At 70.8% G+C, this 55,645-nt stretch carries 55 protein-coding genes and 2 riboswitches (2 of these 57 cut by a window edge); of the genes, 23 read left to right on the forward strand and 32 right to left on the reverse strand.

The genetic code is table 11. The features are described 5' to 3' along the window. Together HLK59_RS02705 and HLK59_RS02710 are read right to left on the reverse strand one after the other, a co-directional pair. Nucleotides 1–675, reverse strand: partial view of an SDR family oxidoreductase gene (locus HLK59_RS02705; protein WP_171139540.1) — the 5' portion only. 96 nt of this gene lie to the left of the window's left edge; only the first 675 of its 771 coding nucleotides appear in the window; the start codon lies at nt 673–675; its stop codon lies off the left edge, out of view. A gap of 3 nt (nt 676–678) precedes the next feature. Next, nucleotides 679–2,211 carry a long-chain fatty acid--CoA ligase gene (locus tag HLK59_RS02710; protein WP_171139541.1) on the reverse strand — a complete coding sequence of 511 codons (1,533 nt, stop codon included), beginning with the start codon at nt 2,209–2,211 and terminating at the stop codon, nt 679–681. A gap of 170 nt (nt 2,212–2,381) precedes the next feature. Here HLK59_RS02710 and HLK59_RS02715 point away from each other — a divergent pair, with 170 nt between their 5' ends. From HLK59_RS02715 to HLK59_RS02725, 3 genes are all read left to right on the forward strand, one after another. After that, complete coding sequence (locus HLK59_RS02715) at nt 2,382–3,170, forward strand: enoyl-CoA hydratase/isomerase family protein (protein ID WP_171139542.1); 789 nt, start codon at nt 2,382–2,384, stop codon at nt 3,168–3,170. 97 nt (nt 3,171–3,267) lie between these two features. Further along, on the forward strand, nt 3,268–4,326 hold the full coding sequence (locus HLK59_RS02720; RefSeq protein ID WP_171139543.1) for an alcohol dehydrogenase catalytic domain-containing protein: 1,059 nt from the start codon (nt 3,268–3,270) through the stop codon (nt 4,324–4,326). Between the two features lies 1 nt (nt 4,327). Beyond that, nucleotides 4,328–5,482 carry an acyl-CoA dehydrogenase family protein gene (locus HLK59_RS02725; RefSeq protein WP_171139544.1) on the forward strand — a complete coding sequence of 385 codons (1,155 nt, stop codon included), beginning with the start codon at nt 4,328–4,330 and terminating at the stop codon, nt 5,480–5,482. A gap of 40 nt (nt 5,483–5,522) precedes the next feature. On the opposite strand, the gene HLK59_RS02730 is transcribed toward HLK59_RS02725, so the two are convergent. Continuing rightward, a complete protein-coding gene (locus tag HLK59_RS02730) occupies nt 5,523–6,230 on the reverse strand; it encodes a TetR/AcrR family transcriptional regulator (RefSeq protein ID WP_171139545.1) in 708 nt (235 codons plus the stop codon). Between the two features lie 208 nt (nt 6,231–6,438). On the opposite strand from HLK59_RS02730, the gene HLK59_RS02735 reads away from it, so the two are divergent. Continuing rightward, the gene (locus tag HLK59_RS02735) at nt 6,439–8,439 is read left to right on the forward strand and encodes a dehydrogenase E1 component subunit alpha/beta (protein WP_171139546.1); all 2,001 of its coding nucleotides are present in this window, start codon (nt 6,439–6,441) and stop codon (nt 8,437–8,439) included. A gap of 167 nt (nt 8,440–8,606) precedes the next feature. Here the strand turns inward: HLK59_RS02735 and HLK59_RS02740 are convergent, their stop codons facing one another. Next, entirely contained in the window at nt 8,607–9,653 is a 1,047-nt protein-coding gene (locus tag HLK59_RS02740; RefSeq protein ID WP_171139547.1) for a cyclase family protein, read from the reverse strand. Nucleotides 9,654–9,817: 164 nt separating this feature from the next. Here HLK59_RS02740 and HLK59_RS02745 point away from each other — a divergent pair, with 164 nt between their 5' ends. Next, complete coding sequence (locus HLK59_RS02745) at nt 9,818–10,216, forward strand: nuclear transport factor 2 family protein (protein WP_171139548.1); 399 nt, start codon at nt 9,818–9,820, stop codon at nt 10,214–10,216. 31 nt (nt 10,217–10,247) lie between these two features. After that, nucleotides 10,248–10,667, forward strand: coding sequence for a nuclear transport factor 2 family protein (locus tag HLK59_RS02750; protein ID WP_171139549.1), 420 nt, complete (start codon nt 10,248–10,250; stop codon nt 10,665–10,667). Nucleotides 10,668–10,726: 59 nt separating this feature from the next. Here the strand turns inward: HLK59_RS02750 and HLK59_RS02755 are convergent, their stop codons facing one another. Beyond that, nucleotides 10,727–12,397, reverse strand: coding sequence for an NAD(P)/FAD-dependent oxidoreductase (locus HLK59_RS02755; RefSeq protein ID WP_171139550.1), 1,671 nt, complete (start codon nt 12,395–12,397; stop codon nt 10,727–10,729). 181 nt (nt 12,398–12,578) lie between these two features. Here HLK59_RS02755 and HLK59_RS02760 point away from each other — a divergent pair, with 181 nt between their 5' ends. The 6 genes from HLK59_RS02760 to HLK59_RS02785 all read left to right on the forward strand — a co-directional run bounded on the left by HLK59_RS02760 (nt 12,579) and on the right by HLK59_RS02785 (nt 17,592). Beyond that, on the forward strand, nt 12,579–12,971 hold the full coding sequence (locus tag HLK59_RS02760; RefSeq protein WP_171139551.1) for a carboxymuconolactone decarboxylase family protein: 393 nt from the start codon (nt 12,579–12,581) through the stop codon (nt 12,969–12,971). A gap of 66 nt (nt 12,972–13,037) precedes the next feature. Beyond that, nucleotides 13,038–13,778, forward strand: a complete 741-nt coding sequence (locus tag HLK59_RS02765) for an SDR family NAD(P)-dependent oxidoreductase (RefSeq protein ID WP_171139552.1) — start codon at nt 13,038–13,040, stop codon at nt 13,776–13,778. 54 nt (nt 13,779–13,832) lie between these two features. Next, entirely contained in the window at nt 13,833–15,029 is a 1,197-nt protein-coding gene (locus tag HLK59_RS02770; protein WP_171139553.1) for an FAD-dependent oxidoreductase, read from the forward strand. A gap of 37 nt (nt 15,030–15,066) precedes the next feature. Beyond that, nucleotides 15,067–15,261: a ferredoxin gene (locus tag HLK59_RS02775; RefSeq protein ID WP_171139554.1), complete on the forward strand. Its 195-nt coding sequence runs from the start codon at nt 15,067–15,069 to the stop codon at nt 15,259–15,261. 52 nt (nt 15,262–15,313) lie between these two features. Continuing rightward, nucleotides 15,314–16,552 carry a cytochrome P450 gene (locus HLK59_RS02780; protein ID WP_171139555.1) on the forward strand — a complete coding sequence of 413 codons (1,239 nt, stop codon included), beginning with the start codon at nt 15,314–15,316 and terminating at the stop codon, nt 16,550–16,552. A 98-nt stretch (nt 16,553–16,650) separates the two neighbouring features. After that, on the forward strand, nt 16,651–17,592 hold the full coding sequence (locus HLK59_RS02785; protein WP_171139556.1) for an SDR family NAD(P)-dependent oxidoreductase: 942 nt from the start codon (nt 16,651–16,653) through the stop codon (nt 17,590–17,592). A 355-nt stretch (nt 17,593–17,947) separates the two neighbouring features. Here HLK59_RS02785 and HLK59_RS02790 read toward each other — a convergent pair whose 3' ends face one another. Next, complete coding sequence (locus tag HLK59_RS02790) at nt 17,948–19,405, reverse strand: MFS transporter (protein ID WP_171139557.1); 1,458 nt, start codon at nt 19,403–19,405, stop codon at nt 17,948–17,950. A 514-nt stretch (nt 19,406–19,919) separates the two neighbouring features. Between HLK59_RS02790 and HLK59_RS02795 the strand changes: the two genes are divergently transcribed. Next, entirely contained in the window at nt 19,920–20,105 is a 186-nt protein-coding gene (locus tag HLK59_RS02795) for a PEP/pyruvate-binding domain-containing protein (RefSeq protein WP_171139558.1), read from the forward strand. Then, nucleotides 20,069–20,692 carry a hypothetical protein gene (locus tag HLK59_RS02800; RefSeq protein ID WP_171139559.1) on the forward strand — a complete coding sequence of 208 codons (624 nt, stop codon included), beginning with the start codon at nt 20,069–20,071 and terminating at the stop codon, nt 20,690–20,692. The genes HLK59_RS02795 and HLK59_RS02800 overlap by 37 nt, the downstream gene beginning before the upstream one ends. A gap of 21 nt (nt 20,693–20,713) precedes the next feature. Here HLK59_RS02800 and HLK59_RS02805 read toward each other — a convergent pair whose 3' ends face one another. Then, the gene (locus tag HLK59_RS02805; RefSeq protein WP_171139560.1) at nt 20,714–21,967 is read right to left on the reverse strand and encodes a serine hydrolase domain-containing protein; all 1,254 of its coding nucleotides are present in this window, start codon (nt 21,965–21,967) and stop codon (nt 20,714–20,716) included. 327 nt (nt 21,968–22,294) lie between these two features. On the opposite strand from HLK59_RS02805, the gene denD reads away from it, so the two are divergent. Continuing rightward, entirely contained in the window at nt 22,295–23,314 is a 1,020-nt protein-coding gene (gene denD / locus HLK59_RS02810) for a D-erythronate dehydrogenase (RefSeq protein ID WP_171139561.1), read from the forward strand. Between the two features lie 29 nt (nt 23,315–23,343). Here denD and HLK59_RS02815 read toward each other — a convergent pair whose 3' ends face one another. Further along, nucleotides 23,344–23,652: a hypothetical protein gene (locus HLK59_RS02815; RefSeq protein WP_171139562.1), complete on the reverse strand. Its 309-nt coding sequence runs from the start codon at nt 23,650–23,652 to the stop codon at nt 23,344–23,346. Beyond that, entirely contained in the window at nt 23,649–24,467 is an 819-nt protein-coding gene (locus HLK59_RS02820; protein WP_171139563.1) for a phytanoyl-CoA dioxygenase family protein, read from the reverse strand. Before HLK59_RS02820 ends, HLK59_RS02815 begins: the two co-directional genes overlap by 4 nt. Nucleotides 24,468–24,537: 70 nt before the next feature. Here HLK59_RS02820 and HLK59_RS02825 point away from each other — a divergent pair, with 70 nt between their 5' ends. After that, on the forward strand, nt 24,538–25,323 hold the full coding sequence (locus tag HLK59_RS02825; RefSeq protein ID WP_171139564.1) for an AraC family transcriptional regulator: 786 nt from the start codon (nt 24,538–24,540) through the stop codon (nt 25,321–25,323). A gap of 74 nt (nt 25,324–25,397) precedes the next feature. Here the strand turns inward: HLK59_RS02825 and HLK59_RS02830 are convergent, their stop codons facing one another. Both HLK59_RS02830 and HLK59_RS02835 read right to left on the reverse strand, forming a co-directional pair. After that, nucleotides 25,398–25,751: a VOC family protein gene (locus HLK59_RS02830; RefSeq protein ID WP_171139565.1), complete on the reverse strand. Its 354-nt coding sequence runs from the start codon at nt 25,749–25,751 to the stop codon at nt 25,398–25,400. A 60-nt stretch (nt 25,752–25,811) separates the two neighbouring features. After that, nucleotides 25,812–26,897 carry a hypothetical protein gene (locus HLK59_RS02835; protein ID WP_240982166.1) on the reverse strand — a complete coding sequence of 362 codons (1,086 nt, stop codon included), beginning with the start codon at nt 26,895–26,897 and terminating at the stop codon, nt 25,812–25,814. A gap of 294 nt (nt 26,898–27,191) precedes the next feature. Here HLK59_RS02835 and HLK59_RS02840 point away from each other — a divergent pair, with 294 nt between their 5' ends. Then, complete coding sequence (locus HLK59_RS02840) at nt 27,192–27,980, forward strand: heparin lyase I family protein (RefSeq protein ID WP_171139567.1); 789 nt, start codon at nt 27,192–27,194, stop codon at nt 27,978–27,980. Here the strand turns inward: HLK59_RS02840 and HLK59_RS50745 are convergent. Then, nucleotides 27,965–28,243: a hypothetical protein gene (locus HLK59_RS50745; protein ID WP_240982157.1), complete on the reverse strand. Its 279-nt coding sequence runs from the start codon at nt 28,241–28,243 to the stop codon at nt 27,965–27,967. The two genes, HLK59_RS02840 and HLK59_RS50745, sit on opposite strands and share 16 nt — an antisense overlap. Before the next feature lie 139 nt (nt 28,244–28,382). Continuing rightward, complete coding sequence (locus tag HLK59_RS50750) at nt 28,383–28,850, reverse strand: hypothetical protein (protein ID WP_240982158.1); 468 nt, start codon at nt 28,848–28,850, stop codon at nt 28,383–28,385. Nucleotides 28,851–28,926: 76 nt separating this feature from the next. Between HLK59_RS50750 and HLK59_RS02850 the strand changes: the two genes are divergently transcribed. Further along, nucleotides 28,927–29,358, forward strand: a complete 432-nt coding sequence (locus tag HLK59_RS02850; RefSeq protein ID WP_171139568.1) for a hypothetical protein — start codon at nt 28,927–28,929, stop codon at nt 29,356–29,358. Between the two features lie 2 nt (nt 29,359–29,360). Here the strand turns inward: HLK59_RS02850 and HLK59_RS02855 are convergent, their stop codons facing one another. Next, the gene (locus HLK59_RS02855; protein WP_171139569.1) at nt 29,361–29,750 is read right to left on the reverse strand and encodes a Dabb family protein; all 390 of its coding nucleotides are present in this window, start codon (nt 29,748–29,750) and stop codon (nt 29,361–29,363) included. Nucleotides 29,751–29,830: 80 nt separating this feature from the next. On the opposite strand from HLK59_RS02855, the gene HLK59_RS02860 reads away from it, so the two are divergent. Then, nucleotides 29,831–30,457 carry a TetR/AcrR family transcriptional regulator gene (locus tag HLK59_RS02860; protein WP_171139570.1) on the forward strand — a complete coding sequence of 209 codons (627 nt, stop codon included), beginning with the start codon at nt 29,831–29,833 and terminating at the stop codon, nt 30,455–30,457. Nucleotides 30,458–30,536: 79 nt separating this feature from the next. On the opposite strand, the gene HLK59_RS02865 is transcribed toward HLK59_RS02860, so the two are convergent. Next, entirely contained in the window at nt 30,537–31,454 is a 918-nt protein-coding gene (locus HLK59_RS02865) for a cobalamin-binding protein (RefSeq protein WP_171139571.1), read from the reverse strand. 206 nt (nt 31,455–31,660) lie between these two features. Continuing rightward, a riboswitch (cobalamin riboswitch) is annotated at nt 31,661–31,735 on the forward strand. Between the two features lie 62 nt (nt 31,736–31,797). Here HLK59_RS02865 and HLK59_RS02870 point away from each other — a divergent pair. Both HLK59_RS02870 and HLK59_RS02875 read left to right on the forward strand, forming a co-directional pair. Further along, nucleotides 31,798–32,019: a CbtB-domain containing protein gene (locus HLK59_RS02870; protein WP_171139572.1), complete on the forward strand. Its 222-nt coding sequence runs from the start codon at nt 31,798–31,800 to the stop codon at nt 32,017–32,019. Between the two features lie 18 nt (nt 32,020–32,037). Then, on the forward strand, nt 32,038–32,799 hold the full coding sequence (locus HLK59_RS02875) for a CbtA family protein (RefSeq protein ID WP_171139573.1): 762 nt from the start codon (nt 32,038–32,040) through the stop codon (nt 32,797–32,799). 148 nt (nt 32,800–32,947) lie between these two features. Here the strand turns inward: HLK59_RS02875 and folP are convergent, their stop codons facing one another. From folP to aceA, 6 genes are all read right to left on the reverse strand, one after another. Next, complete coding sequence (gene folP / locus HLK59_RS02880) at nt 32,948–33,799, reverse strand: dihydropteroate synthase (protein WP_171139574.1); 852 nt, start codon at nt 33,797–33,799, stop codon at nt 32,948–32,950. After that, nucleotides 33,792–34,703 (reverse strand): methylenetetrahydrofolate reductase [NAD(P)H], encoded by a 912-nt coding sequence (metF, locus tag HLK59_RS02885; RefSeq protein WP_171139575.1) that lies wholly within the window; start codon nt 34,701–34,703, stop codon nt 33,792–33,794. Before metF ends, folP begins: the two co-directional genes overlap by 8 nt. Nucleotides 34,704–34,789: 86 nt before the next feature. Continuing rightward, nucleotides 34,790–37,108 carry a 5-methyltetrahydropteroyltriglutamate--homocysteine S-methyltransferase gene (gene metE / locus HLK59_RS02890; protein WP_171139576.1) on the reverse strand — a complete coding sequence of 773 codons (2,319 nt, stop codon included), beginning with the start codon at nt 37,106–37,108 and terminating at the stop codon, nt 34,790–34,792. 155 nt (nt 37,109–37,263) lie between these two features. After that, nucleotides 37,264–37,487: riboswitch (cobalamin riboswitch) on the reverse strand. A gap of 184 nt (nt 37,488–37,671) precedes the next feature. Continuing rightward, nucleotides 37,672–38,541, reverse strand: coding sequence for a 3-hydroxybutyryl-CoA dehydrogenase (locus HLK59_RS02895; protein WP_171139577.1), 870 nt, complete (start codon nt 38,539–38,541; stop codon nt 37,672–37,674). Further along, nucleotides 38,538–40,133 carry a malate synthase A gene (aceB, locus tag HLK59_RS02900; RefSeq protein ID WP_171139578.1) on the reverse strand — a complete coding sequence of 532 codons (1,596 nt, stop codon included), beginning with the start codon at nt 40,131–40,133 and terminating at the stop codon, nt 38,538–38,540. Before aceB ends, HLK59_RS02895 begins: the two co-directional genes overlap by 4 nt. A gap of 82 nt (nt 40,134–40,215) precedes the next feature. Next, nucleotides 40,216–41,499 carry an isocitrate lyase gene (gene aceA / locus HLK59_RS02905; RefSeq protein WP_171139579.1) on the reverse strand — a complete coding sequence of 428 codons (1,284 nt, stop codon included), beginning with the start codon at nt 41,497–41,499 and terminating at the stop codon, nt 40,216–40,218. 300 nt (nt 41,500–41,799) lie between these two features. On the opposite strand from aceA, the gene HLK59_RS02910 reads away from it, so the two are divergent. Beyond that, nucleotides 41,800–43,206 (forward strand): XRE family transcriptional regulator, encoded by a 1,407-nt coding sequence (locus HLK59_RS02910; RefSeq protein ID WP_171139580.1) that lies wholly within the window; start codon nt 41,800–41,802, stop codon nt 43,204–43,206. A gap of 9 nt (nt 43,207–43,215) precedes the next feature. On the opposite strand, the gene HLK59_RS52300 is transcribed toward HLK59_RS02910, so the two are convergent. From HLK59_RS52300 to HLK59_RS02925, 3 genes are all read right to left on the reverse strand, one after another. Beyond that, nucleotides 43,216–43,914 carry a DUF6069 family protein gene (locus HLK59_RS52300; protein WP_171139581.1) on the reverse strand — a complete coding sequence of 233 codons (699 nt, stop codon included), beginning with the start codon at nt 43,912–43,914 and terminating at the stop codon, nt 43,216–43,218. 5 nt (nt 43,915–43,919) lie between these two features. Further along, a complete protein-coding gene (locus HLK59_RS02920; protein ID WP_171139582.1) occupies nt 43,920–44,918 on the reverse strand; it encodes an RNA polymerase subunit sigma-70 in 999 nt (332 codons plus the stop codon). Between the two features lie 102 nt (nt 44,919–45,020). After that, the gene (locus HLK59_RS02925; protein WP_171139583.1) at nt 45,021–45,401 is read right to left on the reverse strand and encodes a helix-turn-helix domain-containing protein; all 381 of its coding nucleotides are present in this window, start codon (nt 45,399–45,401) and stop codon (nt 45,021–45,023) included. A 120-nt stretch (nt 45,402–45,521) separates the two neighbouring features. Between HLK59_RS02925 and HLK59_RS02930 the strand changes: the two genes are divergently transcribed. After that, entirely contained in the window at nt 45,522–45,929 is a 408-nt protein-coding gene (locus HLK59_RS02930; RefSeq protein ID WP_171139584.1) for a RidA family protein, read from the forward strand. Between the two features lie 7 nt (nt 45,930–45,936). On the opposite strand, the gene HLK59_RS02935 is transcribed toward HLK59_RS02930, so the two are convergent. The 8 genes from HLK59_RS02935 to HLK59_RS02970 form a co-directional block, all read right to left on the reverse strand. Next, nucleotides 45,937–46,761, reverse strand: a complete 825-nt coding sequence (locus tag HLK59_RS02935; protein WP_171139585.1) for a DUF1684 domain-containing protein — start codon at nt 46,759–46,761, stop codon at nt 45,937–45,939. 131 nt (nt 46,762–46,892) lie between these two features. Continuing rightward, nucleotides 46,893–48,293: an NtaA/DmoA family FMN-dependent monooxygenase gene (locus HLK59_RS02940; RefSeq protein WP_171139586.1), complete on the reverse strand. Its 1,401-nt coding sequence runs from the start codon at nt 48,291–48,293 to the stop codon at nt 46,893–46,895. Beyond that, nucleotides 48,290–49,390, reverse strand: a complete 1,101-nt coding sequence (locus HLK59_RS02945; protein WP_171139587.1) for an LLM class flavin-dependent oxidoreductase — start codon at nt 49,388–49,390, stop codon at nt 48,290–48,292. Before HLK59_RS02945 ends, HLK59_RS02940 begins: the two co-directional genes overlap by 4 nt. 389 nt (nt 49,391–49,779) lie before the next feature. After that, nucleotides 49,780–50,268, reverse strand: a complete 489-nt coding sequence (locus HLK59_RS02950; RefSeq protein ID WP_171139588.1) for a carboxymuconolactone decarboxylase family protein — start codon at nt 50,266–50,268, stop codon at nt 49,780–49,782. Nucleotides 50,269–50,270: 2 nt separating this feature from the next. Next, entirely contained in the window at nt 50,271–51,347 is a 1,077-nt protein-coding gene (locus HLK59_RS02955) for a dihydrodipicolinate reductase (RefSeq protein ID WP_171139589.1), read from the reverse strand. 73 nt (nt 51,348–51,420) lie between these two features. Beyond that, nucleotides 51,421–52,578: an ABC transporter substrate-binding protein gene (locus tag HLK59_RS02960; protein ID WP_240982159.1), complete on the reverse strand. Its 1,158-nt coding sequence runs from the start codon at nt 52,576–52,578 to the stop codon at nt 51,421–51,423. A 76-nt stretch (nt 52,579–52,654) separates the two neighbouring features. Next, complete coding sequence (locus HLK59_RS02965) at nt 52,655–55,189, reverse strand: ATP-binding cassette domain-containing protein (protein WP_171139591.1); 2,535 nt, start codon at nt 55,187–55,189, stop codon at nt 52,655–52,657. A gap of 12 nt (nt 55,190–55,201) precedes the next feature. Then, nucleotides 55,202–55,645 carry the 3' portion of a branched-chain amino acid ABC transporter permease gene (locus HLK59_RS02970; protein WP_171139592.1) on the reverse strand. The gene runs 426 nt beyond the window's last position, so the window shows 444 of its 870 coding nt (coding positions 427–870); its start codon lies beyond the right edge, outside the window; it ends in the stop codon at nt 55,202–55,204.

The raw sequence follows: 55,645 nt of genomic DNA on the forward strand, positions 1-55,645 counted from the left end.
CTCGGCGTCGCCGATCCGGCCCAGGGGGGTGCCCTTGACGATCCGCTCGCCCCAGCGGCTGTCCAGCAGGCCCGAGCTGAGATCGGTGCGGAAGTAGCCGGGCGCGAGGGAGTTGACCCGTACACCGCGGTCGGCCCACTCGACGGCGAGGGCCTTGGTGAGCGCCTCGACGCCGCCCTTGCTGGCCGCGTACGCCGCGATCCGTTCGAAGCCCGTGCTCGCGTGCACGGACGAGACGTTGACGATCGACCCGGAGCCCTGCTCCAGCATGACCTTGCCGGCTTCGCGGCAGCAGGAGAAGGTGCCCTGGAGATTGACGTCGAGCACCCGCCGGAAGTCCTCGTCGGTGACGTACTCACTGCGGGTGAAGTGCGGGCTGATCCCGGCACAGTTGACGACGGCGTCCAGTCGTCCGGTCGCCCCGGTGATCCGCCCGACCGTCGCGCGGACCGCGTCCGGGTCGGCGACGGAGCACGGCAGCACGAGCACCTTGCCGCCGTGCCCGGCGAGTTCGGACTCCAGGCTCTCCAGGTCGGCGCCCGTGCGGGCGGTCACCGCCACGTCCGCCCCGGCCTGGGACAGCGCGACCGCGATGGCCCGTCCGAGGCCCTTGCCCGCACCGGTCACCCAGGCGGTCCGGCCGTCGAGACGCAGATCGGTGTTGACGTCGGCCATGGTTCAGCCCTCCGCGGGGATGTCGCGCAGGGTCCGCTTGAGGACCTTGCCCGAAGGGGTACGGGGAAGTTCGTCGACGACGTCGAAGCGGACCGGGACCTTGAACTTGGCCAGCCGCTCCAGACAGAACTCCCGCAGCTCCTCGGCTCCGGCGCCGGCTCCGGGCCGGAACACCACGAAGGCGCGCGGGACCTCGCCCCAGCGGGGATGGGTCAGACCGACCACGGCCGCCTCCAGGACGGCGGGGTGTTCGTACAGGACCCGTTCGACCTCGGGGGTGGCGATGTTCTCGCCACCGGAGACGATCATGTCCTTCTTGCGGTCGTCGATGTAGAGGAAGCCGTCCTCGTCGAGGTGCCCGATGTCCCCGGTGTGGAACCAGCCGTCCTTGAGGGCGGCGGCCGTGGCCTTCTCGTCGCGCCAGTAGCCCGCGAAGACCTTCGGGCCGCGCAGCGTGATCTCGCCCAGCTCGCCGGCCGGGACTTCCTGGTCCGAGTCGTCGACGATCCGCACGCGCGTGTGGGGCACGGGGCGGCCGACCGACCCCAGTTTGGACAGCGAGTGCTCCCGGTCGAGGAAGGTGTCGCCGGAGACGGTCTCGGTGAGGCCGTAGGCGTCGGCGAACCAGGCGTTGGGGAAGGCGTTCATGACGCGGCGCAGGACCGGTTCCGGGGTCTTCTCGCCGCCGCCGAGGATGAAGCGGACGGACTTGGTGTCGTAGGACTCCCGGTCCGGGACCTCCAGCACCGCGTTGACCATGGCGGGGGCCAGCCACGCGTTGGTGACGCGGTGCTCCTGGATCGCGCGCAGGGCGCACTCCGGGTCGAACTTGCGCTGGAGCACCACGCTGCCGCCCGTGTACAGGACGCCGAGGGCCGGCATGTCCAGGCCGCCCACGTGGTAGAGCGGTCCGCAGACCAGCGTGGTGTCGGCCGCGGTCAGGCCGAAGTGGACGATGTGGGCCAGGTTCTTGGCCTGCACGTTCCCGTACGTGATGCGCACGCCCTTGGGCCGTGAGGTCGTGCCGGAGGTGTACATCAGGCGCTGGAGGTCGTCGGGGCCGACATCCACCGGTTGGACCCGGGCGCCCGGGTGCCGGTCGAGGAGCGCCTCGTAGCCGGTCCACCCGTCGGACGGGGGCTCGCCATCCACCAGGATCCGGTGCTCCAGACCGGTCAGCTTCGCGGCGATCCGGTCCGTCGGCCGCAGGAACTCCGGCTCGGTGACGATCGCCCTGACCCGCGCGTGATCCAGGATGTACGCCCACTCCTCCTCGGAGAGGCGGTAGTTCAACGGCAGGAAGACCGCCCCGACGCGGTTCACGGCGTAGACGAGTTCCAGGAACTCGGGCCGGTTGTAGAGCAGCAGTCCCACCACGTCACCACGCCCGACACCCAGTTCTGTCAGACCGGCGGCCAGCCGGTTGACCCGTTCATGGAGTGCGCGCACCGTCAGGCGGCGCTCCTCCTGCGTCACGGCCACGGCGTCGGGCCGCTGGGTGAGGTGGTAATCGAGGATGCTCGAGAAATTGTGCACGGCGACTCTCCGGCTCGGCGGCCGGGATTGTCCCGACCGGTCGGTTGCCCGCTACCAAGATTTAGTGTACCTCTTGGTCTATAAAACGTTGAGCCGCACTTTACGACGGAGCCCACTGGCCGACAACCATCCGGACGGGCCGAGTCGCTTCCCCCACCGAGGAGGGCCCCTTGCCTCGCATCCGCCTCGACACCGACGGCCCCGTCGTCACCGTTCGCCTCGACCATCCGCCCATGAACGCCTTCGACACCGCCCAACGCGCCGAACTGGCCGCCGCCGTGCGCGGGCTGGCGGACGACCGCGAGGTGAAGGCTGTCGTCCTCTACGGCGGAGAGCGACTCTTCGCCGCCGGGGCGGACGTCAAGGCGCTGGCCCTGATGGACTCCGAGGAGGTACGGGGCTGGAACCGGGCGCTGCAACGGACCTTCGACGAGGTCGCCCGGCTGCCCGTGCCGGTCATCGCCGCGATCACCGGGTACGCGCTCGGCGGCGGCCTGGAGCTGGCCCTCGCCGCCGACTACCGGGTGGCCGCCGACGACGCGCTCCTCGGCCAGCCGGAGGTGCAGCTCGGCATCATCCCCGGCTCCGGTGGCACCCAGCGGCTGACCCGGCTGATCGGGCCGTCGCGGGCCAAGAACCTGCTGATGACCGGCCGCCGGGTGGGCGCCGAGGAGGCACTGCGCCTCGGCCTCGTGGACGAGGTCGTCCCCCCGGGCGAGGCCTACGACAGCGCGCTGCGGTACGCCCGGCGGCTGGCCGAGGGGCCCGCCGCGGCCCTGGAGGCGATCAAGGAGGCGGTGGACCACGGCGCCGACAGCTCTCTGTCCGCCGGACTGGCGCTCGAACGGTCCCTGTTCACGGGGGTGTTCGGCACGGCAGATGCGGCCGGCGGCATCCGATCCTTCCTCGAACACGGCCCGGGCAAGGCCCGCTTCGAGGGACCCGAGCGAGACAAGTAGGCGGGTTCGGCAGCGCCCCGTAAGGGGCGCGGGGAACTGCGCGATCAGCCACGACGGCGCCGCAGCAAACGAACAACCCATAGAAAGGGGAGGGAAGATGAAGGCCTTGCGCTGGCACGGCGCACGTGATCTGCGGCTGGAAGAGGTGCCGGACCCGCCGGAACCCGGGCCGCACGAAGCCGTGATCGAGGTGGCCTGGTGCGGGGTGTGCGGCACCGACCTGCACGAGTTCCTCGAAGGCCCCCATATGATCCGCAGCGATCCGCACCCGTTCACGGGGGCCAGTCCACCGCTCGCCCTCGGGCACGAACTGAGCGGCACCGTGGTCGCGTTGGGCCGGGCGGTGCCCGGTGTCGCGATCGGCGACCGGGTGACCGCCGACCCCGTCTGGCGGTGCGGCGTCTGCTTCTGGTGTGTGCGCGGCGAGTACCACATCTGCCCCAGGAGCGGCTCGGTGGGCCTCGCCTCGCCCGGTGCCTTCGCCGATCGTGTCACCGTGCCGATCGCGGGGCTCACCCGGTTGCCCGGCAACGTCAGCGACGAGATGGCCGCCGTGGCCGAGCCGCTCGCGGTGGGCCTGCACGCGGTCACCCGGGCGGGAGTGCGGCCCGGTGACAACGTCCTGGTCGTCGGCGGCGGACCGATCGGCTTCGCCGTCGTCCTCGCGGCCCGCCTCGCCGGAGCCGCCGGGCTCTACGTGAGCGAGCCGCTGAAGGAACGCCGGGAGAAGCTCCTCGACCTCGGCGTCACGGAGGCCTTCGACCCGCGCGAGACGGACGTACGCCGGGAGCTGTTCCTCAGGACCGGCCGCATCGGCCCGGATGTCGTCATCGACGCCACCGGCGTCCCCGCGCTCGCGGGCCAGGCGGTGGCCACGGTCCGGCGCGGCGGCACGGTCGTGCTCGCCGGTGTCGGCCACGGCAACGTCGAGATCGACATGGGCCAACTCGTCTTCTACGAGCGGTCCGTGCTCGGCACGCTCGGCTACAACTTCGACATCCCCCGGGTGATCGACCTGATGAGCACCGGGCGTCTGGACGCCTCACCTCTGATCACCGGACGTTTCTCGCTCTCGGAAGGAGCCGGTGTCTTCGCGGACCTGGCGGCCGACCGCGCAAGGCACCTGAAGGTGCTGCTCACCCCGAAGGGACTGTGACATGGATTTCGACCTGCCGGAGGAGACGCGGGACCTGCAGGACATGGTCCGCGAGTTCGCGGCCAAGGAGATCGGCCCGAACGCGGCCGAGTGGTCGGAGAACGAGCAGTTCCCGACGCACATCTTCACCAAGCTCGGCGAACTCGGCCTGATGGGCATGCTGGTGCCCGAGGAATACGGCGGCGCGGGCTCCGACACCGTGTCCTACGTCGCCGTGATGGAGGAACTGGGCGCCGCCGACCAGTCGGTCGCCTCCTCCTGGAACGCGCACTCGACCATCGCCACCCTGCCGCTGCTGGCCTACGGCACGGAGGAGCAGAAGCAGCGCTGGCTGGCCCCGCTGGCCCGGGGCGAGGCCATCGGAGCCTTCGGTCTCACCGAGCCCGGCGCCGGCTCGGACGCCGCCGGCATCACCACCACCGCCCAGCGGCGGGACGGTGGTTGGGTGATCAACGGCACCAAGATGTTCATCACCAACGCCGGCACCGACATCAGCCAGGGCGTCACCCTGCTGGCCACCACGGGCAAGGGCGAGGACGGGCGGAAACGGTTCGCCACCTTCTACGTCCCGACCGGCACGCCCGGTTACAGCTGCGGGGCGAAGCTGAAGAAGCTCGGCTGGCACGCCATGGACACCCGGGAGCTGGTCTTCGACGACTGCTGGATCTCCGACGACCACCTCATCGGCGAGGAGGGGGGCGGGCTGCGCCAGTTCCTCTCCGTCCTGGACAAGGGCCGGATCAGTGTCGCCGCGCTCGCGCTGTCCCTGGCGAAGGCGGCGCTCGCGCTGGCCGTCAAACACGCCACCGAGCGGCATCAGTTCGGCCGGCCGCTGTCGTCCTTCCAGGCGGTGGCGCACAAGATCGCCGACATCGGCACGGAGTTCGAGGCCGCCCGCTGGATGGTCTACCGCGCCGCATGGCTCGCCGACCAGGGCCGCCCGTACGGCAAGGAGGCCGCGATGGCGAAGCTCTACGCCTCCGAGGTCGCCAACCGGGCCGCTTCCCAGGCGGTGCAGATCCACGGCGGCTACGGCTATGTGCGGGAGTCGGAGATCTCGCGGTTCTACGCCGACGCCAAGATCCTGGAGATCGGCGAGGGCACGAACGAGATCCAGCGGGACGTCATCGCGCGGGCGCTGGTGAAGCAGTTCTGAGACGCGGGGGCCCGCGGTGTGCGCCGCGGGCCCCCGCGCCTCAGCTCGCCAGCGAGGTGGGCCCCCACCCGGCTTCGGGATCGAGCGGCAGATCGGGGCGGTCGCGTTTGAACGCCTCCGCCTCCCGCTCCACGTCCGGCAGGACGGCGCCGGGCGCGCCGAACCCGCGCAGCAGGGTGCCGCAGTACTCCCGCGACAGGAACGCGGCGTCCCACCGGCCGCCCGGCTTCGCCCACTGGTAGGTGTGGTTGTGCAGGTTGAGGAACTGGAGGGTGGCCACCCGCGGATCGACCGCGCGGAAGGCGTCCTGCTCGATCGCCTCCGTCAACAGCCCCTTGACCACCCGCTCGAACTCGGCACGCTGGCCCAGCAGGGCCTTGAGCGGGGCGCCGGTGAGGCTGCGGTAGTCGTGCTCGTACACCCAGATGTGGTCGAGCCTTCGGAAGATGATGGTCAGCAGTGACTCCGAGAGCAGCCGCAGCCGTACCAGCGGATGGGCGTCGAGTGCCGCGATCTGCCGGGCCCGGGAGAGCAGGGGCGTCATCACCCGGGACTGGATCTCGATCAGCAGGTTCTCCTTGGAGTCGATGTAGTAGTACAGCGCTCCCTTGGCGAGCCCGACCGCCCGGCCCAGGTCGTTGACGGAGGTCGCCGCATAGCCCCGGCGGGCGAACAGCTCGGCGGCCGTGTCGATGATCTTCTGGCGTCTGACCTCGAAGCCCGGTCCGTGGCCCGGTGGTCTGGGCATTGCTTTTCTCCCCGCCTGATGTGTCGAAGCGTCATTACGGCATGCCCGTCCCCGTATCCGGACGGCTATGGGCAGTCCGGGGGGAAACGGGCCCGGGACATCGTTTTCTGTTGTGCTGGAATCAGTTTGCTAGACCAGACGGTACATTAAAAGTACGACTCAGGCGGCGCGGCGATGTGCTGCCCGTGCGAGCAATGCGAGGACGCGCATGACGACCGAGGCACCGCAGCAGACCACGACCGGATCCGCGCACGCGGATCAGCTCCTGGAGATGTACCGCCGGATGCGCCGCATCCGCCGGTTCGAGGAGCGGGCGTCGGAGCTGTACAAAGCGACGGAGATTCCCGGCTTCCTGCACCTGTCGATCGGCCAGGAGGCCAGTGCGGTGGGCGCGTGCTGGCCGCTCGGCCCCCGCGACGGCATCACCTCCACCCACCGGGGCCACGGCCATGTGCTGGCCAAGGGCCTGGACTCGGCGTCTATGATGGCAGAGCTCATGGGGAAGGAAGCGGGCACCTGCCACGGACGGGGCGGCTCGATGCACATCGCCGATCCCGGACTCGGCATCTACGGCGCCAACGGCATCGTCGGCGCCGGACTGCCGATCGCCGCCGGAGTGGCGACCGCGGCCAAGCTGCGCGAGGCGGGCGACGTGGTGGTGGCGTTCTTCGGGGACGGCGCGGTCGCCCAGGGCATGTTCCACGAGGCCGTCAACCTGGCCGCCGTATGGGATCTGCCCGTCGTCTTCCTCTGCGAGAACAACCACTACTCCGAGTTCTCCCCGGCCGCCGAGCAGCACCGGGCCACGCTCGCCGCGCGGGCCGCCGGTTACGGCATCGGGTACGCGCACGTCGACGGCAACGACGTGCTCGCGGTGGCCGGGATGATGACCGACGTGGTGGCACGGCTGCGGGCCGGAGGCGGTCCGGTCCTGGTGGAGGCCGAGACATACCGCTGGCACGGCCACTACGAGGGTGACCCGGAGCGGTACCGCGCCCCCGAGGAGGTCGCCGCCGCCAAGGAACGCGATCCGCTGCTGATCGTCCGCCGGCATCTCGCCGACGCGGGCGTCGCGACCGCGCTCGCCGACGCCGTGGACGAGGAGATCGACAAGGAGATCGAGGCGGCGGTGCGGTGGGCCAGGAGCATGCCCGAACCCGCGCCCGAGACGCTCCACGACTACGTCTCGGCCCCGCGCCCGGCGCTGCCCGAGCCCGCCGCGCCCGCGGCCGGCGGGGAGATCTTCCGCACGATGGACGCCGTACGACTGGCCCTGGAGCACGAGCTGACGGCCGACCCGTCCGTCTTCGTCGCCGGCATCGACGTGGGCGCGGGCGGCAACGTCTTCGGCCTCACCAGGGGCCTCGCCCAGGCCTTCCCGGGCCGGGTCCGCGACACGCCCATCAGCGAGAGCGCGATCCTCGGCACGGCGGTGGGCGCGGCCATGGCCGGGATGAAGCCGGTCGTCGAGATCATGTACATGGACTTCATCGGTGTCGCCCTGGACATGCTGCTCAACCAGGCGGCCAAGCTGCGCTTCATGACCGGCGGCCGGGCCTCCATGCCGCTGGTGGTGCGCACCCAGTTCGGCGCCGGACGCTCCTCGGGCAGCCAGCACTCGCAGAGCCTGGAAGCGCTGCTCGCGCACATCCCCGGGCTGACCGTGGTGATGCCGTCCAACCCGGCCGACACCTACGGCCTGCTGCGGGCCGCCATCCAGGACCCCAACCCGGTGGTGTTCATCGAGAACCGGCTCCAGTACGGCTTCAAGGGCCCCAAGCCGCCGGCCGACCACACGGTCCCGCTGGGCCGGGCCAAGGTCGTCCGCGAAGGCACCGACATCACACTCGTCTCCTGGTCGCGCATGGTGCAGGACGCCCTCGCCGCCGCCGAGCTGCTCGCCGCGGAGGGCGTGAGCGTGGAGGTCGTCGACCTGCGCACCGTCGCCCCGCTGGACCGCGAGACGGTGCTCGCCTCCCTGGCCAAGACCAACCGCCTCGTCATCGCGCACGAGGCGGTACGCGACTTCGGCGTCGGGGCCGAACTGTCCGCCCTCGCCGTCGACGAGGGGTTCTGGCACCTGGACGCACCCGTCACCCGGGTCGCCGCGCCCCCGATGCCCGCCCCCTACACCCCCTCGCTGGAACGGCTGTGGCTGCCCTCGCGCGACACCATCGCCGACACACTGCGGCGCATCGCGGCCGTGTGACGTGCGGTGCGGGGCGTGCCCGTCGGGGCGCGCCCCACGCGGGGACGCATGACAAAGGGATGGCCCCGGGACGAATCCCGGGGCCATCCCCTTGTGCGCTCCGCCGCCGGCCCGGCCGAATCGGCAGGACTGGACACGGGCCGACGGCGGATCCGATCGCGGTCCAGTCAGACCGTCGCGACCGGAGTGAGCGGGCTGCCCTGGGTGCCGGGCAGGTTCAGCGGGGGAGCGGTGAGGAGGAAGCGGCTGCGGTTGTGCTCACGGAGCCAGGCGGCCAGGTCGTGCAGGTACCACAGCTCGCCCATCGGCACGCCGAGCTTGAACAGGCACAGGTGGTGCAGCGGAAGCAGCGTGTGCGGGCCCTGGGCCTGGGTGACGCCCACGCCCTCGATCGCGTAGTTGTCCGAGGCGATCGCGGAGATCTGCGACTCGGCGACCCATTCGAGCAGCTTCGGGTCGTCCGCGTCGAGGTAGGCCGCGGTCTGGTGGATGGCGACCGGGTCGGGGTTCTTCTGCCAGGCGAGGACCTGGGTGGCGAAGCCGGTGTGCAGCAGCAGGATGTCACCGGGCTCGACCACGACGTTGTCGGCCGCCATGATCTCCTGGAGCTGCTGGAAGTTGACCGGCTGGTAGCCGGTGCCCAGGTGGTGCGCGATGTCGATGAGGACACCGCGGCCCTGGACGCCGTGCTGCGCCATGTGCTCCAGGCCGAGGTGGCGCGCGAAGCTGAGGCTCCCGCTGCCGTCGCCCTTGGCGTCCTCCGCGGGGCCGACGAGGTCGGAGTCGGCCCGGTAGCCGTTGTAGTAGATCGCCTCGGCGACCCCGTCGCCGTCGGCGTCGAACTCGGCGCCCTGGTGGGCGAGCGCGTCCCACTGGGTCGAGTACTGAAGCCACAGGGTGACCACGTCGTCCGACCACACGTCGATCAGGTCGGGCGAGAAGTGCTCGCTCGCCTTGATGTTGTAGAAGACGTCCTGCTTGTGCTGGAGGTCCTCGGTGGGCCTGAGGATCGGCGGGTAGCGGCGCTGGTTCAGCGAGGTGCCGCCCGGATAGTCGAGCGGCAGGCTCAGGCTGAAGGTCACCCCGTGCTCGACCTCCCGCACCCCTTGCAGCACCTTCTCGGCGGTGAGCAGGTTGATGCGCCCCAGCTCGTCGTCCTCACCGAAGTCTCCCCAGGTCGAACCCGGCGGTCGCTGCTTCCAACGCTTCGTCACGATAAACGCCTCCTTAGGCGACGGTCCCCGTCGACAGTCGTCCGCATGCTATTTCGAATGTACCGGTCGGTCAACAACTCTGACGATCTAGAATTTTAGCCTTCATATTGGCGTCGACAGTCAATAGACTGACTGGTCGAAACATCTACCACTTGGAGAGACCGATGAGCGAATCCACACAGGCGTGGGTCGCGGCGGGCGTGCGCGCCGTGCTCGGAGCACACACCCAGGCCCAGGACGCGGGCCGCACCGACGAGATCGTCGCGCTGTACACCCCGGACGCGGTCCTGGAGCTGCCGGGAACGGACCCCCTCCAGGGCCACGACGCGCTGCGTGAGGCCTTCAAGGGGTGGGAGCCGACACAGCCCCAGCTGCACCTGGTGACCAACACCGTCGTCACCTCCTCCGGCGCCGACGAGGCGACGGCGGCGAGCGACGTGGCCTTCCTCCAGCGCGGCGAGTCGGGCTGGAGCGTGCTGGTCACCGGGCACTACGACGACACCCTGCGCCGGGTCGACGGCACCTGGCTGCTGTCGCACCGCAAGACGACCTACCAGGTCTGACAGCCCGCCGCCCCTACCACCTTGGAGTGAGATGAGCACCACTTCCTTCGACGACCGGGCCGACGCCGAGGCCGCGGTCGCGGCCGGCGTACAGGCCGCCATCGGCGCCTACGCGCAGGCCCTGGACTCCGGTCGCACCGACGACATCGCCGAGTTGTTCACCCCCGACGGAGTCGCCGAGATCGCCGGCATCGCCACCTTCGAGGGCCGGGACGCGATCCGCGAGGGCTACGCCGGCTTCGCGCCGACGCAGCCGCAGCTGCACCTGACGGCCAACACGGTCGTCACCGCGGTCGGCGAGGACGAGGCCACGGCCGTGAGCAACCTGGCGTTCTTCCAGCGCGGCGAGTCGGGCTGGAGCGTGCAGGTGGTCGGCCGCTACGACGACACCTTGCACCGGCACGACGGCGCCTGGAAGTTCCGGCGGAGGGTCACCACCTTCCAGCCCTAGCGGGCCGCCGGAACCCGGAACGCCCGTACCGCCTCAGGCGGTACGGGCGTTCCGTGCGGTCAGGCCGTGGCCGGTCCCGCGGTGCCGTCCTGCGCCTTGGAGAAGGTGAAGGCCGGGAACTCGTTCTCGACGGACTCCTTGATCAGCTCCTGGAGCTTCCAGCGTCCGGTCGGGTTGAGCAGCTGCTTGACCGGCTTGCCGGGGATGTTGGCGCCGTAGAAGTAGCTGCTCTTGAGGAAGGAGGACTGGCCCGCGCTGTCGTTGACCAGATCCGTCCACTCCTGCTCGGCGGCGGACGTGACCTCGACGACGTCATGGCCGTGGTCCCGGCCGTGGACGAGCAGGTCCATGACGTAGTCCACCTGGTCGCCGGAGTAGCGCGGGTTGTTGCCGAGCGCGCCGTGCGGGCCGCCCGGGAAGTAGAAGTTGGGGAAGCCGGCCGTCGTCACACCCAGGTAGGTGGACGGTCCCTCGGCCCAGTACTCCTCCAGCGGCAGGCCCTGGCGGCCGCGCACCCCGAGCCGGTTGAGAGCGCCGGTGCCGAAGTCGTAGCCGGTCGCCCAGATGATGATGTCGAACTCCTGGTGGCCCTCGGAGGTCTCGATCCCGGTCTCGGTGATGCGGACGATCGGCGTCTCGTTGATGTCGACGAGCTCGACGGTCGGCTTGTTGTACGCCTCGTAGTAGCCGGTGCCGAACGGGGGCCGCCGGCCGCCGTAGCCGTGGCCCTTGGGGACGAGCTTCTCCGCGGTCGCCGGGTCCTTGACGATGGAGCGGATCTTGGCGGCGATGAACTCGCAGAACTCCTCGTTGACCGTGGCGTTCGTGGTCATGTCGTAGTAGTGCTCGGAGAGCTTGGTGAAGCCGGGGCTGTTCCACTTCTGCTCGTAGAACTCCTGGCGTTGCTCCGGGGTGTCCTCCAGGCCCGATCGCATGGTGATCTGGTGGAGGAAGCCGCTGGGCGAGGCGTTGAGGGTGTCCCGGATGGACTCGAAGTCGCCCTTGAGCCCGGCCTGTTCCTCGGCGGTGATCGGCCGGTTGTTGAGCGGGGTCAGCCAGTCGGCCACCTTCTGGTACACCGTCAGCTGCGCGACCTCGTCGGCGATCGCGGGCACGATCTGGACGCCGCTGGAGCCGGTGCCGATCTGGGCCACGCGCTTGCCGGCGAAGTCCACGGGCGTCTTGGGCCAGCGGCCGGTGTGGTGCTGCTCGCCGCGGTAGTCCTCGCGGCCCGGGATGCCGGGGGTGAACGGCACGGACAGGATGCCGGTGGCGGCGACGACGTGGCGCGCCCGGTGCTCGGTGCCGTCCTCGGTGCGCACGGTCCAGGTGCCGGACGCCTCGTCCCACACCGCCGAGGCCACCTTCGCGCCGAACACGAGGTGGCGGCGCAGGTCGAACCGGTCGACCACGTAGTTGAAGTACCGCTCGATCTCGGGCTGGCCGGCGAAGTGCTCCGACCACTCCCACTCCTCCCACAGCTCCTTGGAGAACAGGTAGCCGTAGGTGTAGCTCTCGGAGTCGAAGCGCGCCTCGGGGTAGCGGTTCCAGTACCAGGTGCCGCCCACACCGCTGCCCGCTTCGAGCAGCCGCGCCGAGAATCCGGCGTCCTGGGCCCGGTAGAGCTGGTAGATGCCGGTGACGCCGGCGCCGATGACCAGCACGTCGACAAGGTCGCCGAGGCCACCGGGGTCCTGGTCCGCCGGGCTGGTCTTCGTGGTTTCGCTCATGGTGCTCTCCCGCGTGAGCCTGGATTGTTATGTCGACCGGTCAGTCGAATAATGAGGCTGAGAGTAGAGGAGGGGTCGGATTCATTCAATGGATGTGAATCTCCTCCAGGGTCATTGATTGTACCGACCGTCTGGTCTAACTTTCGCTCAGGGACGCGACGACGCGCAACAGGAGTCAGTCATGAGTGACAAGAGTGTCGAGGAAGCCACTGATCTGCGGGCCGCGGGCTGGAAGGCCATGCGGGCGGCACTGCCCGGCGTGTTCCCCGAGGAGGACGTCGACCTGCGGGACGGCCGCCTCGGCGAAGAACTCGTCGACATCGGTCTCACCAGTGTGTGGGGGGCGCTGTGGGGCCGCGAGGGACTCGCCCCACGTGACCGCAGCCTGGTCACGCTCGGCATCCTCATCGCCCTCGGGGCGGAGACCGAGCTGAAGACCCACGTCCGCATCGGGCTGACGAACGGGCTGTCCCAGGACGAGATCGCCGAGGTCATCTACCACTCCAGCGGCTACACCGGATTCCCGCGCGCGGTCGCCGCGCGCACCGCCGCCCGCGAGGCCCTGGAGGGCTGACCACAGCCACCGGCCGGCGCGTGAGCCCCCGGCCACCCCCACACCACAGCACACGAGGAGCCACACATGTCACTTCAGGGAAAGGTCGCGGTCGTCACCGGCGGCGCGCGAGGCATCGGACGCGGGATCGCGACCGTACTCGCGGCGAAGGGGGCCGCGGTGGCGGTCTGGGACCTGAACACCGAGGGCGCCGAGAAGACCGTCGCCGAGATCCACGAGGCGGGCGGCAAGGCCGTCGCGGTGGGCGGTGACGCCGCCGACGCGGCCGCCGTGGCCCGCTCCGCCGCCCGCACCCGCGAGGAGCTCGGGCCGGTCACGATCCTGGTCAACAACGCGGGGACGACCGCGTACGAACCCTTCACCGGCATCAGCGAGGCGGCCTGGGACCGCATGATCGGGATCAACCTCAAGGGCCCGTTCCTGGTCACCCAGCAGCTGATCCCCGACATGATCGAGGCGGGCTGGGGCCGGATCGTCAACATCTCCTCGTCGTCCGCCCAGACCGGCGCACCGGCCATGGCGCACTACGCGTCCTCCAAGGGCGGCGTCATCGGCCTCACCAGGGCGCTGGCGGTCGAGTACATAGGGCAGGGCATCACCGTCAACCACGTCCCGCCGGGGTTCATCGACACCCCGCTGGTGCGCCAGGGACCCGTCGACGTGGACGCCGTCGCGGCCACGATGCCGATGAAGCGCGCCGGAACGCCGGAGGACATCGCGCACGCCGTCGCCTACCTCGCGTCGGAGGAGGCGGGCTACGTGACCGGCCAGACGATCAGCGTCAACGGCGGGCGCTACTTCTACTGACCAGCCCGCACGCCCCGCACCGAACACCGCACCAACGCTGCACTGGAGCCGACAATGAGCATCGAGGACGACGTCAGGGCTCCCGCCCACGTCCTGGTAGTGGGCGCCTCCGCGTCCGGACTGACCACCGCGGAGGCGCTGCGCCGCAAGGGCTACGAAGGCCGGATCACGGTCCTCGGCGACGAGCCGCACGCGCCGTACGACCGCCCGCCGCTGTCCAAGCAGGTGCTCTCCGGGGCCTGGGAACCGGACCGCGCCGCCCTGCGCACCCAGGACCTGCTCGACGGTCTGGACGCCGAGTTCGTCCTCGGTGACCCGGCGGTCTCCCTGGACACCGCGAACCGCACGGTACGCACCGGGTCCGGACGCGAACTGACGGCCGACGCCGTCGTGATCGCCACGGGCGTCCGGCCGCGCACACTGCCCGGCCAGGCGGGCCTGTCCGGCGTGCACGTCCTGCGCACCCTCGACGACTCCCTGGCCCTGCGCGAGGAACTCCTCGGCGCCGCCCGTCTCGTGGTCGTCGGCGAGGGCGTCCTCGGCTCCGAGATCGCCGCCACCGCCCGCACCCTCGGCCTGGACGTCACCCTCACCGGTCCGCTGGCGGCACCGATGGCCCTCCAGGTCGGCCCGCTGGTCTCCGGTGCGCTGGGCGAACTGCACACCGAGCGCGGGGTACGGCTGCGGCTGGGCACCGGCGTCGAGGGGTTCACCTCGGCGGCGGGCCGGGTCACGGGCGTACGGCTGAGCACCGGCGAGGAACTGCCGGCCGACGTCGTGGTGGTCGCCATCGGCGCCGTACCGGCCACCGACTGGCTCGTGGACAGCGGCCTCGAACTCGACAACGGCGTGGTGTGCGACTCCCGTTGCCGCGCCGAGGAGGGCGTCTACGCCGTGGGCGACGTGGCCCGCTGGCACCACGAGCACCTCGGCCGGCTGATCCGCCTGGAGAACCGGACGAACGTCACGGAACAGGCCGCGGCCGTCGCGGCGGGCATCCTCGGCGACGAGCGGCCCTACACGCCGGTGCCGTACTTCTGGACCGACCAGTTCGACGCCAAGCTCCAGGTCCACGGATTCCTGCCCGCCGACGCCGAAGTGGACGTGGTGGAAGGCGAGTTGGCCGCCCGGCGATTCGTCGTCCGGTACCGCAGCGAGGGCCTGGTCACCGGTGTCCTCGGCTGGAACATGCCCAAGCAGACACGGCTGCGCCGCCAGGAGGTCGTCGACGCCCTCGCCGTCGCCCTCTGAGCCACGCCCCACCCACGTCATCCCCAGGAGAAGAACCATGAAGGTCGTCATCGACGAAGAGAAGTGCGTGGCCGCAGGACAGTGCGTGGCCGCCGCCATGGACGTGTTCGACCAGCGCGAGGACGACGGCATCGTCGTCCTGCTCGACGAGAACCCGTCGGACGAACTGGCCGACGACGTCCGCAACGCCGCCGCGGTGTGCCCCGCCCTGGCCATCCGCATCGAGGAATAGTCCCGCCCGCACCTCACCCCTTCCCCCCACCCCCATCACCGGAGGAACCACCATGGCTGAGGCAGACATCCAGCAGGCCGCCGACGAGGCCACGTACTTCTACCAGGACGACCGGGACGCCAAGTGCCCGTTCGCCCCACCGCCGGGGTTGCGCGCCCTGAACGAGGAGGGCCCGGTCTCCCGGGCCCGGATCTGGGACGACAGCACCCCCTGGCTCGTGACCGGCCACGCCGCGCAGCGGGCCATCCTGTCCGACCCCCGGGTCAGCTCGGACGACAAACGGCCGGGGTTCCCGTACCCGAACAGGGCCATGGCGGAGACGGCCCACCATCACCCGCTGACGATCTTCAACGCGGACGGCGCCGACCACACGCGGATCCGCCGCATGATGACCCGGCCGTTCACCCGCCCCCGGATGGAGGCGCTGCGGCCGGACATCCAGCGGTTCACCGACGAGCTCATCGACAAGATGCTCGCCGGTCCCAAACCGGTCGACCTGGTGACGGCACTGTCGCTGCCACTGCCCTCGCTGATGATCTGCGCGCTGCTCGGCGTGCCCTACGAGGACCACGACTTCTTCCAGGAGCACGCCTCCTTCGCCACCCGCAGCGACAAGACGGCCGAGCAGCAGAACGCGGCGAACCAGGCGCTGGGCGGCTACCTGGCGGCGCTGCTCCAGAAGAAGATGGAAGATCCCGCCGAGGACGTCCTCTCGGACTTCGCCGCGCGGATCAAGGACGGGGACCTCACCCTTCCCGAGGCGACCCTGCTCTCCATGATCCTGCTGATCGCCGGCCACGAGACCAGCGCCACCATGATCACGCTGGGCACCGCCCTGCTGCTGGAGAACCCCGACCAGATCGCGCGGCTGCGCGGGGTCGAGGACACGAGGGAGGCCGCGAACGCGGTCGAGGAGATCCTGCGCTATCTGACGGTCGCCACGTTCGGGCAACGGCGTATCGCCGCCGAGGACTTCGAGTTCGAGGGCGCGCAGATCAAGGCCGGCGACGGCATCGTCGTCCCGCTGCCCGCCGGCAACTGGGATCCGGAGGCCTTCCCCCAGCCCGAGAAGCTCGACCTCACCCGCAAGGCCACCCATCACCACGCCTTCGGCTGGGGCATCCACCAGTGCCTCGGCCAGCAACTCGCCCGTATCGAGCTCCAGGTCGTCTACGGCACCCTCTACCGGCGGGTGCCGACCCTGCGCCTGGCGGTCGACCGTGACCAACTCGAATTCCGTCCGGCCGATGCGCTCGCCTTCGGCATCAGTGAACTGCCGGTGACCTGGTAGCCGGGGAGCCGGGAAGCCGTTCCATCGATCCGCGGGTCCCTTCCGAACGGGCGGGACCCGCGTCCGCATCCGCACACGCTGTACAACAGGAGTCAGGCATGAGCGAGTTCAGCTTTGAAGGACGCGTCGCGGTCGTCACCGGCGCGGGCCGGGGGATCGGCCGGGCCCATGCCCGCCTTCTCGCGGCGCGCGGGGCGAAGGTCGTCGTCAACGACCTGGGTGGGTCCATGGAGGGCGACGGCTCGGACGTCAGCCCCGCGCAGAAGGTCGTAGAGGAGATCACCTCGGCGGGTGGCGCGGCCGTGGCCGACACCCACGACGTCTCGACGACGGCAGGAGGACAGGCCATCATCGACACCGCGATCGAGAACTTCGGCCGCGTCGACATCCTCGTCAACAACGCCGGGATCATCCGATGGGCCGGCCTGCCCGAGGTCGACGCGGAGAACCTGGAGCGCCACCTCGCGGTACACCTCGTCGGTTCCTTCAACACGCTGCGCGCCGCCTGGCCCCACTTCGTGGAGCAGAACTACGGGCGGGTCGTCCTGACGACGTCGAGCGGTGTGCTCGGACTGCCCAACAACCTGTCCTACGCGGCGGCCAAGGGCGGCACGATCGGACTCGCCCGCAGCGCGAAACTGGCGGGCGAACCGCACAACATCAAGGTCAACCTCATCGCTCCGGCGGCCATGACCCGCATGGGCGGCGGGCCCGAGGAAGAGCCCACGGAGGCGGTCCCCGGCCAGCCGTACATGCCGTCCGACGCGGTCGCGCCGATGGTGGCGTATCTCGCGCACGAGAGCTGCCCGGTCAGCGGCGAGATCTACACAGCGGGCGCCGGCCGCTTCGCGCGCCTCTTCATCGCCTCGACCGAGGGCTACGTCCACCAGGGCGGCCCCGCGACCATCGAGGACGTGGCGGGCAACTGGGACGCCGTCAACGACGAGAAGGGCTACTACGTGCCGACGGACCTGATGGCCTGGTCGGGCACGTTCCTCCAGCACCAGTTCGCGCCGATCGCGGATTCCGCGAACTCGTAGGCGAGCGGCGGCGACACGGCGAGGGGGCGTGTCGCCGCGGCGCCGTGGCGTGGACGGTGAGAGGCGAAGGCCGGGCGGAGCGCCCGGCCTTCGTGCTGTGCGAACCAAGCGCCGTCGCAAGGACGGTGTCCGGCGGCTGGGAGGCCCGGGAGTGGTCGGTCCGCATCCGCATACCGTCCTTCCGCGTGAGCCGGTCCGAGAGCGTGAGCCGCCGCTCGGCCGCCGGTGGGGGAGGGGTCTGCGGCGTTGTGGGAACGCGGCACGGGACCGGCCCCGAGCCGCGTCCTCGCTGCCCGAAGGGGCGTGGAGGACGCGGCGATCGGAGCCGGTCCCGTGCGGTGCGTGCCGAGGCAGGTCAGGCCGCCTGGCCGACCTCGGCCTCGTCGAGGCGCTTGCTCCTGGGGATGAGGAGGACGAGCAGGGCGCCCAGCGCGCAGCAACCGACCACGAGCCACAGACCGTTGGTGAACCCGGTGTCCAGGTAGAACTGCGTGCCGTGCATGACCGCCCCGTGCTGGGCCATCACCACGAACGCCACCTGGGAGACGACGATCTGGGCCACGCCCTGACCGAGGGTCTGGGCACCGTTGGCCAGGGCCTGTTCCTCGGGGGTGACCGCCTCGATGATCATGATCGGCACGATGGCCATGACGATGCCCGTGCCCAGTCCGGCGATCAGACCCATGCCCACGATCTGGGGTGCGCTGTGGTGCAGTTGGGTGCCGATGCCGTAGCCGAGGACCGTGAGGGTGGAGCCGGCGCCGAGCAGGACACGTGCGTCCAGTCGGCGGGCCAGCCAGCCGGTGCCGACGGCGGCGATGATGATCATCGCGCTGATGGGGCTGGTGACGATGGCGTTGTGGGTGCCGGACCAGCCCAGGCCCTCGGAGACGCCCGGTATCTTCGGCATCAGGATCAGCATCTGGATCACGACACCGACGGCGCTGAGCGAGCCGGCCGCCACCGACGTGGCCAGCAGGACGGTCCACACCTGGCGGCGCCCGGTCATGGACAGCGGGAACAGGGGCTCGGCGACCCGTCGCTCGACGAACACGAAGGCGACCAGGGCGATCAGCGCCCCGACGATGTACGCGGCGAACTTTCCGCTGCTCCAGCCCCAGTGCGAGCCCTGGCCGACCGCGTAGACGATCGCCGTGACCGCTCCGCCGAGGAGGAGGCCGCCGGTCCAGTCCATCCGGCCGCCTCTCTCGCGGACCGGGCTCTCGGGCACGAAGACGGCCACCAGGGCGAAGCTCACGGCGGTGCTGATGGCCATGAACCACAGCACGCCGCGGAATCCGTAGTCGTCCAGGAGCCAGCCGGACAGGAACGGTCCGCCGAAGGCGACGAGGCCGACACCGCCGGCGAGGATGCCGCTGGCGAGTCCGACCCAGCGGCGGGGGAAGATGTCGCGGGTGATCGCGTAGGCCAGCGGTGCCGTGGCCGCGTAGACGCCCGCGATGCCGCGCCCGATCAGCAGCGTGCGGTAGTCGGTGGCGACGGCGGCGATCAGGTCGCCGACGAATCCGAGTCCGGTGGCCAGGAGCAGGACCTTCTTCTTGCCGAACAGGGCCGCGGCCTTGACCGCGAACGGCAGGAAGAAGGTGCCGGTCAGCAGGGTCATCAAGGTGAACCACGCGATGTCCGTGGTCTGGAAGTGGATCGCCACCTCGGCCTGCGCGATGCCGGACAGGGCGGCCATCAGGGCGACGAGTTGGACGGTCCACACGAGGGCGACGACCACGAGGACGTTGCGTGTGGTGGAGGGGGATCTTTCCTGGGCCGGCTGAGCGGCTGTCTGCGTCTGGGGCATCGCGGCCTTCCGGGGGAGCGGTGGACCGGAGCGCGGCTCGGGTCCGGTGGTGGGGACGGGGTGGGGTGCGGCGGTGTCTGTAGGGAGCTCGATGCGGCTGCCGGAAAGATAGACCCAACGGTCGGTACAATCAATGAAGCACGCAAAACGGCGAACCCGTGGACGGGCGTATCGCGCCCACTGTCGGCCGGCACGGCTGTGAACAGGCCTTTCGTCGCCATCGCCGAAGAGATGCCCTGCGTGTGTGGCCGGATCCTTGTCCCGTTCAGTGGGACGGGCACCCCTGCCAGGCAAGTTGCTTGACTTAAGGAAGCACCGGGCGGGCGAAGGATTTCGCCGTCACGGGCGCCAAGGCCGCGAACCTGGCGCGCTCGGCCATCGCCGGACTGCCGGTGCTCCCCGGTTTCGTGCTGGTGCCCGGCGAACGCGCCCCGGACATGCCCACGGGCGAGGACGCGGTACGTACCCGCTGGGAGGCGCTCGCCAAAGCGGCGGGCGCCGAGGAGCCCTGGTCGTGCGGTCCTCCTCGGCCCACGAGGACACCGAGGACTCCTCCACCGCGATGGCGGACGACGGAATGGCGGTCCTGGTGCAGCCCATGCTGCGCGCGGCCATCGGCGGCGTCATCTTCACCGCCGACCCGGTGGCGGGCCGGAGGACCGCATGCTGGTCAGCGCCGTCGCCACGGTTGTCCCGCTGACGCGCTTCTCCCGCCTGGAGGACGTGCGCCGCAGACTGGAACAGAGCCGTGCAGCCGGGCAGAACCAGTTCCGCTGGGTGCGCTCGGTGGACATGCAGGAACTGGACGGCACCCAGCGCACGTTCGTGTTCGTGCCCGTCCTGATGGCTGCTGGAGCGGCGCTGTCCGGCCTCGCGATGGTCATCCAGGAACTGGCCGGTGCCACCGCCCGCCCCGGCGCGGAACGCCGTCCGGCCGGACGCCTGGCGGCCCTGACCGCACCGGAACTCGGCCCCCGCGACACCAAGAGCGTCCTGGAGGCCCGCCCGGCCGTCACCCCTGCGCGCACCGGACGCAGGGCGACTGCCGCCGCGGGCGCCGTCCAACTCGCCGCCCAGGACCTGTGGGAGACCTGCCGCCGCTCCACCGCCGCCCTGAACGACGAGGCCACGCTGAGCCGCCTCGACGACGGCGTCTACAGCGCTGTGATCAGACCGGCCCTGCCCTCCCACGACGTCATGCGGCTGCGTGGCTGCGTCGAGGACGCGAGCACCAACCGCACGACGGCGACGGTCCTGGGGGAGGGACAGGCGCACTCCAGGCGCTGACGCCGCGGTCGGCCTCAGCCGTCACCACGCCGCCGGAACCTGCGCCATGACAGGCCGCTGGCGCGTGGGGAGCGGGCGGTCGTACACGTTGTCCGGCGTCACGATCTCAGTGATCGCCCGGGCGAGCAGCGAGGACGGCTCCTGGCCCTGATAGGTGATGTCGGTGTTGAGCATCAGCACCAGAGTGGCCTTCTTCGAGGGCAGGTAGACGGTCACGGTCTGGTACCCGGGGATGGAGCCGTTGTGCCCGATCCAGCCGCCGCTCTCGAAGATGCCCAGGCCGTAGCTGGTGCCGGGGTGACCGGTGGGCAGCATCGTGAGCCGCTGCGCCTGGGTCCGCGGCCGCAGCAGCGTGCCGGTGGCGACGATCTTCGCCCAGCGGCGCAGGTCGTGGAGGTCGGAGATCATTCCTCCGGCCGCCCATGCCCAACTGGGGTTCCAGTCCGTGCTGTCGGTGACCTCACCGGTCAGCGTCTGGTTGGTGTAGCCGCGGGGATGCGGTCGGGGGAACTCGAAGTCCCGCGGGAACAAGGTGTGGGACAGGCGGGCGGGACGCAGCACCCGCCTCTCGACGAAGTCGGCGAGGCGCTGCCCGCTCACCTTTTCGACCACCAGGCCGAGCAGGATGAGGTTGGTGTTGGAGTACTCGAACTGCTTGCCGGGCGCGAAGGTGTTCTTGTGCTTGAAGCCGTACGCCAGCACCTCCCGCGGGGTGAAGGAGCGCTTGGGGTCGCTCAGCAGATCGTGCTGGAAGACGGCGTCCGCGGTGTAGGGGAAGAGGCCGCTGCGCATCTCGGCGAGATGACGCAACGTGATCCGGTGCCCCTTGGGCACGCCGTGGATGTAGTCGGAGATCGGGTCGTCGAGCCCGACCAGACCGTCGTCGACGAGCTTGAGCAGCGCGGTGACCGTGAAGGTCTTGGTCTCGCTGCCGATCCGTACGAAGACGTCGGAGGCCATCGGCTCGCGGGTGGCGGTGTCGGCGACGCCGGTCGCACGGACGTAGCTGCCCTTGCCCGGCATCCACAGTCCGGCGACGACACCGGGGATGCCGGCCTGCTCACGGACCTGCTCGATGGCCTTGTCGAGGCGCGAGGCCAGCTCAGGGTCGAGTTCGTGCGCCGGGCAGTCGTCCGGCCGGGACGGATGAGAGGAATGGGATGGGTGGGCCGCGACGGCCTGCGCCGCCGTCGCGGGAGTCGCCACCATCGGAGCCAGCACGGACGCCACGAGCAGCGCTGCGGCCAACGCACGGCGGGCGGGGATACGTTTCACGACTCGGTGCCTCTTCCAGGTCTGGGTCGGGGCAGCCACGTCACCATCCGGGGCGTCGGCGCAAGTCGTGCCCAGGGCCGCCCTCCACACGAGTCCACCCGTTCGGCGCCCCACGGGTCGCTTGGACGCACTACGCCGGAGCACGTCGGAGTCGTGGTCCCCCTGACCGGCGTCATCACCGAGGTCGCGATCGAGACACGGACACACCGACACACCGACACCCACCGGTGGGAGCAGGGCGCTGATGACGGACCGCGAGTGCTGTCGGGACGCGGCTGGGTACGCCATCGTGGGAACCACCGGCTGTCTGGTGAGGGAGAGTGGCAGGTGAGGGTCGTCGTGACGGGCGCGTCCGGGTTCTTGGGACGCCTGCTGGTGAGGGAACTCCTACGGACGCGGTCCTTCGCCGCGGCACCGATCACCCGGCTGGTGCTGGTCGACCGTGTCGCCCGGCCCGATGACCCGCTGGTCGCGGACCCTCTCGTCGTAGAGCCTCTCGTCCAGGTGGTGAACGGCGACATGGTCGACCACCTCGGCGAGGTGTTCGCGGAACCCGTGGACGTGGTGTTCCACCTCGCCGCAGCGGTGTCCGCCGAGTGCGAGGCCGACTTCGACCTCGGGATGCGCGTCAACGTGGACGCCACCCGCGCACTCCTCCAGGCGGCGCGGGCGCAGTCGGTGAGCGGCGGTCCGGTGGCGCGGGTGGTGTTCACCAGCAGCCTCGCCGTCTACGGCCCCTTGCCGGCGCGCGGGCTCCCGTTCCCGCCGATGGTCAGTGAGACGACGTTGCCGGCACCCCGATCGAGCTATGGCACACAGAAGTTGATGTGTGAGCACCTCATCGCGGACATGACCCGCCGCGGCTTCGTCGACGGCCGTGTGGCCCGGCTGATGACCGTCGCGGTACGGCCGGGCAGGCCGAACGCGGCCGCCTCCGGTTTCGTCTCCGCGATCATCCGCGACCCGCTCGCCGGACGCCCGACCGTCTGTCCTGTCGCCCCCGATCTGAAGGTCGCCCTGGCCTCTCCGCACAGCACGACCGAGGCCGTCCTCCGTATCGCGGAGGCCGGGCACGGCAGCGGGCCAGGACAGGTGCAGGGGGCGATGCCGGTCAACGTGCCCGCCCTGACCGTCTCGGTGGCCGACATGCTCGCCACGCTGCGGACAGTGGCGGGCGCCACGACCGCCGACCTTGTGACCGTCGCACCTGATCCCGCCGTGGAGGCCGTCGTCGGCTCCTGGCCCGCGGCCTTCGACAACCGTCGTGCCGCGGACCTGGGCCTGATGCCCGACGCGAGCTTCGAATCGGTGGTGCGGGAGTACCTCGCGGAGCACCCGAGACGGTAGCGGATCCCTCGCAGTGGATCTCTTGCACCTCACACGACGAGCTTCTCGAAGAAGAACTCGTGCTTGAGGAAGGACGTTTCGTGCTCCGCCCCCGGATACGGAGGGATGAGCTGGGAGGCCTGGAAGAGCCGCCAGCCGTCATGGAGGGCGGCGACACCGGTGCGGTACGGGGGTTCGTCGCTGTCACCGGTGGTGGGGGAGGTGGTGCCGGTGCCGTCGTAGCGGGCCCAGCCGACCACGTTCGAGTCGAGGGCCGAGGTGGCCAGGTACAGGACGAGCACCTGCTGGCGCGTGGTGCCGGTGGCGGTCGCGGTCGTCTCGCTGTCGGCGACGGTCATGCCTGGCTCCTCAGGGCGGGCCGGTTGGCGATACGGGTGGCCCAGTGGTCGATGTCGAAGCCGGGCTCACCGGTCAGGGCGCGCCACAGCTGGATCCGGTTGTGGATCTCCAGCCGGCCGGTGGCCCCTTCGTACCAGGGGAAGGTGCGTCCCAGTTCCGAGGGCACGGCGGGGGAGTCCAGATCCGAGACGTCCCACAACCGCACCTGGGGCACCGTCGGGTTGAAGCGGATCTTGTACATGTGCCGGACGGTGTCGCTGTCGTTGCGCCGCCCGCCGTGCCAGATGCCGTGGTGCAGCAGCATGACGGTGCCGGCGGGACAGGTCAGCCGGGTCTGGCCGAGCAGGTTCTGATAGCGGCCGGTGTCGGACTCGTTGGTACGGCGCAGATGGCTGCCCGGTACGACCAGCGTGCCGCCCATGTCCGCGGCGACTTCCTGCGGGTAGTACATGAGCTGCACATCGAACGCGTCGGGACGCACGTCGATGATGGCGTCGGCGTGCAGCGGCTGCGCGCTGCCCTCGTGCGGCTCGCGGGTGTGGACGAAGTGATGGTCGACGGTCGGGTCCGCTCCCACCAGGCTCTCCAACGCGCCCGCCACGGCGGGCAGTTCGACGAGGCGTCGGGCGAAGGAGCCCTCGGGGAACGCCTTCGGCACGGGCGTGCCGTACGGCACGGCGGGCAGCCCGGTGGCGAAGACGCCGAGTGCCTCCTCGTTCATCTCCCGAGGCACGATGCCGTCCAGGCGCAGGAAACCATGGGCCACGAACCGTGCCACCTCGACGGAGTTCAGCAACTTTCGTGTGGTTGACATACGACGACCGTAGAAGTCACCGTCGTCCCTGTCGTGGGCTGTAATCGGCGACCGCTGGTAATTTTCCACCATGCAGCAACTGGTGGAGCTCGCCCTGGACCAGCCGCCCCAGGTGGCGAACGCGGGCGTGGGCGTGCACGGATCGGCCGGCCCGCACGAGGTGTTCCGGCTGCCGAGGCTGTGGCAGCTCCACCTGTACAGCTACTCCGGCACGCTGGAGTTCGGCGGTGTCTCCCACCCGATCCGACCCGGCCACGTGAGCCTGGTGCCACCCGACACGGAGGTCCACTTCCACTACGACGCCCCGCGCAGCGAGCATCTGTACGCCCACTTCCGGCTGCCGGGCGACGGCGAGCGGCGCGGCGTTCCGGCGATGCAGGATGCCGGTACGGAGGCGGCGGTGCTGAGCGGACTGCTGCGGCAGACGGTCGCGGCGAGCACGCAGTCCCCGGCGCGGGCCTCCGCGGAACTGTGGACGGTGCTGTGGCGCACGACCACGCTGACCGGCGCCGGAGGGAGCAGCCCCGGCCCCCGGCACCCCGCCCTGCGGACGGCCATGGCGCACATCGAGGAGCATCTGGCCGGCCCCCTGAGCATCCCCGCCATCGCCCGCGCCGCGGGTGTCTCGCACACCCACCTGACCCGGCTGTTCCGCGAGGACACCGGGTCCACGGTCGTCGGCTACATCAGGCACCGTCGCATGGAGCGCGCCCGGCATCTCCTGATCGCCTCGACCCTGGCCATCCCGGCGATCGCCGCCGCGGTCGGCATCTCCGACCTCCAGGCGTTCAACAAGACCTGCCACAAGGAACTGGGTGCCTCACCGCGGGCGGTGCGGCAGGCTGCGAGTGGGTGAGCGGAGCGGGCCAGGGGGAGCCGGCACGTCGGGGCAGCGTGTGACAGCACGTCACCGACCGCGCGACGAGGAGGTCAGGCGGGCTGCCACAGCTCGATCCGATGGCCCTCGGGATCGGTGACCCAGCCGAACCGGCCGACCCCCTCCATGTCCTGTGTCTCCTCGGCCACATCGGCTCCCTTGGCGCGCAACTGCCCGAGCATCGCGTCCAGGTCGCGGACCCGGAAGTTGAGCATGCTCTGCTGGGCACGGGACCCGAAGTAGTCGGTCTCGGACTCGAAGGTGGCGAACACCGTCACCCCGGCATCCTGGCGCCACAGGCCGTGCTCATCGGCGTCCAGGCCCAGGCAGTCGCGGTACCACGCGTTCAGGGCCGCGGGGTCGGCAGCCCGCAGGAAGTAACCACCGATTCCAAGCACACGTTCCATGCCGCCACATCCTGCCAGCACGGTGCTCGCGAGGTCTCGCACCACACCACCCCTGTGCCGCTATCGGCGCTCCTTGTACTGCCGCCACTCGCGACCGCCGTCGTGAGAGACCCACAGCCCCTCGCCCTTCACCAGGTCGTACGTGGCCGTCGTCGCGTCGGCGACGCCGTAGAGCGTGCTGCCGTCGACGGTGAGCGACGTGAAGGCCGCCGGTGTCCTGACCTTGTGGAAGGTGCGGTTGGTGCGGTCGTCGGCGAGCCAGTAGCGGCCGCTCTCCTCACCCACGAGCAGCCGTCCGTCCGCGAGCAGCGCCAGGACCAGCGACACCGGGCCACCCTTCAGGGCCTTCCAGGGAACGCCACCGGCGAGGACCGTCCGCCAGTGTTCGCCGTCGTCCGTCGTCACCAGCAGGCCGAGCGCGTCCTCGCCCTGGGTGAGGGACAGCGCCGCGGTGCCGCCCCCTGCGACGAGGACGCCTCCCGAGTCCGTCTTCGGGGCGGACTTGGAGCCGACGGTGCGGCCGTCACGCTGCCATACGAGACGGTTGGGCTCATCGGTGAGGGGCTGTTCCAGGCTCCAGACCGTGCCCCGCTCGTCGACGGCGAGGCGGATGGCGGCGTCCGACACCCCGGCCGGGGGTGATGCGGTGCGCGTGGCCGGACGGTAGACGAGGGTGGGCTCCCATTCGGCGAGCACGATGTCGCCGGGGCGGGTGCGCGTCGGTGTGTCGGTGACGACGACCTTGTGCCGCTTGCCGCTTACGTCGAGCAGGTACGCCCCCTCCGCCCCCTCTCCGGACGGCACGCGCACGAAGCCTCCGGCCACCCCCTTGAACGCGGTCCGCGCCGCCTCCGCGTCCCCGTGTTCCGCGTGCTCGGCGACCGTACGGCCGTCAGGACCGACGATGCGCCAGGCGAAGGCGGCCGGCCCCTCGTCGTCCTCGACGTTGCGGACGTCGTACGACAGGAGCAGCGAACCGTCCTCCGCCCGGGCCACACCGGTGGGCGCGCCGGCCGCCTCGATGACGTCGGCGGGGCGTGGGTGAGGATCCTCGATGACGCGCTTGTACTTCGCCTCGCGGTCGCCGGGGCTCCCGTCGTCCATTCCGGCCGCACCGCAGGCGGCCACCGCGACCGCCGCGCTCATCGCGGTCACGAGCCTGAGCGTCCACGTCCCACGTCTTCTGAGCCACACCATTGCCGCATCCTCGCACGCGTCGGCGGCCTTGCCTGACAGGCCGTTTCCCTGGCCGGAAACCGTCCTGAGGGCTTGGGTTCATCGGTCTGGACCATTGACCCGACGTGGTCGGGACGCCACTCTGTACTGCGCTGGCGGATGCGTGAGTGAACATCGGTCATATCTGTGAACTCGCTATTGGGTATGCGACCCCGCCGCACCCCCGTGCACGTCCACCCCCCACTCACAACGAGGTGAACGGTCATGAGCACCACGCGAAGAAGCCTCCTCGGCGCCGCGCTCGGCGGTGCGGCCGCCGCGACGGTCGGTCTTCCCGCCTCCACCGCGCACGCCGCCTCCTGGCAGCTGAAGTGGTCCCCGTCGGCGAGCCGCGACGGACTCGGCGCCTTCGAGACCATCGAGGACGACCGCGCCGACTCCCACCCGTCCGGCGCGCCGCACATCTACACCACCGGCAACAACTGGCGCTTCAGCATGCACACCGTCGACCGGGACACCTCCACCGACCGCCAGCGCCACGAGGTCACCGGCCTGCGCAACGGCAGCGGCGGCGCCTACCTCAAGTGGACCGAGGGCCAGACCTGGCGGGTCACCTACTCGATGTACATACCGAGCTCCCTCAAGGCGACCACCAGCTTCACCCACATCATGCAGATGAAGCAGCCGGGCACCGGTTCCTCGCCCGTCGTCGTGCAGTCGCTGCGCCGCGTGAACGGCGTCCAGACCATCGAGTTGAAGCAGTTCACCGACGACATCCTCATCGGCCGCACCGAACTGGAACCGCTGCACGACCGATGGATCGACGTCGACTTCCAGATCAAGGTCGGCAACGGCTCGGCGGGGTCCCTGCGCTGGATCCTCAAGAACGGCTCGACCACGGTCCTCGACAAGTCCCGCACCGGCATCGACACCTTCCTCGCCGACCGCGTCCGCCCGAAGTGGGGCATCTACCGCTCCCTGGGCGACACGTCGGGCTCCCTACAGAACTGCTATCTGCTCCTCAGTAACATGCGCGGCTACCAACTCGTCTGACAGGTCCGCCAACGGGCGTGCAGGACCCCGTCGTTGTCGGGCATGACCGCAGTGCGCAGCGGCTCAGATTCACACGCATCCATGGAAAGCAGTACGGCAGCGCGGGCTCTGGACATCCGGGCGGTCAGTTCCGGGAAGTACTCCTGGTCGGCGATGGCACTGTGGATGCGGCCGTCGTCCTCCTGCCACACCCCTTCGGCGAGACCGTCAGCGGGGAGGGACCGCAGGACGGCGACGAAATTGCTCGACAGCGAGGCGGGCACGGGGAGTCAGGCCGGCGCGAAGGGAGTCGAAGCTCTCGCCGTGAGCCGATGCCGTCGTGAGGCGCCTTCGAGATACATCTCTTCCGGTATCCCGGCCCGGCCGGTGACGACTGGCCTGTGCAGTTCGGCCCAGAAGTCGTCATCGGCGGGCCGCTGGATGTCCTGGCCTTCCCGCTCGGCCTCGAATGCGTATGGGGGAGCCGTCTAGGGGTTCTGGAAAGAGCCCGAGCTCGCGTGTGTGGGCCAGCGCCTCCTCGCAGGGCAGGTTGCTGCTGACGCAGAGGTACTGGTCCCACCCCACGTGGACCGCGAACGACTCCTCCACCTTCAGAGCGACAGAGAGCGGCACCCGCGCCCCGTCGTGGAAACCGGCCCGGCTGGACGGGAAGATCCCGTCCAGCCCGAAATCGTCCACCGCGGGCTCGACACCGAAGTGTGCGAGGAAGGGAACCTGCGGTTCGCGTACGGCAAGGTGAGCGATGCCGGTGTCCGCGGCGAAGGCGGCGACCGCCTGGAGGTAGGCAGCCTCGACCTCGCCGTGGTCGCTGTCCGTGTCCTCGGGACCGGTGTAGTGGCCATACCCGTCGCGGTACACGAAGGTCGGCACGGCCCCCGTCCTGCACAATGACCGTTGCCTCCCGCTCGACGGCGTGTGGCTGATCGCAGGTGAAGGGTGGGGGCGTGTGGACGAGGGTGAGGACCAGATCCTGGCCGATGAGCTGGCTGCGCTGGGCGCCCTGAGCGGGGGCAGCGGGCGCTTGACCGGGTTTGTGGCCAAGCTGATGAAGAAGAACGTCCATGAGATCGACCTTGTCGTCCCGTTGCCGTTCGACGAAGCCGTGAAGCATGTCGGCAGAGTGCTCGGAGGGGCGGGGCCGACGGTGGGAGCCATGCGTGCGGGGGACGCCGGGGACCAGGAGATGATCCGTGTCGTCACCGGTGGTGGCGCGGGCGGCCTGAATCCTGTCGTGGTCACCGTGCTGGTGACGAAGGCCGCGGAGGACAGCTCGGCGGTGAAGCTTCGCGCGGCCGCCAAAGAGGGCTTGGTCAAGCAGCGAGCCGGAGAGAAGACCGCCACCCACCTCGCGGCGTTGCTCGGCGGCCGGAGCACGTGACCTCAGGCGGCCAGTAACGGGCCGAGTCCGGCGGCCCACTCCGGATACAGCGCGACCTTCTCCTCGTGCAGCGCGAGGATGTCCTCGGCCAGGGTGGGCGTCATGTCGTCGGACAGGTCCGGGCCGATGGCGATCCTGGCCAGGTGGGGCAGGATCAGCGGGTCGCCCTCCAGGTGCACCGGATCGTGCATGTACCGCCGCAGCGCCGGCAGGTCGGTGATGCCCACGCAGTAGGCGTGACTGAAGCCGTCGGGATCACCGAGGCTCTGGCCCACCGTCGAGAACGACACCGACTCGACAGAGCCCGTGCGTCGCATCACCGCGAGAACGTGCTCGCGTTCCTCATCGGTCGCGGTCTCCTTGAACGTGAAGCGCAGCATGTGGACGATCACGACTGTCCCGGCCTCCTCATGTGACTGAACCCGCTGGTTCAGAAAAGCGTTCTGACTGGTTCAGTCACTACACTGGACCCATGAGTTCAGAAGTGTCAACGGGTGCCGGACGTACGGCTCGTGGACGGATCGAGCGACGGCAGGCGATCCTGGACGGCGCGTTCACGGTGTTCGCGCGGCGCGGCTACGCCCAGGCGTGTGTGAAGGAGATCGCCCAGGAAGCGGGCGTCGCGAAGCCGACCGTCTACAACCACCTGACCGACAAGGAGAGCCTGTACCGCGAGGCCGTCGAGGCCGCCGCCGACCGGATCGGCGCACAACGCATCGCCGTTGTCGAGCAGCTGCGCGACGTCGCCGCGGACAGCGACCCGCGCGCGCCACTCACGATGGTGGCCCACGGCCTGCTCCAGGCGTTCGACAGCGAAGACGCCCGCGCCGTAAGGCAGTTGGCCTGCGCCCAGGCGGCACAGTTCCCCGACCTGGCGGTGACCGTACGCGAACGCACCGCGCTACAAGTGCGTTGCGCCCTCGCCGACCGTCTGGCCCGCCTGGTGCTCGCCGGCCGCCTGCGCCCGTGCGACCCGGAACTCGCCGCCGAGCACTTCCTCGTTCTGCTCACCGGCCCGCTGGAGTACCGTCCCGACGCCGCACCGGACACCCTCGGCGATGCCGCGGTGGACATCTTCCTGCGCGCTTACGGCACATGACGCCCGACCACCCGTCGGCTTGAGCCGCGGCCCGGGCGGAGAGTCCAGGGCAGAGAGTCGAGGGACCGTCCCCGATCCCTCACGGTGAGAGCAGGCGCGCCTCGGCCACCGTCACCTCGGCCCCGGTCCACACACCGTGCAGGACATGGGCCAGCACCTCCGCACCACGCACCACCCGCGGTCCGGGGCGGTTGAAGTAGGAGGGTCCGTCCAGCACCCAGACCCGCCCGGCCGCCACGGCGGGCAGGTCGGACCAGCCCGGCAGCCCGGTCAGCAGGTGCGCCTCGCGCAGGGTCCGCTCCGGAGGGAAGCCGCACGGCAGGACCAGCACCACATCCGGCCGCGCGGTGCGCACCGCGTCCCAGGTCATCGGTTCGGTGTGCTCGCCCGGCGCGGCGAGCAGCGGCTCTCCTCCGGCGGCGGTGATCTGCTCGGGGACCCAGTGCCCGGCGGGCCACAGCGGGTCCATCCACTCGACCGCCACGACCCGGGGCCGGGGGAGTCCGGCCACCGACGTACGGACCCGCTCCAGGCGATCTCGCCATGCGGCCCGGCGCCGCTCGGCGTGTTCGCGTACGCCGAGCAACTCGCCGACGGTGACCAGGCAGTCGAGTACGTCGTCGAGTGTGCGCGGCTCCAGGCTGAGGACACGGGTCTCCGCGTCGAGCAGGCGGACGGTGCGGCTGACCCTCTCGTAGGAGACGGCACACACGTCGCACAGGTCCTGGGTGAGGACCACATCGGGCCGCAGCGCCGCCAGTGCCTCGGTGTCGAGGGTGTAGAGCGACGACCCGGAGTGCGCCGAGCCGCCCACCGCGTCGGAGATCTCCCGGCTGCTGAGGGTGTCCTGGTCGAGGTCGGCCCCGGTCACCACGGGGACGTGGGCCACCTCCCGCGGTGGCCAGTCGCACTCGTGGGTGCGGCCGGCCAACTGCGCGGTCAGTCCGAGTTCGGCGACGATGTCGGTGGCGGCCGGCAGCAGAGAGACGATGCGCATGCCGCGACCCTACGACCCCGGCTCCGGCGACAGCCCGCGGGCCGTCGACGGACGCGTACGCGGATGGACTCGCTTCGCCGACGAACGGACGCCCGGCATCCGTCGCAGGTAAGCGTTGGGTGAGAGTGGGTTCTCGCCGACCTGTGCGGGATTGGCCATGTACCTGTCGAGAGGTAGCGTCGTCGCGATATCGACGACGGCCTCACGGAAGCCGGTGGGAATCCGGCACGGTCGCGCCACTGTGAACGAGGCGGCACACCCGCGTGCCTCGTGAGTCAGACCCGTGGCCGTCGTCCTGTGCACCACCGAGTTGGGACGCGAACTCCCGAAGGAGGCCCCTGCCATGGCGCAGCACGTCGCCCCGCCGACAGCCACCACCCCCGATCTCCCCGCCAGCCTGCCGATCGGCGCGATCGTCCCGTGGGCGGTCTTCTTCGGCGTCCTGATGCTGGCCCTCCTGTACTTCGTCGGCGCCGAGCAGGGAGCCACCTCGGTGGTGTCCGGCGAGGGCGTCCACGAGTGGGTGCACGACGCCCGCCACCTCCTCGGCTTCCCCTGCCACTGACGAGGGACGCCGCACACCATGAACTCCATGACAGTGAGAAACCTGCTCGTCCGCGGCATGCTCGCCGGACTCACGGCGGGCGTGCTCGCCCTGGTCGTCGCCTATCTCCTCGGTGAGCCGAACGTCGACAAGGCGATCGGCTTCGAGGAGGCCCACGCGGCCGCGCACGAACATGAGGTCGAGATCGTCTCCCGCGGCCTTCAGTCCACAGCCGGCCTCGCCACCGGCGTACTGATCTACGGCGTGGCCTTCGGCGGCATCGCCGCCCTCGCCTACTGCTTCGCCCTCGGCCGCGTCGGCCGTTTCACCCCGCGGGCCACGGCGCTCCTGCTGTCCGGCGCCGAGCTGCTCGCCGTGTACGTCGTCCCGTTCCTGAAGTACCCGGCCAACCCGCCCGCCGTCGGCGACCCCGGCACCATCGGCAAGCGGACCACCCTGTACTTCCTGATGATGCTGCTCAGCGTGCTCCTCGCGGTGGGCGCCACCCTCCTAGGCCGGCGCCTCGCCCCGAAACTGGGCACTTGGTACGCCACCGTCGTCGCCGTCCTCGGCTTCGCGCTCGTGATCGGACTGGCGTACGCGTTCCTGCCCGCCGTCGACGAGGTGCCGAGCGACTTCCCGGCCACCGTGCTGTGGCGGTTCCGCCTCTCCGCCCTCGCCATCCAGGTGACCCTGTGGGGCGGTTTCGGACTGGCCTTCGGTGAACTGGCCGAACGGCTGCTGCACCCGAAGCCCGCCGGACTCCCGGCGGGCGACGGGGCGGTGGCCGCGTCGCAGTGACCTGACCACACGACGAGAGGGCCCGCGGAACCATCCGAGGGCCCTCTCGCGTTCTCCTGGCACTGACGACCCGGCCCACGAGCATGCCGCATCGACCCGACCGGGGCGGAGTACGGGCAACTCGTCGCCGGCCGCTGTCACTTCCGCATCACCAACCGCTCTCCTTGGCCGACTCCAGCGCTTCGAAGACCGTGAGCGCGTCGCGGAGGGCGGCGACGTCGTGGGTGCGGATGAAGTCCGCCCCGCTGCGCGCGGCATACAGTTCCGCCGCCAGGGTGGCGGGACCCGAGCCGGCGACGTCGCTCCCGGTGAGCGCCCGCAGGAACGACTTGCGGGAGGGCGAGATGAGCACGGGCACGTCGAAACGGGCCTTCAACCGCTCCAGACCGGCCAGGGTCCTGAGTGACGGCTCGGGACTGTCGCCGAGGAAGTAGCCCAGTCCCGGATCGACGACCATCCGGTCGCGACCGACACCGGCGGCCTCCAGAGCGGCCAGGCGCTCGGCGAAGAACTCGTCGATCCCCCTGGACACCGCCGCTGGATCGGTCCGCACCTTCGTGGCGGGGCCGTGCCGCTGTACCGAGTGCATGACGACCAGCCTGCAACCGGTGGCGGCGAGCGCCTCGTACCGCGCGGGATCGGCGAAGCCCTGGATGTCGTTGAGGAAGGTGACGCCCCGCGCGGCGGCGAACAGCTGAGTCTCCGGCCGGTACGAGTCGACCGACACGGGGACGCCCTCGGCGACCAGCTGATCGATGACGTCGGCCAGCCGCCGTATCTCCTCGGCCGCCGGCACTTGTTCGGCTCCCGGACTGCTCGCGGCGGGCCCGAGCTCGATGACGTCGGCCCCCTCCGAACGCAGCCGGCGGGCGTGGGCCAGCGCCGCGGGCGGGCTCAGGAACCTGTTCCCGTCCGAGAACGAGTCCGCGGTGATGTTGACGATCCCGACCAGCGAAGGACGCCGGATGCCCACGGGTGAGGGATGCGGGTACTTATCCATTGAGGTCAAGGTTCTGGTAGATCTCCGTTGTCACTGTCGAGAAGTTCATCGTCATGAAGTGCAGTCCGGGAGCCTCTTCGGCGAGCAGGCGGCGACACATCTCGGTGGCGTGGTCGATTCCGAGCGCCCTGACCGCCCGGGGGTCGTCCTGCACGGCGAGCATGCGCTCGGCCAGCCGGTCGGGGAAGACGGCGGTGGAGAGCGTGGGGATGCGTCGCAGTGAGCGGATGGTGGTGACCGGCATGATCTCCGGGATGATCGGTGTCTCACAGCCCGCCGCCGTCACACGGTCGCGCAGGCGCAGGTAGTCGTCGACGTCGAAGAACATCTGGGTGATGGCGTAGTCGGCTCCGGCCCGGCACTTGTCGACGAAGTGGCGGATGTCGCTGTCCCGGTCGGGGGAGCGGGGATGCATCTCGGGGAAGGCGGCGACGCCGACACAGAAGGTTCCGGACTCCTTGATCAGGCTGACGAGTTCGGCGGCGTACCGGACGCCCTGCGGATGTGTCGTCCAGGGACCGAGCGGGTCACCGGGCGGGTCTCCGCGCAGGGCGAGCACGTTGCGTACGCCCTGGTCGGCGTAGTGGCCGAGGATGTTGCGCAGTTCGGAGACGCTGTGGTCGACGGCGGTGAGGTGGGCGACCGGGGTGAGCGTGGTCTCCTGGGCGATCCGCCCGGTGACGTTCACGGTCCGGCCCCTCGTCGAACCGCCGGCGCCGTAGGTCACCGACACGAACGTGGGCGACAGCGCCTCCAGTCGGCGGATCGCGGTCCAGAGTCCGGCTTCCGCCGCGGCGCTGCGGGGCGGCATGAACTCGAACGAGTAGGAGCGGCCGCCCCGGGCGAGGAGGTCGCGGATGGACACTGCGCTGTCTGTCCTTGTACTGGGGATACCGAGAGCCATGCTGCTGCTTTCGCCGATGCCGATACCGATGCCGATGCCGGGGGAGGAGGTCAGGTGACTCCTCCCCCGGCCGATGGGGCCTGCCGTCAGGAAGCGGGGAGTTCCTCACGGACCGTGCGGGCGGCGGCGACCAGGTTCTCCAGCGAGACGCGGGTCTCCGGCCAACCGCGGGTCTTCAGACCGCAGTCCGGGTTGACCCACAGCCGCTCGGCGGGAATCGCCCGCAGTCCCGTACGCAGCAGTTCGGCGGCCTCCTCGGCGCTCGGGACACGGGGGGAGTGGATGTCGTAGACACCCGGTCCGGCCTCGCGCGGATAGCCGTGCGCGGCGAGCTCACGCGCGACCTGCATATGGGAGCGGGCCGCCTCCAGACTGATGACATCGGCGTCGAGGTCGTCGATCGCCTGCACGATGTCGCCGAACTCCGCGTAGCACATGTGGGTGTGGATCTGTGTGTCCGGACGTACCCCGCTCGTGCTGAGCCGGAACGCCTCGGTGGCCCACGCCAGGTAGGCCGGGTGGTCGCCGGCCCTCAGCGGCAGCGTTTCGCGGAGGGCGGGCTCGTCGACCTGGATCACCGACGTCCCGGCCGTCTCCAGGTCGTTCACCTCGTCGCGCAAGGCGAGGGCGACCTGGCGGGCGGTGTCGCCGAGGGGCTGGTCGTCGCGGACGAAGGACCAGGCGAGCATGGTGACCGGTCCCGTGAGCATGCCCTTGACCGGGCGCTCGGTGAGCGATTGGGCGTACGCCGTCCAGCGCACTGTCATCGGCTCAGGGCGGGAGATGTCGCCGGCGAGGATCGGCGGCCGGACGTAACGGGTGCCGTAGGACTGCACCCAGCCCTGCTGCGTGGCCAGATAGCCGGTGAGCTGCTCGGCGAAGTACTGGACCATGTCGTTGCGTTCGGGCTCGCCGTGCACCAGGACGTCGATACCGGTCTTCTCCTGGAAGGAGATGACCTCCTGGATCTCGGCCTCGATACGCTCCTCGTACCCGGCGCCGTCGATGCGGCCGGCCCGCAGGTCGGCGCGGGCGGCGCGCAGTTCGCCGGTCTGCGGGAACGAGCCGATGGTGGTGGTCGGCAGCAGGGGCAGACGCAGGTGGGCGCGCTGGGCGGCGGTGCGTTCGGCGTACGGCTGGGAGCGGCGGGCGTCGGTGTCGGTGACGGCGGCGGCCCGGGCCCGGACCGCGGGGTCGTGGGTGATCGGCGAGGCCGCTCGGGAGGCCAGGTCGGCCCGGTTCGCGGCCAGTTCGCCGGTGATCGCGGCGGTGCCCTGGGAGAGGCCCTTGGCGAGGGTGACGATCTCGGCCGTCTTCTGACGGGCGAAGGCGAGCCAGCGCAGGATCTGCGGGTCGATGTCCCGCTCGGCGGCCGTGTCGAGGGGCACGTGGAGCAGCGAGCAGGAAGCCGCCACGTCGACCCGGTCGGCCAGCCCGAGCAGGGTGCCCAGGGTGGCGAGGGACGCCGACAGGTCGTTGATCCAGATGTTGCGGCCGTTGACGACCCCGGCGACCAGGCGCTTGCCTGGCAGTCCGCCCACCGCCGCGAGGGCGTCGAGCTGGGCGGCCGCGGCACCGGTGAAGTCGAGGGCGAGACCGTCGACGGGTGCCTTGGCCAGCACCGGCAGTGCGTCGCCGAGCCGGTCGAAGTACGAGGCGACCAGCAGCTTCGGCCGGTCGGTGAGGGTTCCGAGCTCGCGGTAGGCGCGGGCGGCGGCGTTCAGCTCGGCCGGGGTGCGGTCCTGGACCAGGGCGGGCTCGTCCAACTGCACCCACTCCGCCCCCGCCGCGCGCAGATCGGCGAGTACCTCGGCGTACACGGGCAGCAGCCGGTCCAGGAGGGTGAGCGGATCGAACCCGGCGGCGACACCCGGGGCGGGCTTGGCCAGCAGCAGATACGTGACCGGGCCGACCAGGACGGGCCGGGCGGTGAGGCCCAGGGCGAGGGCCTCCTTCAGCTCCGCGACCTGCTTCGTCGAGTCGGTCGCGAACACCGTGTCCGGCCCCAACTCGGGTACCAGGTAGTGGTAGTTCGTGTCGAACCACTTCGTCATCTCCAGCGGCGCCACGTCCTGGGTGCCGCGCGCCATCGCGAAGTAGCCGTCCAACGCGTCCGCTTCGACGGCGGCCCGGTGCCGGTCGGGGATCGCGCCCACCATCACGGTGGTGTCGAGGACGTGGTCGTAGTACGAGAAGTCACCTGTCGGTACCTCGTCGATGCCGGCCCCGGCCAGCCGACGCCAGTTGGCGGCACGCAGTTCGGCGGCGGTGGTCTGCAGGGCGTCGGCGGTGACGCGGCCCTTCCAGTAGCCCTCGATCGCCTTCTTCAGTTCCCGGTCGGGGCCCTGACGGGGGTAGCCGTGGACGGTGGAACGCGCTGCCGCTGCCGCGGACTTGGCTGTCACGGAAATCTCCTTCGCGAGATATCTCCCTGGGATCCCGGGACGGGACGCGAGCGCGAAGGGGTCACGAACCGGACGGCGACGGTCGTAGGAGACCGACTGTCCGATATGTACGCCGACCCGCCCACGAGGTCACCGGGACATCCGCACACGAGTGGGTTCGTCTGCGGGCAACGGGCAGGTCTTCGGACTCACGGGCACGTCCTCCGACCGGAGGACATCTACTGGCCGTCGCTTCCCAGACCCTGTTCGTCGGGCCCAGTGCGTATGACGGCGGTCGTTCCCGCTCACCGCTGCGGGGCAGTCCCGGATTTCCACCGGGTTCCCTCTTACGACGCATCCCGTCTGGCGGACGGGGCGAACCAGCTGCGTCGGTCAGCCTACGGGGCCGCCCTCCAGAACGGCTGGATCGCGTCCGGCATGTGGACGGTGAGATGTGCCACGCGGTGGACGGCCGAGGGCGGGAAGCACCGGCCGTGTGCTTCCCGCCCTTCCCCTGCGACCAACCGCCGCTCCCTCGGCGGTGGTTGTGGCCCGGGCCCCTCAGCCCGTGCCGGACCAGGCCCTCAGTCCTGGTCGTAGGTGTGGAACCCGCGGCCGGTCTTCCGGCCGAGCAGCCCCGCCTCCACCATGCGCCGCAGCAGCGGCGGCGGGGCGTACAGAGGCTCCTTGAACTCCTCGTACAGGGATTCCGCGATCAAGGCGACGGTGTCCAGGCCGATCAGGTCCGCGAGCCTCAGCGGTCCCATGGGGTGGGCGCAGCCCCGTTCCATGCCGGTGTCGATGTCCTCGGCGGTGGCGAAGCCGGACTCGGCCATGCGGACCGCCGACAGCAGGTACGGGACGAGCAGAGCGTTGACGACGAAACCGGCCCGGTCGCGGGAGCGGATCACGGTCTTGCCGAGCGTTCCGGCGGCGAAGTCCTCTGCGGCGGTCACCGTCGCCGGCGCGGTGTGCAGGGAGGCCACGACCTCCACCAGGGGCAGGACGGGCACGGGATTGAAGAAGTGCAGGCCCACGACCCGGTCCGCGCGGCGCGTCGCCATACCGAGACGCATGATGGGCAGCGAGGAGGTGTTGGTCGCCAGCACCGCCTCCGGATCCTCGACGATCTTGTCGAGGGCGGCGAAGACCTCGGTCTTGGCGTCCGGGTTCTCCACGACGGCCTCGACGACCAACTGCCGGTCGGCCAGGTCCTCCAGAGTGCCGCTGAACACCAGACGGTCCAGCGCGTCCCGGGCGTCGGACGGCTCCAGCCTGCCGCGCCGCACCGCGCGGTCGAGCGACGCCGTCACCCGGTCGCGGGCGGCTCGGGCGGCTATCGCGTCCACCTCGCACACCACGGTGTCCAGTCCGGCCCGCGCGCACACCTCGGCGATCCCGGCCCCCATCTGTCCGCCGCCGACCACGCCGACGCGCTGAACACGCCGGCTCATGACGTGGCCGCCACGTGCCGCACCAGGTGACGGGTAGAGGCGTCAGGAGTGAAGAACAGCGGCAACTCCCGTGCCAACGCCGTCCGTTCGAAGAGTGCTCGCACATCGTCGAGGGCCGCCCACGGGTACGCGGCACCCAGCGCGGCGAGTTCGTCGTCGAGCACCCGTGACACCGTCTCCCGGTCCACGACGCGGTGCCGCAGCCACTGCCAGATCTGCACACGGGCGAGCTCGGCGGTCGCCGCGTCCTCCATGAGCCCGTCCAGGGCGACGGCCCCACGTCCGCCCCGCCAGGCGTCGAAGTAGCGCAGCGCGACCGCGATGTTGGTCCGCAGACCTTCCGGAGTGGGCGGACCGCTGACGCGGCGCACCGACAGCAGGTCCGCCGCCGTCACCGCCACGTCGTCGCGGGTGCGGTCGAGCTGATGGGGCCGCTCGCCCAGCACCGCGTCGAACACCTCGCGGCACGCCGGCACGAGCCCGGGATGAGCGACCCGGGACCCGTCGAAGCCGTCCTCCGCCTCGCGCTCCTTGTCGAGACGGACCCTAGCCAGGGCCGCCTCTTCGGCGGCCGGATCCTTGCCGGGCACCTGCGCGGCCATGCCACCGACGGCGTGCGCGCCACGTTTGTGGCAGGTACGGACGAGGAGTTCGGTGTAGGCCCGCATGAAGGAGGCGGTCATCGTCACCTGCGCGCGATCCGGCAGCAGGAAGTCGGTGCGGTGGCCGAAGGTCTTGATCACGCTGAACAGGTAGTCCCGACGTCCCGCGGTCAACCCCGAGGCGTGCTCCCGCAGTTCGTAGAGGATCTCTTCCATCTCGAAGGCGGCGGTGATCGTCTCGATGAGCACCGTGGCCCGGATCGTGCCGCGCGGGATGCCCAGCAACTCCTGCGCGGTGACGAAGATGTCGTTCCACAGCCGGGCCTCGTAGCGGTTCTCCAGCTTCGGCAGGGAGAAGTACGGACCGGAACCGGCGTCGATCTGGCGTTGCGCGCAGTGGAAGAAGTACAGGCCGAAGTCGACGAGCGCGGCGGGAACGGGTCGGCCGTCGAACTCCAGGTGCTCCTCGTCGAGATGCCACCCACGCGGCCTGACCACCATGGTGGCGAGCCGCTCGCCGAGCCGGTACCGCCTGCCCTCCTCGGTGGTGAAGTCGATACGCCGCTCGATGGCGTCGAGCAGGTTGAGCTGGCCGCCGATGAGGTTGTCCCAGGTGGGTGCGGTGGCGTCCTCGAAGTCGGCCAGCCATACCTGTGCACCGGAGTTGAGGGCGTCGACGGTCATGCGCCGTTCGGGCGGGCCGGTGATCTCCACGCGGCGGTCGGCCAGTCCCGCGGCCGGCGGAGCCACCCGCCAGGTCGGGTCCGCGCGGATGGCCGAGGTGACCATCGGGAAGTCGAGACACGATGATCCGTCCGCGAGCCGCATCGCCTGCCGCCTGCGCTCCTTGAGGAGATCCTGACGGCGCTTGCCGAAGCCGGCGGCGAGACGACCGACGAAATCGAGGGCGGCGGGCGTGAGGATCTCGTCGTGCCGATGACCGGCGGCGGCGAGGACGTGAACGTGTCGGGACAGTGCTGTGGTGGGCATCGGGTTCTCCTGGCGAGCGACGAGGTAACGCCCTCAGGGGCGCGGGGAACTGTGCCCCCCCCACGCACCCGCGGACGACGGACTAGTGGAACTGCTCTTCCTCGGTGGACCCGGCCAGCGCGGTGGTCGACGAGGCCGGATTGACGGCGGTGGACACCAGGTCGAAGTAGCCCGTGCCGACCTCCCGCTGGTGCCTCACGGCGGTGAACCCGTGCCGCTGGGCGGCGAACTCCCGCTCCTGAAGGTCGACATACGCGGTCATCCCGTGCTCGGCGTAGCCGCGCGCCAGGTCGAACATGCCGTGGTTCAGCGAGTGGAACCCGGCCAGGGTGATGAACTGGAAGCGATAGCCCATCGCCCCCAACTCCCGCTGGAACTTGGCGATCCGGTCGTCGTCCAGCGCCGCCTTCCAGTTGAAGGAGGGCGAGCAGTTGTAGGCGAGCATCTGGTCCGGGTGTTCGGCGTGGATCGCCTCGGCGAACTCCCGGGCCTGGGCGAGATCCGGGGTACCGGTCTCCACCCAGATCAGATCCGCGTACGGTGCGTAGGCCAGACCGCGGGCGATCACGGGCGCCATGCCGTTGCGCACTCGGTAGAAGCCCTCGGCGGTGCGCTCGCCGGTGACGAACCGGGCGTCGCGCTCATCGACGTCGCTGGTCAGCAGGTTCGCGGCGAGGGCGTCGGTGCGGGCGACGACGACGGTCGGCACGTCGGCGATGTCGGCGGCGAGCCGGGCCGCGTTGAGGGTGCGGATGTGCTGGGCGGTGGGCACCAGTACCTTGCCGCCGAGGTGGCCGCACTTCTTCTCGGAGGCGAGCTGGTCCTCGTAGTGGATGCCGGCGGCGCCGGCCGCGATCATCGCCTTGGTCAGCTCGAAGGCGTTCAACGGCCCGCCGAACCCGGCCTCCGCGTCGGCGACGATCGGTGCCAGCCAGTCGGTGGTGTCCGTGCCGCCCTCGGCGGTGGCGATCTGGTCGGCGCGCAGCAGCGCGTTGTTGATCCGGCGGACCACCTGCGGCACGGAGTTGACCGGGTACAGGCTCTGATCGGGGTAGGTGTGCCCGGCCTGGTTGGCGTCCGCGGCGACCTGCCAGCCGGACAGGTAGATCGCCTGGAGGCCCGCCTTCACCTGCTGGACCGCCTGGCCGCCGGTGAGCGCGCCGAGCGCGTGGATGTAGTCCTGCTCGTGCAGTTGGCGCCACAGGCGCTCGGCGCCGCGCCGGGCCAGGGTGTGCTCCTCACGGACGCTGCCGGAGAGCCGGATCACGTCCTCGGCGGTGTGGGTGCGCTCGATCCCCTGCCAGCGGGGATCGGTCGCCCAGCGCCCCGCGAGCTCTTCGGCCGCCGTCGACTTCGCCTCTGCCATGACCTTCACCGTCTCCTCGGTTGTCCGACCTGCCAATGTCCCGCCCGTCAGGTGCGGGGAGTGGCACTGTGTGTCTGAAGGGGGGATGCGGCCCGCCTTCTAACCATCGGATGGAGCTGAGCAATGCAGGTCCAGCGGGCCGCACTGGAACTCTGGCATTGGCACTGAGTGCCATCAAGCGGGGATCATTGCCAACTTCTGCGAATCTTCGCGAAGCCTTCTGCCAAGTTTGCGAAGCTCGATGAGGCTCGTTCTTCGCATACGCTGACGACGGTCCGACCCCATTGCCCGAGGAGTGCCGTGAGCAAGATCTACGCGGGCGCGCGGCTTCGCCGGCTGCGCGAGGAACGCCGGATGAGCCAGGCCGAGCTGGCCCGCGCGCTCGACATCTCGCCCAGCTATCTCAACCAGATGGAACACGACTCCCGCCCGCTCACCGTGCCCGTCCTGCTGAGGCTCACCGAGACCTTCGGAGTCGACCCGGCCTTCTTCTCGGAGCGCGACACGAGCAGACTGGTGGCCGACCTGCGGGAGGCACTGGCCGGCGAGCTCGCCGAGGCCCGGGTGTCACCGTCCGACCTCGCGGACCTCGCCGCGCGCATGCCCGAGGTCGCCCAGGTCGTGCTCGGTCTCGGCCGCCAGAACCAACTCCTCGCCGAGCGGCTCGCCGACGCGGCCGACGGCCGGGACACCGCCCACGAGGCCCCGCGCTCGCCGCACGAGGAGATCCGCGACTTCTTCTACCGCCGCCAGAACTACCTGCGCGACACCGACCTCGCGGCAGAACGGCTCGCGGAGGAGATCGGTATCCGCCCCGGCGAGGTCGTCCAGGCCCTCGGCGCGCGCCTCACCGAGCGGCACGGTGTGCGCCTGGCCGCCGAGACCGGCGAGCGCCTGCACCACTACGACGAGGCGACCCGCACCCTCCACCTGTCCACCCGGCTTCGCCCCGGACAGCGCGCGTTCCGCCTCGCCACCCAGCTCGCGCTACTGGAACACCGCGACGAACTCGACCGCCAGGCCGCCGAGGACTTCCCGGCCGGCTCACCCACCCACGCGCTGGCCCGCATCGGTATCGCCAACTACTTCGCGGCGGCGCTGATCCTGCCGTACACCGCCTTCCACACTGCCGCCGAAGAGGTCCGCTACGACATCGAACGCCTCACCGACCGCTACGGCATCGGCTACGAGACCCTCTGCCACCGCCTCTCCACCCTCCAGCGCCCCCGGCTGCGCGGAGTGCCGTTCTCCTTCGTCCGCGTCGACCGGGCCGGGAACATGTCGAAGCGGCAGTCCGCGACCGGCTTCCACTTCTCCCGGGCCGGCGGGACGTGCCCGTTGTGGAACGTCTACGAGGCGTTCGCCGCGCCGGGCCGCATCCACGTCCAGATCGCCGAAATGCCCGACGGGCAGCGCTACTTGTGGACGGCCCGCGCGATCACCCGGCATCGCGGCGGCTGGGGTGAACCCGGCAAGACCTTCGCCATCGGCCTCGGCTGCGAGATCCGCCACGCCCACCGCCTCGTCTACTCCGACGGCCTCGACCTCACCAACGCCTCCGCCGCCACCCCCATCGGCATGGGCTGCCGAGTCTGCGAACGCCTGGGTTGCCCCCAGCGGGCCGTACCGCCTCTCGGCCGGCCGCTGCTGATCGACCACAACAGCAGCACGTTCGTGCCGTACCCGGTGCTGGACCGGGAAGCGTGAGCGGGCCCGTCAGCCGGTCCGGGCGCGGAGGGTCCGCGCGAGGGTGGGGATCATCACCGTCGCGGGGACGAGGTGCAGCCCGAGGAGGGCGGTGGTGGTGGCGGTGTCCGCACAGGAGAGGAGGGGCGGGACCAGTGAGACCGCGGTCAGCGGCACCACCGTCCACACGAATCGTCTGACGGGACGAGCGCTCCAGCGAAGAAGGGCGACGGCGATGACGACGCCCACGACCGAGAAGGAGCCGGTCACCACGGCGAACCCGGACAGCGGGATCCGCTCGCCGCCGTCGGGGACCTCGAAACCGACGCCGACCGCCCGGGCGAGCGCCGCCGCGAGAGTGGTGGCCGCTGTCGCCACGAGCGCGGCGAGCAAGCCGGTGACGACGAGCCCGCGGAGCTGGTGGGGACGGCTGGTGGAGCCCGTCGTGGGGCCCGCGGCGACCCCGGTGTCCTTCATGCCGTCCATACCGTCCTCCATCGGTCGGGGGGTCACGACGCGCACCCTCGCCGTGCGACGGCCGGGGTTGCGCAGGGCGCGGACGCCGGTGCCGCGGAGCCAGAATCCGGCGTCGCGGCCCAGGACCGGCCCGGGCCCGCCGTCGCGCAGCTCCAGCTGCACCCGCCCGCGGGTGACGACGCCGAACGCGTCGCGCCACTGCGCCGAGACCACCGCGACCCGCGCGCCACCGCGGAGCGTGAGCGTCCGCACCGGGACTACTCCGTGCCGTCGGCCGGCAGGCGCTCGGGCAGCCCGAGCCGCGGGAACTGGTCGTCGTGGAACGTGATGATCTCCGCGATCGCCCCGCCGGTGACGCGCAGGACGTCGATCGTCAGCGGCAGGTACGCGCCCTCCCGCCGCTGCCAGAGGTAGAAGCCGACGGCGGGCTGCCGGTTCACGGAGGTGAGGACGGTACGCAGGCCCTTCATGCCCTCGAAGCCGCTCTCGACCCAGTCCTTCACCACCGCGTCGCGACCGATGAACAGGCCCGGCGTGGGCGGCATCGAGGAGCGGACGTCGTCCCGCAGCAGCGCGGCGAGCGTCGGGATGTCCGTGGCCACGCTGGCCTCGGTGAAGCGACGCACCAACTCGCGCGTCCCGGCGTCCTCCCCGCCGCCGCTCCAGTCCTGCCGCTCGGCGGGCAGATGCTCCCGCATGCCGGCGCGGGCCCGCTGCAAGGCGCTGTTCACGGAGTTGACGGAGTCCCCGAGGAGCCGCGCGACGTCCTTCGCCGGCCAGCCGAGCACGTCCCGCAGGATCAGCACGGCCCGCGGGCGCGGCGCGAGGTGCTGGACCGCGACCAGGTACGCCAGCTCGATCGTCTCCCGCGCGACGGCGACGCTCTCCGGCTCGTCCGCGTCTCCCGCGGGCAGTTCGTCGAGCAGCCGGTCCGGGTAGGGCTGCAACCACAGCACCTCGCCGCCGGTCGCGGGTTCCGGTCGGCGTTTGGCGAGCAGGTCCAGGCAGGCGTGGGTGGCGATCCCGTACAGCCAGGCCCGGAACGTCGACCGCCCCTCGAAGGTCTCCCGCCGACGCCAGGCCCGCAGAAACGTCTCCTGCACGGTGTCCTCGGCGTCCTCGAACGACCCGAGCATCCGGTAGCAGTGCACGTGCAGCTCCCGCCGGTGCCGCTCCGCCAGCCCAGAGAACTCCGGCTCGTCGACCTCGCCCAGCCCGCTCCCGCCCAGCTCCTCCAGCCGCCTGTCCGCACTCATCACGTCATCCTTCCGCCTCGTCGTGTCCCGACGTAGGTGTGACGGGTGGGGGCGCGAAAACTCATCACCGGTGGCGGAGAGCGGCCCCGCAGCCGCCGACCGTCAGGCTTCGAAGCGCTGCCGGGCGGTCTCGATGTGCCGGAAGTACCGGTAGGTCCATTCGCACATCCCGTCGACCGTCGCCCGCAGTCCGTGGCCCGCTTCGGTGAGGGTGTACTCGACCCGGGGCGGGACGGTGGGGTGGACCTCGCGCTCCGCGAGGCCGTTGCGCTCCAGCATCCGCAGGTTCTGGGTGAGCATCTTGTGGCTGATGCCCTCGACCCGGCCGCGCAGCTCGCTGAAGCGCAGGGTGCCCTCGCCCAGGGCTTCGATGATCAGGAGCGCCCACTTGTTGGCGACGTCGGAGAAGATCTCCCGCCCCAGGGAGTCGGCGCGACGCAGGTTGGCATCCTCGGCCGTGCCGCTGAGCTGCTTGGTCACCATGAGGTTCCCCAGTCACTGAAAAGTGCGTTCTTCCATGTCATCGCTCACTCTCCTACGGTTCCCCAGTAACCACAAGAGACCACAGGGGCTGACAGCGGCCCGGACGAGGAGACGGACAGCATGACCATCACACTGAGGAACCCCGAGGGACTGCCGAAGATCGATGTCTACCGGCAGGTGGCGATCGCGTCCGGCTCGAAGCTGGTCTTCGTCGCCGGGCAGGTCTCGTGGGACGCGGAAGGGGTCACCGTAGGCGAGGGCGACCTCGCCGCGCAGGTCGAGCGGTGCTACCTCAACATCGCCACCGCTCTGGGCGAGGCCGGCGGTTCCTTCGACGACGTGGCGAAACTGACCTGCTACGTCGTCGACTGGACCGCCGACAAGATGGCCCCGCTCCTGGAAGGCGTCTCCCGGGCGGCCGCGAAGCTGGGACGCACTCCGGTACCGCCGACCACCCTGATCGGCGTCGCGGCCCTGGACGTTCCCGAGCATCTGGTCGAGATCGAAGCCACCGCGGTCCTCGACTGAGCGTGGTTCAGGAACCGCCGCGCTCCCGGGGGAGCTTCTGCCCCGCCTCGATGGCCACCGGCAGCCGGTTCTCGGCCGGCGGCAGCGGGCAGGTGGCCAGGTCCGTGTACGCGCACGGAAGGTTCGCGGCGCGGTTGAAGTCCAGCACCACCGTGCCGTCGGCGGCGGGCGGCCCCACGGCCAGGGCCCGGCTGGCGGCGTAGGTGGTGACCCCGGACGTCGCGTCGGTGAACAGCACCGTCAGCGCGCCCGCGGCCCGCCCGGGGAACGCGGTCAGGGACAGCCGGCGCCCGTCCAGGTCGAACTCGACCCTGCCCGGAGCGTCGTACACGTGCTCGAGGCCCTCGACCGCGGCGCCCACGGTGGTCGGCCGCGGTTCGTCGAAGGGTACGTACCGGCCCGTCACCGCCCAGCGCGGGTCGGGGGCGTAGGCGGGTGTGCCGGTGAAGGCCGTGCGCAGCGGCGCGTCCGGGTGCCGGGGGCGCACGATGTCGTTGCCGCCACGCTTGGCGACCTCGATGACGGCGTCCTTCCAGACCGCGTCGACACCACCGCGCTCGGGGAGCACGCCGAAGTGGTGTTCGCCGCGCACCGGTGTTCCGTCGACGACCAGTTCCTCCCCTTCGTCGAGGTTCACGACGACCCCGTCGGGGCCGGTGTGCCATGCGCCGGGGGCGTCGGGGAAGCGCTGCGGGCGGTCGTCGAGCCAGTGCAGGCCGGTGATCGCCAGGAAGCCGTGCGGGTCGGCGAGCCGGGCCTCCTGGGCGCGGTACCACTCCAGCCAGCTCTCGGTGAAGGCGTGCAGGTCCGTCGTCGTCGCCTCGGTGGTCATGAGTCCTCCGTCGGTTGTCGGGCGGTGCGGGAGGGCCGGATGCCCGGCCCGCGCCCGCGCCCGCGGTGTGCCAGTCGGCCGGCGTCGCGGTGACGCCGTACTTCCGTGTCGATCGGGCTGCTCGTGGCCGGTCAGCCCGCCTGCCGTCGGGGGGACGCGGACCGGTGGGTGAGGGGTTCGCGCAGGCCGAGGTGTTCGCGGAGCGTGGTGCCGGTGTACTCGGTGCGGTAGACCCCGCGTTCCTGGAGTTCCGGGACGAGCAGGTCGACGATGTCGTCCAGACCGTCGGGGATCAGATACGGCGTGACGTTGAAGCCGTCGATCGCCCCGTGCCGTACGAAGTGGGCGAACTTGTCGGCCAGCGCGGACGGAGTGCCCACGTGTCCGCGCTGCGGACCGAGCGCGATGACGGTCTCGCGCAGCGACCAGCCGTGCGCCTCCGCCTTCGCCCGCCACTGCGCCACGACCTGGCGCGGGTCGGCGACCCGCCGCGCCCCGAAGGAGCCGTCGTTCTCGGCGACGACCGGATCCTCCTCGGGCAGCGGCCCGTCCGCGTCACGGCCGGACAGATCGATGCCCCACAGCAGCCCCGCGACCCCCAACGCCGTGGCGGGGGTGACCTGTTGCAACCGGATCCAGCGCTTCTTCTCCTGGGCCTCCTCCTCGGTCGCGCCGAGGATGATCTCGGTGCCGGGCAGGATCCGCAGATCGTCGTCGGGGCGGCCGACAGCACGCAGTCGGGTGCGGATGTCATCGGCGAACGCCAGCGCGTCGTCGAAGTCGTTGCCGTGCGCGGAGAAGATCACGTCGGCGTTGCGGGCGGCGAAGTCGCGCCCCTCGCCGGAGTCACCGGCCTGGAAGATGACGGGATGTCCTTGGGCACTGCGCGGCAGCGTCGGGGCGAGGTCGACGTCGAACTGCGGTCCGCGATGGCGTACTTGGCGCACGGCGCCGGGCGCCGACCAGACGGACGCGTCCGCGGAGTCCTCGACGGCCCGGTCCTCCCAGCCGTCCCAGAGCGAGCGGGCCACGGTGAGGAACTCCTCCGCCCGCCGGTATCGGTCGGCGTGGTCGAGATAGCCGCCGCGGCGGAAGTTCGCGCCGGTCCACGCGTTGTCCGTGGTCACCACGTTCCAGCCGGCGCGGCCTTCGGAGAGCAGGTCCAGGCCGGACAGGCGGCGGGCGAGGTCGGCGGGCTCGTTGAACGTCGAGTTGGAGGTGGAGACCAGGCCGATCCGGCGGGTCACCGCGGCCAGCGCGGCGAGTTGGGTGATGGCGTCCGGCCGTCCGGCCACGTCGAGATCGTGGATCCTGCCGTCGACCTCGCGCAGCCGTAGCCCCTCACCGAGGAAGAACGCGTCGAACAGGCCCCGTTCGGCGGTCTGGGCGACCTTGCGGAACGACGCGGGGTCGATCTGTGAACCGCTGTCGGGGGCGGACCAGATGGTCCAGTGGTTGACGCCCTGGAAGAACACTCCGAAATGGAACTGGGCATGCGGCCTGGGGACGTCGAGGGGGTCGGTGCGTGTCATCGGGTTTCCTCCTGAACGGCCGGGGCGGCGAAGCGGTTGGCGGGGCGCTCCAGGCCCAGGGTCGAGCGCAGGGACGTGCCGGGCAGGGGGCGGGCGACGAGGCGCCGCTCGGACAGCGCCGGCAGGACGAGACGGGAGAGGACGGGCAGGTCCTCGTCGAGGACCAGCGGACGCAGCCGTACGCCATCGACGCGACGGCTCAACTCACCGAGAAGGGCGACCAGTTGCTCTGCGGAGCCGATGTGCCGCAGCCTTCCCCTGTCGGTCCACGGCGCGTGCCGCTCCAGGTCGGCGACGCGCTCGGCGGCGCCGGCCTTCTCGGTGTCCAGCGCCACCTCGACCTCGGCGAAGACGCGCGGTGTGCCCGCGGCGGCGGCGGCCGAGGTGACCGCCGCGAGGTCGCGGCCCGCGACGAGAGCGACGTCGAGCCGCGCGGCGGGAACCCGCTCCGGCCGGCCCAGGACGACGAGCTGTCCCTGCGGCGGGCGCGGCACGATCGCCGGGCCCTTGACGGCGTACGTCTCACCGGTGAAGTCGATGTAGTGGAGCCGTCCGCGGTCGAGGTAGCGGCTGGTGGCCACGGACCGGATGACCGCGTCGTCCTCCCACGAGTCCCACAGCGCCCGGGCCACCTCCACGCCGTCGCGGGACTCCCGGGCCCGCGCGTCGGCATCGGCGACCTGGGGGCGCCCCCAGGCACGGGCGGCCTCGGCATGCTCCTCCTCCGTCACCACCCACCCCGCACGGCCGCCGGAGATGTGGTCCAGGGACGCCAACTGGCTTGAGACATGGAACGGTTCGGCATAGGTGACCGGGACGACGGGCGCGATCCCCACGGTGCTCGTGGACGCCGCGATGAACGCCGCACGCTCCACCGCGCCGATACGGCCCACGGGATCCGGCGCGGCCCCGGGCGGCAGGACGCCGTCGTCCAACGTGACCAGGGTGAACCCGGCGTTCTCGGCCACGGCGGCGACCCCGGCCACGCGGCGCGGGGTGAGCAACTGGTCGGGCGAGTGCGCGGCGCGGCGCCAGGCCGCGGGGTGGGCACCGTCGCCGTCGATCTCCAGGGCGAGGTGCAGGGCGGGGCCGGACATGGGGTTCCTTCCGAGGACACGAGAACGCGAAGGGTCGGGGCCACGGGCCCACGACAAGCCGGCCCACAGGACGGGCCGACAGGGTTCAGACGTGTACGGAGGGACAGACCGCGGAGGAGGTACGGCAGTAGTCGACATGCCGCCGGGTGATCAGCCGCGCACCGGTGCACGCACCCCGAGGTGCCGCGCCGGTTGCGTACATGAAGGCCTCCACCCGAAAGAAAACCGTGAGCTCAACGTACGTCGGCCGCCCCCGCGAGTGTCAAGGGCCGTTGACGCAGCCCTGTCATGCCCCGGCGCAGGCCAGGCCCGCGGTCCGCGCTCCGGCCGAGATCTCCGGTCCGGAAGATTCATGCACCTGCAATGATCGGACCCTCACCGACAAGACGTCAGGGACGATGTGCCGACGGCAGGATGCACGCGGTATCGAGCCCCAGCACGTGGTTGAGACGGCCGAAGGCCAGCCATGAGCCGATGCACATGCTCAGCTCCACGATCTGCGCCTGGCTGTAGTGCGCCTTGATCCGGGCCCAGAACTCGTCGTCCAGGCCGTGATGGTCGAGGGCGTAGCGCTCGGCGTACTCGGCGGCGAGCCGGGTCCGTTCGTCGAAGGCGTCCGTGGTGCGCCACTGCGTGACCGCGTCGAGGAAGCCCTCCTCGACCTTCTCCCCGTCGCGTTCGGTGCGCCAGTCCAGGCAGAACAGGCAACCGTTGATCTGGGCGACACGCAGGCGGGCGGCCTCGAACTCGCGCAGTCCCAGGGTCGTGTACTCGTAGACGGCCAGGGAGAAGGCGCTGGCCGCCGGGCCGATCCCGGGCACCAGGTCGCCCCAGACGTACAGGATGGGGTCGACGCCCTGGGGGATGTCGATCTGCATGATCACTTCTTTCCCAGTCTGCCCACCGCGGGGCGCAGCGGGACGTCGAGCGCGTCGTAGAGGCCGGGTCCGGCCTCGACGAGCCAGTCGATGGCGTTCACCAGACGGCCGGCGGCCGTCGCGTTGCCGCCCGCGGCTCTGTTGTCCCCCTCGTCCGTGGCTTCGACCGTGACCTCGATGCGGGGACGGCCTTCGATGATCACGCGGTGCGCGCCCGCCCCGCCGTCGGGTGGTGCCGGCCAGTCCGGGGCACAGGTGGCGTGGATGCGGGTGACGTGCTCGATGACTATGAGGGGCTCGCCCGCCACCATGCCCTGTACCTCGAGACGTACCGCTCCCTGGGTGCCGGCCGCGAACTCGCCCATCGTGTCGGTGACGACGGACGTGTCGAGGGGACGGCGTTCCAAGGTCTCCTCGATGCCGTCCAGTTCGGCACCCAGCGCGCGGGCCATCATGCGCAGCTGTCCGCCCCAGATCATCGTCGGAACACCCTCGGCGAGCATCAGCGGCTGGTGGTCCAGGGGATGCCCCATACCGATCAGGTCGCGGACGGCTTCCTCCTGGTCGTAGGTCGAATAGTCGAAGATCTCCTGGCAGCGGACGGCGTCGATGTCGGAACCCAGCCCACTGACCAGCAGCGGGAGCACGTCGTTGGCCCAGCCGGGGTCCACCCCCGACACGAACAGCGAACCGCCACCGGCCTCGACGGACTCCAGCAGTACGTCGCGGATCTCGGCCGGCGCGTGCGTGCAGTCGTACATGCCGTACAGGGACGGTGTGACCACCACCGCGCCGGCCCGCAGCGCACGGCCGATGTCCTCGATCGCACCGTCCGGGCGGACGTCCCCGGAGGCCGCGTACACGACGGCGCGAGGGGCTCGGGACAGTGCCGCGCCCACATCGTCCGTCGCCGCCACTCCGAGGCGCCGACCGAGTCCGCCGAGCTCGCCCGCGTCCTTGCCGACCTTGGCGGGGTTGGACACCAGCACGGCCACAAGGCTGAGCATCGGATGCGCCGCGACAGCCCGAATGGCGGCGCGCCCGACATTGCCTGTGCCCCAGACCACCGTGGGAATCATGGGCGGAGGGTAACGACGCACCCCGGAAGTTCCCATAGCCGTGCGCGAGGATTCGGATGTCGGGTCCGGGCGCTCAGTCGCGGGCCGGCGGGGTGTAGAAGTCGCCGACGGATGTCCAGACGCCGTTCTTGACGACGACCTGCTGCACGCTGCGGGTGCCGAGGTGCTGGTCGGCGCTGAACTTCATCACCGGCGACACCCCCGGGTCCACCTCGGACGCCTTCTGGTACGCCGCGGTGATGGACTGGGACGTGACGGGCCCCTTGATGGTCTTCGCTATGTCGGCGAACACCTTCGCGTTGCTCCAGCCCCACAGGGCGAGGAAGCCGGCGTCCTGGCCGGGCTCGTACTTGGCCATCGCGGTGCGGAACTCCTTCACCGCGGGGTCCGGGTCCGAGGGCGCCTTCACCAGCTGTACGGCTTTGAGGCCCTCGGCGGCGTCCTTGGCCAGGGAGAGCGTGGACTCGGCGGCCACGGGCGCGTAGGCGTAGGTGGGCAGGGACAGTCCCTGGAGCTTGGCCTCCTTGAGGAACGCGGCGGCCTCGGGGGAGGTGAGGATCAGGACCACCGCCTGCGGTGAGGCCGCCTTCACCTTGCTGATCACGGGTGTGTAGTCGGTGGTCTGGTACTTGACCGGCAGCCGGTCGACCTCGACCGAGGGGTTCACCTTCTTGGCGACGGGCTCCACCTGCTCGGCCACGTTCACGAACGCCGCCGGGTCGCTGTGCACGACGAGGATCTTCCTCGCACCGTCCTGTACCGCCCAGGCGGCGATCGCGGCGGCCTGGTCCTCGTAGAGGGTCTGGGTGCCGAAGAGGCCGGGGCGTGGCGGGTCGTACCAGTTCTCGGTGCCGCCGACCTCGTTGAGGACCGGGACCTTGGACTGGTTGAGGACGAAGGGGAAGGCGGCCTCCGCCTGGGCGGTGCCGTTGGCGTTGACGATGGCCACGACCTTGTCCTGGCCGATGAGTTCGCGGGCGATCTGCACGGTCTGCTGCGGGTCGGCCGCGTTGTCCTTGACCGTCCATTTGATCTTGCGGCCGTTAACGCCGCCTTGGGCGTTGAGCATCTTGAAGTACGCGTCGGCGCCCGCCTTCTCGGCCACGCCGTAGGTGGCGGTGGCGCCGGTGAGGGGCAGCCACGCGCCGATGTGGATCTCGGAAGAGCTACCACCGGCCGCTGTGGAGTCCTCATCTGCGCATGCGTTGGCGGTGAGCGCCACCGCGGCCATGACGGCCATCGTTCCCGCGGCGCGGCGGAATTTTCTGATCGTTCGGAACACGGTCCACCTCGTTCACTACGGGATTTCAGTTCACCTGCGGGGTCCGGGCGGTGGCCGCCGCGGTCGTGGGGGCGGTGTCGAGGCCGCCGCTGAAGTACGCCGCCTCGGCCAGGGCCGCGAACTCCGGGTCGCCCGGGCGCCCTTGGGCGGCGATGACGCCTTCGTGGAGCACGGCCACCTCGTGGCACACGGACATGGCCCGGCTGAGCAGCTGTTCGAACAGGACGACGGTCAGGCCGTCGTGGGCGAGCGTGGCCAGTCGGTCGTAGACCTCGTCGACGAGGGCGGGGGCCAGCCCGAGTGCCGGTTCGTCGACGATCAGGACGTCCGGTGCGGCGATCAGGGCGCGGGCGATGGCGAGCATCTGCTGCTCGCCGCCGGACAGGCCGCCCGCGGAGTCGGACATCCGGTCGCGCAGCCGTGCCGGCAGCCACCGCACGGTCTCCTCCAGCCGTTCGCGCAGCGGGGTGCCGGTGATCCCTGCCGCGTAGGCCGCGACTTCGAGGTTCTCGCGCAGGGATAGGGTCTTGAACAGGGCCCGGCCCTCGGGCGCCAGGCTGGTGCGGACGGTTCCGCCGGTCTCGCGGTCGCCGCGGGTCGGTTCGAGCGAACCGTGCAGGATGCCGGCGAGGGTGCTCTTGCCCGCTCCGTTGGCGCCGGCGATCCCCAGCACGATCCCCTGGCGGACGTCGAGTTCGATGTCGCGCAGGGCGACGACACCGCCGTAGGTGTGGCCGACGCCGTGCAGTCGGAGCATGCTGCGGTCGCCGACGTGCTCGGGCGGCCGGGTCCTGGCGTCGACGCTTCCCAGGTACGACGAGCGCACCTTCGGGTCCTGGAGCACGGTGTCCGGCGTGCCCTCGCCGATGGTGCGGCCGAAGTCGAAGGCGAGCACGCGGTGGGCGACGGAGAAGAGGTCGTCCAGGACGTGGTCGATGACGACGACGGCGGTGCCGTCGGCGTGCAGTCGCCTGATGTGCCGTGCCAGCAAGGCCCGTTCAGCCGCGTCGAGGCCGCCGAACGGCTCGTCCAGGATCAGCAGCTTCGGGTGCTCGGCCATCGCGCGGGCCAGGTCGAGCCGTTTCTGGAGGCCGAACGGCAGCTCGCCGGGGAGCCGGTCGGCCACGTCGGCGAGTCCGACGGAGTGCAGCAGCCGCGCGACCTCGGCCCGGTCCCGGGTGGTGATCCGGCGGCGGGTGCACAGCACGTTCTCCTCGACGGTGAGTTCGGAGAACACCTCGGCGTGTTGGAACGTACGCCCGATGCCCAGCCGTCGCCGCGCGGTCGCCCTGGCCGTGAGCAGGGGCCGGCCGGCGAAGTCCGCGGTGCCGGTCACCCGGCCGTTCCCGGTCAGTCCCGACAGGGCGTTCAACAGGGTGGTCTTTCCTGCCCCGTTGGGCCCGATGACCGCCAGGATCTCGTTCTGCCGCAGGGTCAGTGAGGCATCCTCCAGGGCCCTGATCCCGCCGTACGACACCGACACGTGCTCCAGGTGCAGCAGAACCGGGCCGCCCACCGTCCCGGACGGCGGCCCGGGCGGCGCGAGGTCGGCCATCTGCTCGGCGGGCGACGGGAGTTCGGTACGGCTGCCGCGCGGTGTCCGCCGTGTGAGCATGCGCGCGAGCTTGCTGAGGAAGGGGACGACGCCACCCGGCAGGAAGAGGAGCACACCGATCAGCACGAGGCCCTGCACGACCGGCTGGGGCAGGCCCACGGCGGACGAGAGGGAGGGGTTCCACGTCAGATAGACGCCGCCCGCCACGGCGCCGAGGATCGTGCCGACCCCGCCGAGTACGCATGCCGCGATCAGTGAGATGCCGAAGGTCAGCGAGAACGGGTCCGGGCTGACGAACCGGGTGAGCAGGCCGAGCAGCACACCCGCGAAACAGGTGCACGCCCCGCTCACCGCGAACGACAGCGACGACTGCGCCTCCGGTGCGATCCCGATCGTCCGGGCGGCCAGGGGGTGCGACTTGGCGGCGATCAGCCGCATCCGCAGCCCCGAGGCGGCGGCCGGTACCGCCAGCGCGAGGACGACGGCCGCCGCGCCGACCGCGAGGTACTGGGCCTCGGTGCCACCGCCCAGGAGGGTCCCGAAGCCCAGGGCGCTGCGCAGCTGGACGACCGGTACCCCTTGGTCGCCGCCGGTCACGCTGCTCCAGCGGTTGACCAGTTCCAGGGTCACCGTGGTGAAGGCGAGGGTGAGCAGGGCGATGTAGAGCGCCGAGAACCGGGCGCCCGCGTAGCCCAGGAACGCGCCCAGGGCGGCACCGGCGGCGACGGCGCCGAGGACCACCGCTTCCAGGGGCCAGTCGTGGCCGCTGCCGTACGCGGCGAAGTAGGCGCCGATCGCGAAGAACGCCGGGTGGCCCACCGACCAGATGCCGGACCAGCCGGCGAGCAGGCCGACCGAGAGCACGACGATCGTGTACACGGCCGCGAGCCCCACCGAGTACATCTGGTACGCGGGGATCGCGCCGGCGGCCATGAAGGCCATGAGCACCGCGCCGGCCGCCGGGCCCAGGGCGGCCCTCGCCAGGAGGGAACGGTTGAAGACCATGGATGCGACCCCTCAGACCCGTTGGAAGGTGCGGGTGCCGAACACACCCTGGGGGCGGATCAGCAGGACCAGCACGGTGAACGAGAACACGAACGTGTCCCGGAAGCTGGCGGAGACGTAGTTCGCCGCCATGTTGTCCAGGACGCCGATGGTCAGGCCGCCCAGGACGGCGCCGTACATGCTGGTCAGGCCGCCCAGGAAGATTCCGGCGAAGGCGCGGAACAGGGGTGCGACGAGCGCGGTGGGCACAAGGCCCGACCGCGGTGCGTACAGACAGGCCGCGAGCGCGGCGAGTCCGAGGCCGAGCGCCCAGGAGATCCTGGCCAGGCGCTGCGAACCGAGCCCGACGATGCGGGCGGTGTCCGCCGACTCGGCCGCCGCGCGCATGGCGGAGCCGAGCGTGGTGCGGGCGAAGAGATAGCCGACCAGTGCCATCGCCACGGCGGCGACGGCGAT

It is taken from the genome of Streptomyces sp. S3(2020), assembly GCF_013044505.1.
In the GTDB taxonomy this organism is placed as follows: Bacteria; Actinomycetota; Actinomycetes; order Streptomycetales; family Streptomycetaceae; genus Streptomyces.

Coding starts and splice junctions, on each gene's coding strand:
- HLK59_RS02720 (WP_171139543.1), top strand. CDS start 3,268: ATGAAGGCCTTGCGCTGGCACGGCGCACGTGATCTGCGGCTGGAAGAG.
- HLK59_RS02725 (WP_171139544.1), top strand. CDS start 4,328: ATGGATTTCGACCTGCCGGAGGAGACGCGGGACCTGCAGGACATGGTC.
- HLK59_RS02730 (WP_171139545.1), bottom strand. CDS start 6,230: ATGCCCAGACCACCGGGCCACGGACCGGGCTTCGAGGTCAGACGCCAG.
- HLK59_RS02735 (WP_171139546.1), top strand. CDS start 6,439: ATGACGACCGAGGCACCGCAGCAGACCACGACCGGATCCGCGCACGCG.
- HLK59_RS02745 (WP_171139548.1), top strand. CDS start 9,818: ATGAGCGAATCCACACAGGCGTGGGTCGCGGCGGGCGTGCGCGCCGTG.
- HLK59_RS02750 (WP_171139549.1), top strand. CDS start 10,248: ATGAGCACCACTTCCTTCGACGACCGGGCCGACGCCGAGGCCGCGGTC.
- HLK59_RS02755 (WP_171139550.1), bottom strand. CDS start 12,397: ATGAGCGAAACCACGAAGACCAGCCCGGCGGACCAGGACCCCGGTGGC.
- HLK59_RS02760 (WP_171139551.1), top strand. CDS start 12,579: ATGAGTGACAAGAGTGTCGAGGAAGCCACTGATCTGCGGGCCGCGGGC.
- HLK59_RS02765 (WP_171139552.1), top strand. CDS start 13,038: ATGTCACTTCAGGGAAAGGTCGCGGTCGTCACCGGCGGCGCGCGAGGC.
- HLK59_RS02770 (WP_171139553.1), top strand. CDS start 13,833: ATGAGCATCGAGGACGACGTCAGGGCTCCCGCCCACGTCCTGGTAGTG.
- HLK59_RS02775 (WP_171139554.1), top strand. CDS start 15,067: ATGAAGGTCGTCATCGACGAAGAGAAGTGCGTGGCCGCAGGACAGTGC.
- HLK59_RS02780 (WP_171139555.1), top strand. CDS start 15,314: ATGGCTGAGGCAGACATCCAGCAGGCCGCCGACGAGGCCACGTACTTC.
- HLK59_RS02785 (WP_171139556.1), top strand. CDS start 16,651: ATGAGCGAGTTCAGCTTTGAAGGACGCGTCGCGGTCGTCACCGGCGCG.
- HLK59_RS02790 (WP_171139557.1), bottom strand. CDS start 19,405: ATGCCCCAGACGCAGACAGCCGCTCAGCCGGCCCAGGAAAGATCCCCC.
- HLK59_RS02800 (WP_171139559.1), top strand. CDS start 20,069: ATGCTGGTCAGCGCCGTCGCCACGGTTGTCCCGCTGACGCGCTTCTCC.
- HLK59_RS02815 (WP_171139562.1), bottom strand. CDS start 23,652: ATGACCGTCGCCGACAGCGAGACGACCGCGACCGCCACCGGCACCACG.
- HLK59_RS02820 (WP_171139563.1), bottom strand. CDS start 24,467: ATGTCAACCACACGAAAGTTGCTGAACTCCGTCGAGGTGGCACGGTTC.
- HLK59_RS02825 (WP_171139564.1), top strand. CDS start 24,538: ATGCAGCAACTGGTGGAGCTCGCCCTGGACCAGCCGCCCCAGGTGGCG.
- HLK59_RS02830 (WP_171139565.1), bottom strand. CDS start 25,751: ATGGAACGTGTGCTTGGAATCGGTGGTTACTTCCTGCGGGCTGCCGAC.
- HLK59_RS02835 (WP_240982166.1), bottom strand. CDS start 26,897: ATGAGCGCGGCGGTCGCGGTGGCCGCCTGCGGTGCGGCCGGAATGGAC.
- HLK59_RS02840 (WP_171139567.1), top strand. CDS start 27,192: ATGAGCACCACGCGAAGAAGCCTCCTCGGCGCCGCGCTCGGCGGTGCG.
- HLK59_RS02860 (WP_171139570.1), top strand. CDS start 29,831: ATGAGTTCAGAAGTGTCAACGGGTGCCGGACGTACGGCTCGTGGACGG.
- HLK59_RS02865 (WP_171139571.1), bottom strand. CDS start 31,454: ATGCGCATCGTCTCTCTGCTGCCGGCCGCCACCGACATCGTCGCCGAA.
- HLK59_RS02870 (WP_171139572.1), top strand. CDS start 31,798: ATGGCGCAGCACGTCGCCCCGCCGACAGCCACCACCCCCGATCTCCCC.
- HLK59_RS02875 (WP_171139573.1), top strand. CDS start 32,038: ATGAACTCCATGACAGTGAGAAACCTGCTCGTCCGCGGCATGCTCGCC.
- folP (WP_171139574.1), bottom strand. CDS start 33,799: ATGGATAAGTACCCGCATCCCTCACCCGTGGGCATCCGGCGTCCTTCG.
- metF (WP_171139575.1), bottom strand. CDS start 34,703: ATGGCTCTCGGTATCCCCAGTACAAGGACAGACAGCGCAGTGTCCATC.
- HLK59_RS02895 (WP_171139577.1), bottom strand. CDS start 38,541: ATGAGCCGGCGTGTTCAGCGCGTCGGCGTGGTCGGCGGCGGACAGATG.
- aceB (WP_171139578.1), bottom strand. CDS start 40,133: ATGCCCACCACAGCACTGTCCCGACACGTTCACGTCCTCGCCGCCGCC.
- aceA (WP_171139579.1), bottom strand. CDS start 41,499: ATGGCAGAGGCGAAGTCGACGGCGGCCGAAGAGCTCGCGGGGCGCTGG.
- HLK59_RS02920 (WP_171139582.1), bottom strand. CDS start 44,918: ATGAGTGCGGACAGGCGGCTGGAGGAGCTGGGCGGGAGCGGGCTGGGC.
- HLK59_RS02925 (WP_171139583.1), bottom strand. CDS start 45,401: ATGGTGACCAAGCAGCTCAGCGGCACGGCCGAGGATGCCAACCTGCGT.
- HLK59_RS02930 (WP_171139584.1), top strand. CDS start 45,522: ATGACCATCACACTGAGGAACCCCGAGGGACTGCCGAAGATCGATGTC.
- HLK59_RS02935 (WP_171139585.1), bottom strand. CDS start 46,761: ATGACCACCGAGGCGACGACGACGGACCTGCACGCCTTCACCGAGAGC.
- HLK59_RS02940 (WP_171139586.1), bottom strand. CDS start 48,293: ATGACACGCACCGACCCCCTCGACGTCCCCAGGCCGCATGCCCAGTTC.
- HLK59_RS02945 (WP_171139587.1), bottom strand. CDS start 49,390: ATGTCCGGCCCCGCCCTGCACCTCGCCCTGGAGATCGACGGCGACGGT.
- HLK59_RS02950 (WP_171139588.1), bottom strand. CDS start 50,268: ATGCAGATCGACATCCCCCAGGGCGTCGACCCCATCCTGTACGTCTGG.
- HLK59_RS02955 (WP_171139589.1), bottom strand. CDS start 51,347: ATGATTCCCACGGTGGTCTGGGGCACAGGCAATGTCGGGCGCGCCGCC.
- HLK59_RS02960 (WP_240982159.1), bottom strand. CDS start 52,578: ATGGCCGCGGTGGCGCTCACCGCCAACGCATGCGCAGATGAGGACTCC.
- HLK59_RS02965 (WP_171139591.1), bottom strand. CDS start 55,189: ATGGTCTTCAACCGTTCCCTCCTGGCGAGGGCCGCCCTGGGCCCGGCG.